We start from the raw sequence: 57,671 nt of genomic DNA on the forward strand, positions 1-57,671 counted from the left end.
CCACACCCCCGCCCCGACCGACACCGCGAACAGTATGGACCGCGGGTACGACACTTTTCCGGCAACCCACACCCACGAACACGCTCAACAGCGCTGAAGAGCACTGAAGAGCACTCAACCGCCAGCAGTTGGCAGCCCCGCAGCAGCAATCATTCACACTGGCGAGTGGCGTCGAGTGGGCCCGTCGGCTGGGAGTCGCCGCCCTGGCCGGCGGCATACCGCCTCTGCGACCGGCTCAGCGAGGGCGGCGTTTTCGAGACGTGGCAGGCGCACGACGAGCTCCTCGACCGCGAGGTCGCGGTGAAGGTGCTCGCCGGGAAGTTCGCGGCCGACGCCGGCCTGCACGACCGGGTCCTCCGCGAGGCGCGGGCCGCAGCAGGTCTTTCGCACCCAAACGTCGCTGGTGTCTACGACTACGGCGAAACGCCGGACCACGGTCCGTACGTCGTCATGGAACCGCTCCGCGGTCCGGCGCTCGCCGCACGGCTCGCCGGCAACCCGCGCCCGGACCGCCCGATCCGGGCGATCGGCATCTTCGCCGGCCCGCCGGCCGCCGAGGTGGTCGAGCAGTTCCGCACTCGACGCCAGCTGCGGCTCGCCATCGCCATGTCGGCCGCGGCGGCGGTGATCCTGGGGTCCGTCCTGCTGACCGGCGACGCCCGTGCGCCGCAGGGACTGGCGGGAGGTATGCCCGGCGTGACCAATCCCGAACAGCCGGACTGGACGAGCGGGCCGCCGGTCTCCCCGTCGCCACCACGATCTGAGCCGCGCCCAGGGCCGCGCGTCCGGGAAGGGCCGGAATGTGGAAACGTCCCCGACGTCCTCATTGGACACCCGGCCGTTGAGCCGTGCCGTGAGGACCGGTTTCCGTGCGGCGGAACGGGGAGTTCCATGCGCCTCGTTCGCACGTTCGCCGCCGTCCTCGCGGCCGTGACGCTCGCGGTCGTCCCGTTTCCGAGCCGGGCGGTGCCCTTCCCCTGGAGCGGGAAGGCGACGGCGGCGAACAGCGACGGCACGATCGCGGCGGGGTAGTCATGTTCGAGCAGCGCCGAGGTGGTGGCGGCGAAGCGGCCGAGGTCGTCGACCAGGGCGCCGCCGCCGACTTCGTAGTCCAGCGACCGGTACAACGTCAGGACGGCGCCGAGGCGTTGGACGTCGGTGGTGCCCAGCTGCCGCTGCTGCAAGATCGAGCCGCCCAGCAGCCCGGATGCCGCGGCGACTGCGGCGATGCTGCGCAACAGGTCACGTCGGGATTCGCCGAGCTCGTTGCCGTCGGTCGCGGGTTCGCTGTGCCGTGGGCTGTACAGGCCCAGGGCGGTGTCGGAATCGCAGTGGAGCACGAGGCGGAGCGCGGCGCGGCGTTCGTCGCTGGGCCAGCGGTGCTCGCCGCGTTCGAGTTTGCCGACCCAGCGCGCGTCGACGTAGTGCGCGGTGAGGTCCCGGCCGGGATAGAGCTGGGGCGCTGTTACGTTTGCCGATCGGAGGGCGCGTTGAGCGTGTGCGGGCCGGTCGTCAGACGGCGGTGGCGAGCTCGGTGAACGCTGCGGCGACACGAAGCCCGCGCGGGGCGTCGAGCCCGATTTCGTCGTGGCCGCGGCGGAGGTTCTGCATGAATGCGTGCCCGGCGATGATCGTCTGCGCGGTCCGGTCCGTGCGCAGCCCGCGCATCGGTCTGAGCCGGCGCTTGAGCTGACTGTGATCGGCCTCGACCCGGTTGTTGGCATGCTGTTCGACGTGATGCCACGCCGACGGGACCACCTCATCCAGCACGGCCGGGTACACCGGTGCAGCGTCGGTGACGACCTCGCCCGGGGTCACCTTCAACGTGGCCAACGCTCGCCGGAAGAACCGGCGCGCCGCGGCAGCGTCTCGATGCGCGGCGAGGAGCACGTCGATGACCTGCCCATCCTGATCCACGGCCCGGTACACATACCGCCAGACACCGCTGACTTTGACATACGTTTCGTCGACGAACCACCTGTCACCTGGTGAGTGACGGCAGAACCGGGCCGCGTCAGCCAGCAACGGAGTGAACCGTTGCACCCACCGGAAGATCGTGACGTGATCGGCCTCGACACCACGCTCGAGCAGCAGTTCCTCGACGTCACGATACGAGAGGCTGTACCGCAGGTGCAGCCGAACAGCGACCACGATCACCTCCGGCGGAAACCGGAACCCGACGAACGCGGACCGTGGCGGCGACGACAGCCGGCGGCTTGAAAGCATCACTGCTCAACCCTGCCTCGATCGTGCCGAACGACGAATGCAACAGAGCCCTGGGGCGCGAGACCGTGGAGCCGGACCACCGCCACCGAACCGAATTTACGAGCCGCACACGCTCGGCACTCGCGGCGGAAGCGGACACCAAGATCATTTCGATCGACCGCAAGCGCGAGGGCGGCGAACATCGTTTCGCTGCGTGACGAGCATCCGTCGCGGGCCGGTGCGCTGAACAAGGAGCCATGACGGTGCGTGTGAGCAGTGGCACAATCTAGACATTCGGCCCAGACGTGCCGGGGAGACGGCTTGTCGTCGAAGCCACGGTATCTTGAGGCCGGTAGCCGATCATCGTTCAGGAGGTTGTGTGTGACGGCCGAAATGGTCGCGCCGGCCTGGATGCATGAGCAGGTCACGGCCGAGCAGTATGCGACCTGGACGGAAGAGCAATGCGCGGGTATCGAGATCGTGGATGGGATGGTCCTCGTGAGTCCGGGCGCGGCCAAGCGGCACAGCCGCCTGGCCAGGCTGCTGGCGAATGCCTTGGATGTTGCCGCAGGGTCGGCCAGCTCTGATTGCCTCATCGTGCCAGAGGAGCCGACTCATTGCGCCCTGATCTGGGCACGTGAGCCGGCCCGGCAGGCTCGGCGCCCGCACGTATCGTCGCCACGACGAGGTGATCCGCTGGACCCCTTTACTCGGCCGGTTTATGCTTGTGGTGACCTGGGAGAACGTGCTTGAGCACGTCGCTGGGGCCTCCGGCGACCCTGGGGGTCAAGGGGTCGTGGGTTCGAATCCCGCCGTCCCGACTTTTCTAAAGGCCAGCTCAGCTGGCCTTTTTTTGACCACGATGAATGTTCTGATCGTGTCATGACACGGACCGTACGGTTTGCGTCGTTGACGGCTGCTCGGAGTGCTTGATGAGCTCCTCGCCGTTGCGTTGAACGGAGTCAAGGGGTCTGTGATGGGCTGCCGGTGATCGACGCGAATGGCGGTTGAGCAGGCTGTGAGGCTCGTAAATCCGGTTTGGCTACGCTGCCTGGGTGTATTCGTTGATCAGCCCGCCGAGGATCGGGCGCCGTTGGACCCGGGCGGCGTTGAGGTCGACGGCCTGCGGTGGCGGGTTGGGCGGTTGCTGGCCGAGCGATCGGTGTGGCCGGTGGCCGTTGTAGTGGGCGGTGTACTCGGTTAGGACGCTGGCCAGGCGTCGTTCGCCGACGATGAGGATCCGGTCGGTGCGCTCGCGTCGGACCGTGCCGACCCAGCGCTCCGCGTACGCGTTCGCTCTCGGCGCTTGTGGCGGTGTGCGGAGCACGTCGATACCCGCGGCGGTGAAGACCGTGTCGAAGGCGGCGGTGAATTTCGCGTCCCGGTCGCGGAGCAGGAACCGCAGCCGTCGGCCCGCTGCTCGAGGCTCATGAGCAGGTTCCGTGCTTGCTGTGTGGCCCAGCTACCGGTCGGATGTGCGGTGACGCCGACGATGTGGACCTGGCGGGTGGCGAGTTCGATGAAGAACAGCACGTAGATCCGTTTGAGGAGCACGGTGTCGACGGTGAAGAAGTCGCAGGCCAGGATTGTGTGGGCCTGTGCGGTGAGGAACTGCTGCCAGGTGGGTCCGGTCCGGCGGGGTGCCGGGTCGACGCCGGCCCGGTGCAGGATCTTCCAGACCGTGCTGGCCGCGATCCGGTAGCCAAGGCGAGCCAGCTCGCCCTGTATTCGGCGGTGGCCCCAGGTCGGGTTCTCCGCGGCCAGACGCAGGACCAGGCCGCGGTGTTTCCGGTCGATGGGTGGCCGGCCGGGTGGTGCGTGCGGATAGGTCCAGTGCCGGGCGATCAGCTGCCGGTGCCAGCGCAGCAGCGTGGCCGGGGTGATGAAGAACGTCGACCATTGCGGTCGGGGCAGCAGCCGCGACAGCGCGGCCAGCATCACCCGGTCCGCGGGTTGCAGGTCGGGGCGGTGGACCTGCCGGCGCAGGACCGTCACCTGGTGGCGTAACACGAGGAGTTCGACGTCTTTCGCACCGCCGTCGCGGGCGAGCTGGGTGCGCATCTGCAGAATCTGGCGTAGGAGCAGGACACCAGCGAAGCGGTCATGACCTCGATTGTCGCCGCTACCGCCGGGCAGACTCTACACAAAACCGCACGTCACGGCCCCGACCGGATTTACGAGCCCGATAGGCCGGCGCGGAGCGGGAGGCGTTCCGGGTCGGGTACGTCACCGAGGACGGTGCGCAGCATCAGGTGGCGCTGGAGGATGCGTGGGCGGTGCGGTTCGAGGCGGTGGCACCGGCCCGGCGGTTCAATGCTCGGAAGGGCCAGCGGCATCTGCCGGGTCTGTGCTTCGGGAGTACTGGGCCGTGAAGCTCGAATGAAGCAGTCCGATGGTTGGCCCGGTACAACCTCAGTCGGTGTTGTCCAGGCTGAGTGGGCCGGTTAACGCGCCACCGTCGACCGGCAGGATGACACCGGTGATCCAGGACGCGTCATCGGAGGCGAGGAATGCTACCGCGGCTGCGACGTCTTCCGGCTCGCCGACCCGGCCGGCCGGGTACCGTCGGGCCAGCTGCTCGAGGATGGCCAGTTTCTCGGGGCCGGCCTCCGTCCAGGCGGGCGTTCGAATGGTGCCCGGTGCGACGAGGTTGAACCGCACGCCGCGCGATGACGAGCCCTGGCGCGCCAGCTTGCGAGGCGAGTACAGCACGGCGAGGTTCTGGTTGAGGCTTTGCAGGCCGGCCTTCCCGGCGGAGTACACCAGGTCACCGAAGGCTGCTAGGCCGTTCACCGACCCTATCGTCACCACGCTGCCGCCGACCGGTGAGGTGAGCAGGTGTGGCAGGGCGGCCTGGATGCAGCGGACGGCGCCGTGCAGCGTCGGCTCGCTCTGGTCGCGCCACGCCGCCTCGTCGATCTCTTCGAATGGTGTTCCCAGGGACACGCCGACGTTGTTCACCAGCACGTCCAACCGGCCGTGTCGGTGCACGACCGCCGCCACCGCGGCGTCGACCGCGGTGCGGTCGGTGACGTCGCAGACCTGCGCCATCGCGTCGGCGCCGGTCCCGGCCAGGTGATCGGCCGCCGCGGTGACCGCGTCTTCGTCGATGTCGGTGAGGGTCACGGCGGCGCCCTCGGCCGCGAGACGGGCGGCGACCGCTCGGCCGATACCGCGCGCCGCCCCCGTCACCAACGCCACCCGCCCGTCGAACCGTCGCATACGTCGCATCCTTGCCGTTCGTCGCCGTGGCGGCAACCGCAGCCGCCCTGTTCGCCGGCCCAGACCGGACCGGCGGCCACGCGGCCGACGACGAGGTAGGTCGGACGGATCAACCTTGACAAGTGCTGTGACCGGAAACGTTGGCCGGGTCCGGTGCCACGCTTCCGTCCGTGGCTCGCACCAGGTCGCCGCTGGCATCGCGGCGATTTGAACAGTCTGTTGAAAACAGATCGTTGAGCTGGCATGCTCGGAAGGTATGACGGAGATGCTGACTTTCCCGGACCCCGGGGCACGGCGCGCGGAGCGGGTATACGCCGCGCTGGCCCACCTCACCGAGCGCCACGCCGGATCGCCCGAGTTGCGCTCGCGGCACACCCACGCGGACGTCGCCGCCCCGCACGAGGTGGTCCGCGTCGCCGCAGCGATGGCCGCCGGGTCGATCCCGCCGGCCCCAGGCGAGCCCCCGCTGGACAGGTCCGACTTGGTCGCGGCGCTGACCCTGCTGCCCGAGGTGCGGGCGGAAGTGGACGCCACGGAGCTCTACCTGCTCAGAACCGCCCGCGCCCGCGCAATGACCTGGCAGGACATCGCGCTGAGCCTCGGCCTAGGCACCCCGCAAGCGGCCCGGCAGCGCTACGAGCGGCTGGAGGCCCGTAGCGACCCGGCGACATGATCGGGGATCTGCCCGAGCGGCTCGATGCCGCTGGTTACCGGCTGCTGGATAGCTTCTCTGGTGCTGTGGCCGGAAACGCTGGTGGGGTTGATCAGGCCGCTGCCTTGGCGGTGGTCTGACCCCAGCGGCGTTGCCGTTCGGAGCGGATGCGGGCGCGTTCGCGGCGTTGCGCGGCCAGGACGTCGGGGTGGCGGGCGTTGGCGTTGCGTCAGCGCAGATAGTCGTGCAACGCCTGGGTCGCGACCGGGCCGCTGCGGATGTTCGTCGTGGCCGGCTGGAACCCCCAACCACCCCGAAGTGCGCCTCGATCGGGTTCGCCGACGACGAATACGTCGGGGTGAAACACAACTCGACCCGGTTCCGCCCGGCCCAGGCCCGGATCGCCCCGACTGCCGCAACGGCTCCACCCTGGTGAAGAACGCCCCGAACCGGCCGACCAGCGCACCCAATTCTTCCTGCACCCGGCCGGCCTCTACCATGGCCGCAGCGGGCACCTCGCGATCTTTGGTTGTCCACACAACACCGGATGATTACGCGGTGGCCGCGTCTGGTCTGATTGGGCAGGCCCGCCGAAAGGCTGATTCCGATGAATGTGACCGTGGCGCGAATGGCCGACGTCACCGGCTTCCTCGCGCTGGCCGGGCAGGTCGAGCAATGGTTCGGGCCGATGGTCGACCAGCCCGGATTCCGTGACGCCCTGCAGCGCAACATCCAACGAGGCACAGCGATGTGCGTACGCCATCACGACGGCACAGACTTACGCGGCGGCATCCTGTTCAACACTCGCCCACTGGTATGCCGGATCAGTTGGCTCGTCGTAGCGCACTCCGATCGAGGACTCGGCGTGGGCCGGGCACTGGTCACCGAAGCACTACACCGACTCGACAGCCCAGGATTGATCGAGGTGATCACCTTCAGCGAGGACCACCCCGCCGCAGCGCCCAGCGGCGCCCGACAGTTTTACCAGCGGCTCGGCTTCACCGCCCAGGAACCCGCTGACCCCGGCCCGGACGGCACCCCGCGCCAGTGGTACAGAAAACGCCTCAATACCTGAGGAGCCGCCACGGCCACAGCCGATCCGAACCCGGCACCCCACATCGCACCCGATCCCAGCCAGCGATCACGAAGTTGGGGAGCAGTGTCCCGGACGTGCGGTGCTGATAGGTGCGACGATGTGCGGAACCTGAGACGGAGGACCGGCATGGCTCTCGTACACGATCAACCGCCTCGCGCTGACCAGCGCCGGTTGCACCGCAGTGTCGCCCTGCACGGCGCGGCAGTGGTGATCTTCGGGCTGATGGCCTGGCGCGGTGCCGGCGCGGTCACGGTCGGCTTTCACGCAATGGGCGTGCCGATGCTCATAGCCGGCGCGGGCGGCGCGGTCGGCGCGCTGGTCATCCTGTGGTCGGTGCTGCGGCGGCGCGACCGGCTCACGCGCCTGCGCCCGTCCACGCGGACCGGTGCGCAGCGTGCGGCCCGCATCGGCATGGCCGTGGCCGCCGTGGCGACCGTGACGGCCGGTGTCGCGCTCGCCCCGGCCGGTTGGGAGCGAGAGTTCGCCATCTGGGTGAACGTCGTGATCGGTGGCTTGCTGGCGGTCTTCGCGCTGCTCGCCGGCGAGCGCACGGCGCACCGGCAGGGCGAGGGCCGATAGCGGGACGCCCTGCGGCCGCATGCCGTAGTGGAGCGGCCACTGGTCGTGGCCGCTCCACGGTGTCGACCTACCAGTGACGGACTGCTCCCACTCCGGACGTCGGCATCGGCGCCTGCCATGAGCTGCTGACGGATGTCCGGTCCCAGCGAGCTTGGCAGCCCTGTGCTTGCATCCTGGTGCTACGCCTGGCCCGTCAGGCTGGAGACGCTGAGCCAGGACGGGCCTCGCCGCGCTGCCGTTCGGCAGCACTGAAGCTGTCCGGTACACGCACGACTTGCGCCAGGCGGAGCAGGACGCGGTCGTCGGCGTATGGGTCCGGCGCACCGGCTTCAGGTCGGAGCGTGCGGATGGTGTACTCGTCCGGCCAGAGCGTTGCGACCACCAACGTCCTTGCGGCGATGCGCCGCCCCCACAGGACACCAGGTGCGCGTGTGGTCATGCCCGGGACGATTGGGCCGGGTTACCCCGTGGGTCAATCACCGGCGGCCGGTGCGGCGCTGACCAGCGGCTCACCGCGAACTTCCACCGGTGCTACGAGGGCGTGCCGCCGGTGCGGCTGCTGACCGCGGAGGTTACCGGCTTGATCGTTCTGTAACCCGCTCGCGACCAAGCAACCCTTGACACGGGACGCGCCCGAAGAGATATTGGGCAACCAAGCGCTTGTTAGGTACAAGGACTCCTCGCCGGACCGCACGCAGGAACGACGTGGCGGTGGCGACGTAACGGTTGAGCCCAATGCATTTGTCCCGGTGAGGGTAAGGGGTAGACGTGGCCACATTCAGGAGATCAGCGACGCTTGCTGGAGCGCTGATCGCCGCGTTGGTGGCGTTCGCGGGCTGCAGCAAGAGTGGCTCCGACGCACCGGACACCGGCACGGCGACTGGTAAGCCCATCATCATCGGCTTGGACCAGGACAGCACTGGTCCGGGCGCTTCATACAGCAACATTTCCGGTAAGACGATCCGGCTGGCCATTCAGGACATCAACGACAAGGGCGGCGTGCTCGGTAGTCCGCTGCAGCTCGTGGTGGGCAACGACGAGAGCGACCCGACCAGGTCGCCGGCCGTGGTGCAGAAGTTGGTCGGCGAGGGCGCCAAGCTGGTGCTGATGCAGACGGGTAGCGCGGCAACGGCGCAGGCCAAGCCGATCCTCGCCCAGCTCGGCATCCCGGCCATCGCCCCCACCAGCGTGACCCAGACGCTGGTCGACCCGCCGAACAACGAGTTCATCTACATGCTCGCCAACGCGACCGGCGACTGGGCCAAGGTGTACTGCGGAGCGTTCGAGAAGGCCAACATCAAGAAGATCGGCGTGCTGACCGATGACTCCCCGACCATGGCCGCGGTGGACAAGGCGCTGTTCGACGCGATGCCCTGTGTGCAGATCGCAGCGTCCGAGAAGGGTGCCACCGCGGCGTCCGACCTGTCGGCACAGGTGGCCCGACTCAAGAACGCGAACGTCGACGCGGTGATGGTGACGAGCCTCGGTGGCGCGTTCGAGGTGCTCGCGCAGAACACGCTCGCCAGCCAGTTGGCCGGGAAGCCGCGGTTCTCCCTCGCGTCGATCGGCAACCAGCCGGACTCCTGGAAGCTGGCCAACCCGGGCGCCCTCAACGGTTTGGTGTTCATGGGTTCCATCAACAGCCAGAACCCTCGTACCCAGGAGCTCACCAAGTTCCTGAAGAGCAAGAACGGCGCCGACTACGAGATCACGGCCTACGATGCCCAAGCCTGGGACACCGTGCACATCGTCAAGCTCGCGATCGAGAAGGCGGGCGGCGCGGACGACGGGAAGAAGCTCAACGAGGCGATCCAGAGCATCACCGGATACCAGGCCTCGTTCGGCCAGGCAAGCTTCACCCTGTCCTACTCCGCCACCAAGCACCTCGGTACGGATGGCCTGTGCGGCCTGTCGCTGATCGAGTTCGGCGCGGACAACAAGCCGAAGGGACCGTGGGCGACCTACCAGCCGCTCTGCTGATTGGACCGAAAGCTGGCCGTGGGGCGGACATCCTCCGCCCCACGGTCGTCATCCGTCCTGGTTCAGCGGTCATGACGCAGCACAGCATCGACAGACTCGAGGAAGTGGGTGACCAATGCCGCGGGACGACCAGTTCGAGCAATCACGGGTCCAGGTGACCATGGCCGTTACTGACTGCCTGCACCGGTATGCGAGGGCGGTCGATCGGTGTGACTGGGACTCGGTGCGTGCGTGCTACCACGACAATGCCTTCGATCACCACGGTGCGTACCGAGGAGGGGTCGACGGGCTGATCGAGGACATGAAAGTTCGTCATGCACAACTGGACTCGTCGGTTCATTTCATCACCAACGTCCTCGTTGACCTGCCTGACCCGGATGTCGCATTGGTCGAGTCCTACTGCCTGTGTTATCTGAGGCGCCGTGAACAAGAAGCCTCCGGCGCGCAGCAATTGACGACTGTGAAATGTCGTTACCTGGACAAATTCACGCCGGATGCCGTTGGGCGGTGGCGTATCGCCTCCCGCATGGTGGTGTTTGACGAACTGTGTGTCGGCGAGGTTCGGGACAGCCGGCCACAGGCAGCCACTCGATCGGAGAGGGATCGAAAGGACCCATTGTGGGTCTTTCTTGATCGCGGAGCGGACTGGAACTCAGCAGATTATGCCGCTGGGTCGAAACGCCAGTGACCGGGAGCGCGCTGACCCCCGGCAAACCCTCGGCGTCGGCCAAGCCAGCCTTCGGCGCTTACGACTCGGCCGGGATTACCCGAACCGGGGTGCCCTGCAGCCATGACACGACGTCTTCCACCACGTGCGAGAAGAACCGCTCGTACATCGGCACCGAGACATAGCCGATATGTGGCGTCAGGACGGTGTTCGGTGCGTCGCGCAGCGGGTGGTCTGCCGGCAACGGCTCGACGGAGAACACGTCCAGCGCCGCGCCGGCGATGACGGCGTCCGACAGGGCCTCGGCCAGGGCATACTCGTCCACGATCGGCCCGCGCGAGGTGTTGACCAGATAGCCGCGCGGGCCGAGCAGTTCCAGCTCGGGTCGACCGATCAGGTTCCTCGTGCGTTCACTCAGCTTGAGGTGGACGGTAGCTATGTCGGCGCGCTCGAACAGTTCGCGCTTGCCGACGCGCTTCACACCCATCGCCTCGGCCCGCTCGCTGGTGAGATTCTCGCTCCAGGCGACGACGTCAACGTCGAATGCCCGCGCGTAGCGGGCGATCCTCGAGCCGATATTGCCCAGCCCGATGATGCCGAGGGTCGATCCAGCCAGCTCAGGACCGATCGTGGTCTGCCACCGCCCTGCCCGCAGCGCGGCATCCTCGGCCGGCACCCGGCGGGTGACCGCCATGATGAGGGCCCAGGTCAGCTCGGCCGTGGTGTGCGGCACGCCGCCAGTTCCGCAGACCACGATCCCGCGGGCTTGTGCGGCCGTGACGTCGATCGCCGCGTTGAACGGACCGGTGGTGACCAGGAGGGCCAGGTTGGGCAGCCTGTCGAGGATCGCCGCCGGGAACGCCGTCCGCTCGCGCATCGCCACGACCACGTCGAACGGCTCCAGCCGGCGGACCAAGTCAGCCGGGTCGGTGATGTGGTCGTGGAAGAATGTGACGTCGGCCCGGCCGTCAAGTGGCGTCCAATCGGCGCTCGACCGGGCGACGCGCTGATAATCGTCAAGGACGGCGATCCGGATCGGCATGGCGCGGGCTCCTTCGATTGTGGATCCAGTTCGTCGCGGTGGCGCCGCTGACCGTACACCCGCTATCGTGTGCGCCTAACAAGCGCTTGGTTGTGCCATTCTGTTTCGACTCTCGGGGCGTGTCAAGTCAGGTCGAGGCAGACGGGAAGGTCGGTGCCGGCACGTATTATCCACAGTGCGCCCGGGCCCTCGTGGTGGATTGCAAAGATTGACTTCCGGTGGGACATCTGCGACCGTGCGATGGTTGTTCCAACCCGGCGTGATCATCGCCGGCGATGATCCGGACGAGGTCTTCAAGATCCCCGCGGTTGTCGGCGCCAACCTGGGAGTTTGACATGTTTGAGACCTCGTCCCTTGCCATCAACTATGAGGGCACGCGGGCCCCATTCGGCGTGAACACCTGTCCCGGTCGGCGTTCGCTCGCCGACGTCGCCGGGCACACGGTGGGCCAGGACTGACGTGGCCGACGGGACGCGGATCTGCGTGCTGCCGGCCGCACCGCACTCCGCTCCGGCCGACCGCGACCGGATCGAGGATGCGGTCCGGGCGGGCGGGGGCACGCTCAGTGGGGTGGCCGACGCCGACGGGGTGATCTGGACCGACTGGTCCGACCCGGCGGCCCTGGGCGCCACGCTGCGCGAACACCCGCAGGTGCGCTGGGTGCAGCTGGTCACGTCGGGCGTGGACGCGTTCGGGCCACTCATCACCGATGACCGGGTGTGGACGTCGGCCAAGGGCGCCTACGCCGAGCCGATGGCCGAGTGGGTGCTGGCCACGCTCCTCGCCGGGTTCCGCGGCGTGCCGGGCTACGCCCGCGACCGCCGGTGGGAGCCGCAGCCCACCCGCTCGCTGTTCGGCGCGCGCGTCACGATCGTCGGCGGAGGAGGGGTGACCAGCGCCCTGATCCGGCTGCTGGCGCCGTTCGAGGTGACCATCGACGTGGTGCGCCGGGCTCCGGTGAACGTACCCGGGGTCCGTCGCACCGTGGGGCCGCAGCTGCTCGAGGAGCTCGCACCGCAGACGGACGTGCTGGTGCTGGCGCTCGCCCTGACACCGGAGACGGTCGGGTTGGTGGACGCCCGGTTGCTCGAGCGGTTGCCGGACGACGCCTGGCTGGTCAACGTGGCCCGCGGCCCGCTGGTGGTCACCGATGACCTGACCGTGGCGCTCGAGACAGGACGCCTCGGCGGTGCGGTGCTGGACGTCACCGAACCCGAACCGCTGCCGGCCGGGCACCGGCTGTGGCGCCTCGCGAACTGCCTGATCACGCCGCACACCAGCTGTCCGGCCGAGTTGGCCGCGCCCTTGCTGTTGCGACGAATTCGGGACAACGTCGCGCGGCGGGTCGCGGGGCTTCAACTCGACGGGGTGGTGGATCCGCGTGCCGGCTACTGATTGGGCGGACCTCGAGGCGACCGAGGCAGCCGCCAGGCTGCGGCTGCCCGAAGAGGTGTACGACTACTTCGCCGGTGGCGCCGGCGACGAAACGACCCTGGCCGCCAACGTCGCGAGCTGGCGGCAACGGCTTCTGGCACCGCGCGTGCTGCGTGGCGTGAGTGGCGTGGACGCCGGCGTCGAGGTCCTGGGTTGCCGGATGACCACACCGATCGCGGTGGCGCCGATGGGTCTGCAGCGGATGGCCCACCCCGACGGCGAGACCGCCACCGCGGCCGCGGCGGCGGCGACAGGCACCGTCCTCAGTGTCTCGACCTACGCCACCTCCACTGTGGAGGAGGTGGCCGCGGCCGGTGGCGTCCAATGGTTCCAGGCGTACGTGCTGCGAGACCGCGGCCGGAGCCGGGATCTGCTGCAGCGCGCCGCGGCGGTCGGCTACCGCGCCGTGTTGCTGACGGTCGACGCGCCGATCGCGGGCGACCGCCGCCGCGACCGCCGCCACGGTTACCGGCTGCCCACCGGCGCGAACCTGCGGCTGGCCAACTTCCCTGAGAGTGGGCAGGTTTCGGCCAGCTACTCGATCGAACTGGAGAACACCCTGACGCCCGACCTGATCGGCTGGGTCGCCGACGTCAGCGGCCTGCCGGTCGCGGTGAAAGGCGTTCTGCGCGGAGACGACGCGAAGGTCGTCGTCGCAGCGGGGGCCAGCGGGGTCGTCGTTTCCAACCACGGCGGTCGGCAGATGGACGGCGCGGTAGCCACCGCCGACGCGTTGGTCGAGGTCGCCGCGGCGCTGTCCGGTACCCCCGCGCACGTCCTGGTGGACGGCGGCATCCGCACCGGTGCGGATGCGGTGCGAGCGCTGGCGCTGGGCGCCCATGCGGTCCTGGTGGGTCGTCCGGTCCTCTGGGCCCTGGCGGTCGGTGGCGAGGCGGGTGTGCGTGGTCTGCTGACCGCGCTACGCGAGGATCTGCTGCGCACAATGGCACTGTGCGGCGTGTCGTCGGTGGCCGAGATCGGTCCCGACCTCCTGCGCGGACGGGTGGTGGCAGAAGCCCCCGACCCATCATATTCATGATACGCATCATCTCCATGTCAAAGACGATGACCTCGGGCGGGAGCCGGAACCCGGCGAACGCCGACTTCGGAGGCAGCCACGGATCAGGTCGGGTCAATGACTTCACCGCTCAGGTCTGCCTCGATCTTGCCAACGCTCAATGCACCGGACCTTTACGTACCCCAGCGCTTCCAGGGCCTGCGGTCCGTCAGAGTGCACCGTGGCAGTGCGGTATCGGGATGCGGCCGAGGCTCGTTCGCGGGAACGGGGGCGTGATGGCGAGGCTGCGGCAGCTGGTGGTGGTACTGCCCAGGTGGAGCGCGGCGCACTGACCGCGCCCGATCCCCGCAACGGCGGGCCACGCTGGCAACGCCCGGCACCTGCCTGCGTCGACCCGGCCGGTACGACGAGACTCAGGCGGGTGCCCTGGTGATCTCGTCGGTCCGCAGGCGCGCCCGGTCGTTCGTCGCCGAGGTCCGGGTCCAGACCGCCGTGCGCCTCCTGCGGCGCGACGGCCAGGTCCACCTCGACCAGACCGTCGATCTGCTGACCGCGGCCGTGAACGCCACGCCGGCGGGCCATCCCCGGGAGACCGTCTACCTGACGTTCCTGCAGCGGATACTGCTGAGCCGCCATCGGCGCAGGGGCGATTCCGGCGACCTCGATGGGGCGATCGGCGCGGCGGCTCGCGCGGCGGCCGCGACCGCGCCGGGTGACGCCGCCCGGCACGCGCGTGTGGCTGAACTCGGCGACCTGCTCATGATCCGGTTTGAGCTCGCCGGCGACATGTCCGACGTCGATCGCGCCATCGGCGCATGGTCCGAGGTCGTCGACGCAACAGCGCCGGACGACCCGGACCGGGCCCGCCGCCTCGGTGAGCTGGCCTTCGCGCTGCTGGGTCGCTACCGGTGGTTCCGCGATCCGGACACCCTCGATCCGGCGATCGCCGCAGCCGATGCGGCGGCTCGCGGCATGTCGCCGGACGATCCTCGCCGTGCGATGCACCTGTCCAATCTCGGCGTCGGCCTGGAGGCGCGGTTCGAGCACCGGGGCGACCTGCCGGACGTCGAGCGGGCCGTCGCGGTGTGCCGGGAGGCCGTCGACGCGACCACGGTGGACCATCCCAACCGGCCGATCTACGTGTCGGCCCTCGGTGGCGCGTTGTTGCGCCGGTTCGAGCGCCTCGGCGACCTCGGCGACCTCAACGAGGCGGTGCGCGTGTGCGCTGCGGTGGCCGACCCGGCGACGACCAACGCGGGCCTTCTGACGACGCTCGGCGTGGCGCTGCTGCGCCGCCACTACCGGCTGGGTGAGCCGGCGGACATCGAGCGGTCGATCGAGGTGCTCACCCGAGCCGTGCAGGTGCTGCGCCCGGGCGACCCCCGCGGATCCGTCTTCCGGTCGAACCTTGCCACCGCATTGCTGGCGCGGTTCGACCGCACCAACGACCGGCAGGACGTCGACCGGGCCGTCGAGCTCGGCGCCGAGGCGGTCGACACGGCGGTCGGGCCCGGGCGGGCGCTGCAACTGTCAAACCTCGGCAACGCCTACCGGATCCGGTTTCGAACGCCTGGGCGCCAGTGCCGACGCGGACCGGGCCGTCGCCGCCGCGGAGGAAGCCGTCGCCGGCAGCGAGCCGAATCCCTCCAGCCGGGCCCGGTACCTGTCGAACCTCGGCGTCGCACTGCTGAAGCGCTTCGAAGACAGCGGCGACACCGGCGACCTCGATCGGGCCGTCGACGTGTGTGGCGCGGCGGTGGCGCTGACGGCAGCGACCGAGTTCGACCATGCCACCTACCTGTCGAACCTGTGCAGCGTGCTGATGCGGCGGTACTTCCACGGCGGTGACCCGCACGACGTCGACCGGGCCGTCGAGGCCGGTGCCGCGGCGGTCGCCACGAACCCGGCCGAGTACTACCAGCCACGGTTCCTGTCGAACCTGGGCAACGCGCTGTGGGCCAGGTCCGAGGGCACCGGCGACCTCACCGACCTGAACGAGGCGATCGACACCTTCCAGCGGGCGACCGAGGCGACGCCGGTCACCAACCCGCATCGAGCCACGTACCTGTCGAACCTGGGCAATGCGCTGCGGGCCCGGTTCCAGCGCATGGGGAACTCCGCGGATCTCGACCGGGCCGTCGTTGCCGGGTCGGCCGCCGTCGCCGCGACGGCGTCGCCGGGCCACCCGGAGTGGGGCCTGCACCGGTCGAACCTCAGCAACGCGTTGCTGGCCCGGTTCGACCGGGGTGGTGTCGTCGCCGACGTGGACGGCGCCACCGAGGCGTACGGCGAAGCGGTGGCGCAGGCCGCACCGGGTCACCCCAACCGGCCGATGTTCCTGACGAATCTCGGCAACTCCTGGCTTTCCCGGTTCGAGCGACTGGGTGACCCCGCCGACCTGAACCGGGCGATCGAGGCCGGGGCCCGGGCCGTCGCGGCGGCCGGACCGGGACACCCGCAGCGCGCGCCGAGCCTGTCCAATCTCGGCAACAAGCTGCTGGCCCGTTACCGGCTCGCCGGTGATCCGGCCGACTTCGACGGAGCCGTCGAGGCGATGACCGAAGCGCTCGGCGCGATCGGTGCGCACCATCCGCTGCGCGCCACCGTCCTGTCGAATCTCGGCCTGGCGTTCCTGGACCGCTTCGAGCGGACGGCGGACCCGCTCGACCTGCACCGCGCCCGGGAGGCCATGGGGCGGGCCGTCGAAGTGGACGTCGCCCCGGCCGGGCTGCGGCTGCGTGCCGCGCGACGGCTGGCGGAGGCGATCGGGACGGCCGAGGAACCGGCCGCGGCGGTGCCCGCCTACACCCGAGCGGTCGGCCTGTTGCCGCTGGTGGCCTGGCACGGCGTCGGCCGCCGGGACCAGCAGCAACTGCTGGAGGAGCACGGAGCGTCGCTGGGCCGCGACGCGGCCGGGGCAGCCATCGCGTCCGGGCAGCTCGAGCTGACCGCGATGCTGCTGGAGCAGGGCCGGGCCGTGCTGTGGTCCGAGCTGATGAACGGGCGGACAGACCTTGCCAGGCTGCGGCAGGCCCACCCAGCGCTGGGCACCGCCCTGACGAACTGCCGCGCGGTGCTCGACCGGTTGCCGGACGCCGGTCCTGGCCCCATCATCGGGCATCTAAATTGATGCAAGTGTCGTGGATCGTTACGCCACGCGATCGATACCTTGACTTGGATGCTTGTGCGCTGTCGAACTCAAGTGTCCACTGTGGATGATCGTGACACAACTTCGACACGTACGCCCGTACGGTGATCTTCCGCGAACGCGCCTGGCGTTCGTCGTGGGCCAGCCCTCGGGTCTGCGTCACTCCTGACGGTGAACGTCGGTAGGTGTGTGGTCGAAGTCGCCTGCCATGAGGCTGCCGTTGTCTGGGCCCCACTCGAACACCGGAGCGTCCCGGCGGCTGGGTCTACTTCGCCGTCTGGCAGGAAGGTGACGTCGGACAGGATGCCGAGGATGCGGTCGCCGGGATGTTCCCGGTCCCACTGCACCTCGCCGTCGGCGTGATCGGTTCCGGATCTGGTGACCGGGCGCCGATTCTGGCCGTTCTCCTGTCAGTTGGGTGCGGAGGTGACGCCGAGTTTGGCGTACACGTGGGTCAGGTGGGCCTCCACGGCGGCTCCGGCGGGCCTGCGACGCCGGTGCGCCCCATGATGGCCGCCAGCCCCGTGCCGAGCGTGATCGGTCCCGCAACACCATAACGACCGAACCTGTGGGTTTGTGCCGCGAGGTACGCTCGCGTCAATCGTTTGCCGTCGACGGTGGGGTTATGGCGCAGACTTTGATCGTGTCCCGGGAGCGGGCCGGGGCATATCCGACGATTCAGGACGCTTTGGAGATCGCGACCGACGGCGCGGTGATCTCGGTCGAGGCGGGCACCTATGCCGAGGTGGTCCGGCTGCGGCGGCGCAAGGTGAGTATCGTCGCGGCGGGGAAGGCCGGTTCGGTCACGCTTGACGCGACAGGGCTCGGCGGCTCAGCCGTGGCGTGTGAGTCGGCCGAGGTCACGCTGCGCGGCCTGATCCTCACCGCCGACGACTATCCGGCGGTCAGCGTCACCGGTGGCCGGCTCGCGATCGAGGCGTGCGAGGTCGCTGCCGTGTTCGCGGCAGGGCTCAGCATCACCGACGGCGCGCACGTCGAGGCGACCGATGTGAAGGTGACGCAGGGGCAGTACGGGATGGTCATCGAAGACTCCGACGGCGTCGTCGACAAGTGCGAGGTGCGCAACATCGCCGACGACGGGGTGATCGTGCGCCTCGGGGCAAGCCCCGTCATCCGCAACAGCACGATCGAGGGCTGTGGATTCCGCGGCATCTACGTGTACCACGCCGCAAAGCCGACGATCGAGCGCTGCGACATCTCGGCCACCGGCGACGCCGGCATCTCCGTCGCGCACCAGAGCGCACCGACGATCACGGAGACGTGGATCCACGACACGCACGGTGTCGGCATCATGTTCGGCCGTGGCTGCGGCGGGCTCGTGGAGAGCTGCCGCGTCGAGTCGACGGCCACGCCGGGCATCCACGTCGACGAGGGCGCCAGCCCGACGATCCGCGAGGCCGACGAACGGCACCGGCCGCGGGTCGGCGTGCAGGCGGTCGAGGGTGCGACGAAGCAGGACACGGACAAGGTCGACAAGCTCCTCGCCGAGCTCGACTCGATGATCGGCCTGGCCGGGGTCAAGGGCGAGGTCCGCTCGCTGATCGACGAGATCCAGGTCAACGAGTGGCGCCGCAGTGCCAGCCTCGCCGTCGGCGCGGTCAGCCACCACCTCATCTTCACCGGGGCGCCCGGCACCGGCAAGACGACCGTCGCCCGGCTCTACGGGCAGCTGCTGAAGGCCCTCGGGGTCCTGCCCATCGGCAAGTTCAAGGAAGTGTCACGGCGTGACCTCGTCGGGCAGTACATCGGCCACACCGCGGAAAAGGCCACGACCGTCTTCGAGGAGGCGCTCGGCGGGGTCCTGTTCATCGACGAGGCCTACACACTGGCCCGCTCCGGTGGCGCCAGCGCCGACTTCGGGCAGGAGGCGATCGACACGCTGGTGAAGCTGATGGAGGACCAGCGCGACCAGGTCGCCGTCATCGTCGCCGGCTACACCGCCGAGATGGCCGACTTCCTGGACGCCAACTCGGGTCTGGCGTCGCGGTTCGCCAAGACGCTCGAGTTCGAGAACTACTCGCCGCAGGAGCTCGTGCTGATCGCGGGGCGGATCGCCCGCAACGACGACTACGTCTTCGCCCCCGGGCTCGAGGACGCGTTGTACGAGTGGTTCGACCAGATGGACCGCGGGCAGAACTTCGGCAACGCGCGTGAGGCCCGCAAGCTGCTCGAAGGGATGCGCAAGGCGCAGTCCGGGCGGCTGCGCGGCCTCGGCCGGGTCCCGAGCCGCGAGGACCTCCGGATGCTCGTCCTGGAGGACCTGCTGGCCGCCGCACGCTGAGGCGACCAGCAGACGAAACCCTCCATGCAGAGCAGGCGACGGATCAGGCGCCGCCACCCAGGACGGTCGGCGCCTCAGGGCGGTAGGCCCTCGTGTCCTGCTGCTTCGCGACCACGCCTCCACCGGGCGTCTCGACGCTGAACGCGACGTCGTCGGTCACGATCCGGTTGCCCGACTCGTCGGCCTCGGACCCCGTGCCGGATCCGTCGCGGCGGGCCTTGCGGGCCGTCAGCTCCGGCGACACCGTCGGGCCGGCCTTGATCCGCGACTGCCCGCCCGAGCGGGCGCCGGTCGCAGCGGCCCGCCCGCGGAGCTTGACCTCCTCGAGCTTCGACACTGCGGCACCCGTCGGCGGCGGCGCCGGAGCGTCGAGGATCGGCGCGGCCACGTCGGAGCGGGCGGCCTCCACCCCGGCCCAGTCGGAGTTTGGGACCGGCTGACCCGGTTGACCGTTGCCTGTCGCGGTTTTGCGCGTGGTACGCGACCCGGGCTGCCCCGGCGGCAACATCGGGCTCTGCGACGGTGCTTTGAGCACCGGCGGGGCGGCCCCGGCAGGGCGCAGCGGCGACGTGCTGCCTGCCGCCTGCCGGGACTGCGGGTGCAGCTCCGACTGGCTGCCGGGCTTGCCGCTCGCACCGCGCTGCTTGTTGTTGAGGACCGGCGGGACGGTGCCGGACTGCTGCCGCGCGAACGGTTCCTCGACCCCGCCCTGCCGCGTGATGCCGTTGAGCTTCTCCTGCTGCCTGCCCGTGCCGGCCGGGTTGGCGCGCGGGTTCTGCCGCTGGGCACCGTTGGACATCGGCGGTGCCGGCGGGGTCGAACCCGGGGAGCGCAGCGCGCCGGGCGTCATGTCGCCGGTCGGGGCGACCATGCCCTTCGCCTGGATGAGGCCGGGGTTGAGACCCTTCGGGACGAGCTTGGCGAACGGCGACGTGACGTTCGGGTTGAGGGTCGTCGGCTTCGCCAAGGGCTGCCCGGGCGGGCGGACACCGGGCGGCAGCACCGGCGGCACGATCGTCGGGTTGGGCAGCCCGCCCGGCGGCAGCACATTCGGCGGGTTGGTGACGTTGAGCACCGGCTGCAGCGGGTTGGTCGAGACCGGATTCGGGATGACCGGCGGGTTCTTCTGCAGGTTGAGCAGGCTCTGGTTGAGCCCCGGCGGCGGACCGCCGGGCATGCCGCCGGGCGGCCCTCCGAGGCTGATCGGGTTGGGCTGGCCGATCGGCGTCAGCAGTGCGTTCATCGGGAAGAACGGCGCGCCGTGGCCGTTGCCGACCGTCGAGTAGGTCTGGAAGATCTGCTGCGCGGTGCGGTGCGCGAGCCCCTGCGCCTCGCGGGCGAACTCCTTCTTCTTCTCGTTGATCTGCTCGATCGCGTCACGCTTGTTGGCGTTGTCGTAGTCGGTCTGGTCGCCGCCGGGGATCAGGTTGTAGTGCCAGAACCAGTTGCCGAACGTGCCGTCGGTCTCCGACGCCTTGTCGATGGCCGACTTGTACCGGCTCCACATCCCCTCCATCTCCGTGCGCGCGGCACGGACGATGGTGACCTGTGCGCGCAGCGCGGCGACGTTGTCGAGCGCCGAGTCCATCCAAGACTGCAGGTAGGCCAGCATCTTGCCCGGCCCCGCGGTCATGAACTTCTCGCGGGCGTCGCCGTCCTTCCAGTCCTTCTCATACAGGTCGCTGCTGGTCTGCAGGACCTGCTGCTGGATGCCGAAGAGCAGCTGCCACGCCCGGTTCCACTGGTCGGCCAGCGCGGAGATGTCCTCCGGGTGCTGGTTCATGATCTGCTGGCGGATGTCCTCGATCCACGGGCCGTTCTCGCCGTCGTTGGGCGGGTTGGTGAACTCGACGTCGAATCGATCGGGCACGTTGTACCACATGCCGGATCCGGAGGGGCCGGGGTGCGGCATCTCCGCGCGCATGTACCGCCAGTCTTCAGCCACGGGGCATCACTGCGGCCTGAGCTGGTTGATCTTGTCCTGGGCGGGCTGCTCGCCGGCGCCGACCACACCCTCGGTCTGCTCGCCGATCTGCAGGACCTTGGGGTCCTTGGCGGCCTGCGTCGTGGTGATGGTCTGGCTGTCGTCGGCGTTGGTGACCACGCTGTTGCCGGTCGTGTTGTTGCCGTCCTTGTCCTTGTTCTGCGTGTGCGTGCTCGTGACCTCGCCGTCGGTGTAGGTCGTCGTCTGCGTCTGCGAACCGGTCAACCGGCCGTCGTTGCCGTAATAGGTGGTCTGCTGCTGCACCGTGTTGCCCGACGTGACATACGTCGTGGTATCCGCCCGGCTCGTGCGCGTGTAGCCCGCGCGCTCCTCGTCCGTCTTCCCCTTCGGGTTCGGCGGATAGGTCACGATCGTCGTGGTCACCGTGTTGCCGGTAAACGGGTCGACCCTGGTGATGAGCTCGCGGCGCACGCCGTCGGTGCTGACGGCGACCTTGTGCTGACCCTGCGCGTCGGTGAAGGTGCCCTGGTCGGTCCAGCGGACCACCACGCCCGATGCGGCACCGTTGCCGGAGCTCATGTTCTCGCTGTAGGCGTCCTGCCAGGTCTTGACCTGCTTGAGCCATTCCTCTGGATAGCCGGCAGGCCGCTCGGCCTTGCTGTCGCCATAGGCGAACTTGACCGCGTTGAGGTCGGCGGCGGACCAGCCGTCGGTGCCGGCATAGGCGTTGGCGATGGTCTGCGCGGCCGAGCCGGTGTTCATCAGCCCCTGCGCCAGGAACGACAGATACTGCTGCAACTCGTTGTAGTTGGCCAGCATCAGATGCGCGGTGTAGGCACCCTCGGGCAGCGAGCCGGGCGCCCACGCGTTGATCGGCATGGTGCCGAGCAGGTTGAGCTCCGGGACCTTGCCGCGGAGGTTCTCCATGATGATCTTCATGTTGCTGGCGAAGTCCGCCATGCCGTCGATGTCGGCGTCGATGTTCTTGTGGCCGGCCTCGAGCCACGCCGGATTCGTGTTGGCGGTGGTCTGAGACTGGTACGGGTTATAGGGCGCGTCGTCGCGCGGCTCAGCCAAGATCTCTCCCCCGTCGATCCGTGCCTCTGGTCCATCGCCCGAGGCGCTCCGGCATCCTCGTCCAGATCGAGCGTAACCGGACAGCGCCACAATGGAGAACCCTGTCCGACTGGACCGACCTTGAACTGGGGCGCTACCGTCTGGTGCGCCGCATTATGGTGGGTTGTATCGATCCATCGCTCAGCGAGCTTCCCTCCCGGGAAGCCACAGCAGAAAACGGGGTGAGACGAAGTTGACGGACACACCAGGTGTGGGCACGGTCCACGCGACCCAGGATCAGCTCAACACGATGGCCAACAGGTGCATGGAGACCCGCGAGAGCATCGCGACCGGCATGGCGCAGCTGCTGGACCGGATCAACGGCCTCAGCGGGGCTGGCATGTCCGGTGCCGCGAACAACGCGCTGCAGGGCTCCTCGGCCCAGCTCAACCAGGGCCTGACGAAGATGCTGAACGCCCTCGACGACCTCGCCGGGAAGATCAGCAGCGCCTCCTCGACGTTCGGTGTCAACGACGACGACGCGGCGAACGACATCCGGGCCGCGGCTGCCGCCACCGGCGACTCCACGGTCATCTCCGCCCTGCGTGGCTGACCCTTCCGCGACGAGACCTTCGAGAGGCAGGAACATCCATGGGAGCGGGATACGGCGCTGACGGCGCCATCACCTACAACTTCGGCCAGATCGCGGACGTGGCGACCGCCATCGGCACCTACACGGGTGCGGTCGAGGGGTCCCTCGAGGACCTCTACACGCAGTTCACCCAGCTCTTCGCCGCCGACTGGCACGGGGCCGCCGGCCAGGCGGTCGACTCCGCCCGCACCGAGTGGAACTCGGGCATCGGCGACATCAAGGCCGCCCTGTCGCAGGTCGGTGTGAAGCTGGGCGCGTCGGCCGAGCGGATGCAGGCGGTCGACAAGCAGATCGCCGCGGGCATCTGAACGGTCCGTCGGACCGGTCACGGAGGATGTGACGAAGGCCGCCGGGGTTCCGGGGCGGGGCAGCGCCGGAGCCTCGGCGGGTGCACACTTGGACACCCGAGGCACAGTGATCGCGGCTTGACGGGGAGGTGCCGTGGATCGTCCCAACTGGGGCGCGATCGAAGGGATGCTCGCCGACCTCAAGCGGGTCACGAAGGAGCTGCCCGACATCCAGCGCAAGGCCCTGGAGGTCACGGGCACCGCATGGTCGGACGACCGCACGGTCAAGGCCGTGGTCGGCCCGCGCGGGCACCTCATCGAGCTCGAGATCGACCCTCGGGTCTACCGCAAGCCGAACTCCAAGGAGCTGGCCGCGACGATCGTGGCCACCGTCCGCAAGGCCATCGAGGAGTCGGCGCGGCAGGCGCAGGAGATCTACGACGAGGCACTGCCGTTGGACATGCGCGCGGCCCGGGTCGGCGGCATGGACATCAACAAGCTGATCCAGAGCCACGATGCCGACATCCGGCGACAGGGGGACGACGATGGGTGACTACGTCATTCTCGGCAGCACCGCCGCCGACCTGCTCAACTCGGCACAGAAGGTCAAGGACCTGGGCGGCCGGCTCACCGGCACCATGTCGAGTGCGATCGCCCGGATCGACCCGCTGGACCAGACGGCGACCTTCGGCGGCGACGACTTCGCCGAGAGCTTCCTGCATGGCGAGGGCGGCGAAGGCGGTTATCACCAGTTGGTCCCGTCCGGCGTCGGTGACGAGAAGACGACGGCCAACCAGGCCGTGAAGACCAACGCCCGCAAGCTCGGCGAGGGCATGACCAATCTCGGCCAGCACGCGCTGGACGCCATGTGGGCCTACACGGCGACCGACGACGACGGCGCCACCGACATCGACAACGCCGCCCGCACCTGAGTGACCTGGGCACCGGCTTGAGGACACACGTGCGCCCGGCGCGCCTGCCGGCGACCCGGCGGGGGTGACGGTGGACAACGTCATCGACACCATCATCGGATGGTTCGTCGAGCTCGAGGAGCACATCCCGGGTTCCGGCAACATGGCCCGCGACCTCATCATCGGCAGGGTCCCCGAAGCCGACAAGGAGAGCATCTACACGCTGGCGAGGCATTACGCCGACGCCGCCAACGAGCTCGCCGACCTCTACGAAGAGGTCTCCCACGTCGCCGACGCGCTGATGGAGAACTGGGCCAGCCAGGGCGCGGTCCAGTGGACCGAACAGTGGCTGAACTACCTGCGGGCGGTCGGCGCCACCATGGAGGGGCTCAGCTCCCTGTCGCAGAGTCTGGACGGCTTCGGCTTCCAGATCGAGCTGCAGGAGTTCATGGTCGCGCTGAACCTCATCATGCTCGGCGCCCTGCTCCTGCAGCTCGTCATCGCCGCGTTCTTCTCCGGCGGTGCCTCGCTCAGCGGTGTGGTCCCGGCGTTCCTCACCACCGGCAGGCTCATCGGCATCGCCACCACGAAGACCATCACGGCGATCGGCCAGATGACGCTCCGGGTGGCGCTGAGGAGCCTGACCCCGTTCCTGGCACGGGTCGCGCCGACGCTGGTGCGCACGGCCACCCCCGCGCTGACCCGCACGGCCCTGCCCGCGCTGACCCGCGCCTCCCTGCCGGTCCTCGCCCGCTCGACCCTGCCGGCGTTGCGCACCGCGGGGACGACGTTCGCGCGCACCACACTGCCCAACTTCGCCCGCAACGTCGGCGCCGGCATCGTGCGAGGGCTGCTGCCCAGGAACGTCATCGCACGGACCGTCGCGGACCGCATGGCCAACCAGTGGCTGCGCTCGACGCTCACCAACGGGCTCATCCGCAACACCCTCGGCCGCAGCGTCGCCGCCGGGATCGGCCGGTCGGTCGGCTCCCGCGCCGCGACGATGGCCGCCGGCCGGGCCACCCGCGCCGCCTACGCCAGGGCCCTGGAGCAGCAGCTGGCCCGGCAGTTCGGCGCGCGGGTCGGCGGCCGCGCCATGGAAGGGGCACTCGGCCGCCTCGGCGTCGACGCGGCAGGTCAGCAGGCCGCCCGCAGCGTCCTCATGCAGCAGGCGGCGGCGCAGACGGCGAACGTGTCGTTCCGCACGGAGCTGGCGAAGTATCTCGGCACCCGCATCGCCATGGGCGGGCTGTTCATGGGCGGCGGCAACCTCATCGGTCAGCTGCACATCATCGACAAGCGCAACCTCGACCCGGGTCTGCTCGACCTGGATCAGGTCAAGGTGTACGCGGCGCAGGGTGCCCTGTTCGGCGCGGGCATGTGGGGCAGCCCGCTCGGCCACGCCATCGGCGGTGGTGTGGCAGGCGGCCTCTTCAACGCCGCGACCGGTGAGAGCATCAAGGACGGCGTCCTGCACGGCGCGTTCGTCGGGGGTGTCTTCGGCGCCGCCAGCCACTTCACCGCAAATCCGGCCCACATGCCGATCAAGATCGGCCAGTCGGTGCACATCATGCCGGCGGAGCGCGGGCCCGGCTTCATCACCAGGTTCGACACCCCGCAGGGCGCCCACGTCCCCGCGAGGATCGCGAACCTCAACGGCGTCGAGCAGTGGCACGCGCCGGGCCGCGGTGCCGCGTTCTTCCGCACCGAGGGCGGCACCATCCCCGAGGGTGGGCAACTGCGCGAGTACGGCGTGATCGACCCCAACGGCAAGATCCAGGTCCACCGGCACATGCTCGACCCGATCGTCGTGTCGGACCAGCCGCAGATCGCGTCGGGGTCGTCGTTCGGTGCCGGGTCACCGCCACCCCCCGGCGGCCCGGGCGGTGGTGGCCCTCCCGGCGGCCCGCACCAGCCTGCCGGGCCGGCCATCCGCGGCCCGCAGGTCGACGGCGGTGTCCTGCGCGGCCGGGACGCCCTCGTCGACGGTGGTGGCCCGCCGCGCGGCCCCGAGGTCCCGGGCGACCGCGGCGGGGTGGTGCGCGGCCCCGAGGCGTTGCGGACGGCCGACGGCGGCACCCTCGTCCGCGGCCCGGAAACCCCGGTGGACGGCGGCACGGCCCGCCCCGGCGAGACCCTGCGCCCCGGCGAGACCATCAGACCGGGGGAGTCCATCAGACCCGGCGAAGGCGTCAGGCCCGGCGAAACGATCCGCCCCGGCGAGAGCATCAGACCGGGTGAATCCATCAGGCCGGGCGAAAACGGCAGTCCTGCCGAGACGATCAAACCCGGCGAGTCCGCACGGCCAGGCGAAACCACAAAGCCCGGCGGGACCACCAGACCCGGCGAGACAACAAGGCCGGGGGAGCACGGCAGGCCCGGGGAGAACGGCAGGGCCGGTGAGGTCACCAGGCCCGAGGACGGCGCCGCGGCGGGCAGGAACGGCCGCCCCGCCGACGGCGGTGACCTGCCGCCGCTGCTCGACCGCCCCGGTGACGCAGGACCGGTCGACCGTGGCCCCGCCGGCACGGACCGCACCACAGGACCCAGGACCGACCCGGCACAGAACACGGCCGTCAACCCCGCACGGGATCCGGCGGCCGACCCGGTCACCACCGGACCGCCCGCCGCCGGTCGTGGCCCCGCCGAGATCCCGGTGGAGTTGCAGCGGCTGCGCGACGGCTACCCTGAACCGGCCGCGACGGGGCAGTTCACCCGGGCCGAGCCGCGCAACCTGACGCTCGGCCGGTCGTTCGGCGCCGACGTGGCCGGTGACGCCGCCGGGCTGCGCGTCGCCGTCGACCGGGCCGTCGACCGGGTGCCCGCGCCGGCCGGTGCGGCTGCCCGCGGGCCGAACCTCGCCACGCCGTGGCAGGCCGTCCGGGTGGCGGCGCTCGGCGAGGGGCTGCACGGTGTGTGGTTCCGCGACGGTGGCCTCGCCGAGGTACACATCGAGATCGGCCGCAACCCCGGCGGCGCACGGATCCGGGTGGAGTTCCCCGAGCTGCGGTTCGACGACGGGGGACCGGGCCGCCCCGCCGGTCCGGTGCGTGTCGTCGTCGACGAACGGGTCGGGGCCGGCAATCCGGCGACCCGCCCGGCGGAGGTCGCGATCGGCCTGCGGCAGGCGCTCAACGTCGTCGACTCGTGGCTGAAGAGCCCGCCGGACGGCACGGCGGTGCCGGTGGAGACGGTGCGCGGCCCGCAGCCCCGCACCGGTGGCGCACTGCCGGAGCAGCCGCGCAACGCCACGGACACCTCCGTGCCGCCGGGCCGGGGTGCACCCGGTCTGCCGGACGGCCTGCCCGATCAGGGGCCGGACCCCATCACGGGCCGCCCGCCGGCGCCGGGCACGCGGGTCCCGCCGCGGATCATCCCGGTCGAGGTCGAAGGGGTGCCGCCGCGCGACGGGCTCTCGACGCCGGAGGTGACGCGCGACGCGTTCAACCGGTACATCGACGACATCCTCGGCAACGTACAGCCGGACTCGCCGGTGCGCATCACGCTCGAGAAGCACGGGCTGGTGGCCCACTTCCCGGACGGGCACTCGGTGTGGTTCACCCCGCAGGTCAACTCGATCCTGGCGGGCGGGCACCCGGCGATCGTGCGGCCCGAGATGGTCTGGGCGGGCGAACGCTGGGTGCAGACCGGACCGGCGGTGGTCGCGGTGCCCGCGTCGGGGTTGCACCAGCTGCCGGCGGCGTGGCGGGCGCTGCACGACTCGGTGCACGACCTGATACCGCCGTCGAAGGCGACGCCGGACGGCCCCGTCAGGACACCGGACAGCCCGGTCGAGACGCCGCCGAAGCCCGCCGACCCGGTGGTGCCGGTGCGGCCCGCCGAGCAGGTGCCCGTCATCGGTGCCGAGCAGGTGCGGGTCCGGGACACCACCCCGGCCGGGTCGCCGCCGCCGCGGGAGATCACCCCGGAGTGGGTGGGTGCCCGGCTCACCGACAGGTCGACCCCGCCTGAGCTGGCCCGGCAGATCCAGGACCACCTGACCGACGGCGGCACCCCGAAGTCGAAGGCGGAGATCGACGCCGCCCTGCAACGGCTGCGGGAGGAGGCGGAGGCCGCCGTCGAGCTCGAGCGCGCCGACCGGCCGCCGCGGGTCAGCGAGCACTACGGAACGCGGTACCGCACCGGCGAGCAGCTCACCGACAACGTCCGGGAGCTCGTCGACCAGGCAAAGGCGCGGCTGGAGCGGACGTTCGAGCCGTCGCCGCGGCTCACCGAGCGGCTCGAGGCGCTGGACGCGGTCCGGGCACAGGCGGACCGGCTCGACGCGCTGCTGCAGGAGGCGCGGGCGACCGGCGACCTGGCCCCGGTCCGTGACGGGGTGCGGGAGCTGAGCCGGCAGGTCCGCGAGTACGGCGACCGGCACACGATCGTCGAGCACGACCAGCACCAGCGCCGTCCCGAGGTCGACGAGGCGTGGCGCGACCTGCACGGCGTCGACCCGCTCGACGCGGTGGAGATGGTCAACCGGCAGACGGCGATCGACCCGGTCACCCACCGGTTCCACCCGATGGACCGGGCGATCATCGGCGCGGCCGTCGAGCGGGTCATGCCCCGCGACGTCGCCGACGCTGTCATCGGGCAGCTCGACCGGGCAGTGCCGCTGCACGAGGCGCACGCGAGGGAGCTGCTGTCCGCGCGGGAGTACCGCAACATCGAGCACCACGTCCAGGGCAACGTCAAGGGCCTCTACGACGGCAGGCTCGAGCGGCTGCTCATCCGGCCGGACAGGTCGCTGATGGAGGTCGCGTCGACGGCGGTGCACGAGACGACGCATGCGCGGCAGCCCAGCTGGTCCCGGGAGGTGGTGGCCTTCCGCCAGGAGATCGCGGACCCGTACGCGCAGGACGTCGCGATCGCCCAGCGGCTGTTCGAGCGCGAATACGCGGCGTTCCAGCAGCAGCGCCAGTTCCTGGAGGGGATGGCCGGCAGCCGGACGGCGGCGCAGCTCGCCCGCGACGGGCACGACGCCGCGGTGCCGCGCGACTACCAGTGGCTGCTGGAGTCCGACAGCCGGGTCCGGCAGCACATCGTCAACGAGTACGTCCGCGCCCTGCCCAACGGCAAGCAGCTGGCCCGCGACGCGTTCGGTGACGGCGCGGAGCTCGAACGCGGCCCGACCAGGCGTGCAACTGACGGCGGGTCCCGGCCGTTGCACGCCTGGCCGGACGTTGCATCGGGATATCGGGATGTACCACTCAGCGCCGCCGAACAGGCCCGCGCCAGGGTGACGGCAGGGCCGGACCCTGTGGTGCCGGGCCGGTCGGCGCTGTTCGACGGTGACGGGCGCCGCCTTGACACCCGCGCGCTCGCCCCGGACGGCGTCGCGTTGTGGGGCATGGGCACCGACGGCACGTTCCTGGTGGTCGGGCCGGACCGTTCCCCCGGCAGCCTGGGGATGCCGCTCGCGGGCTACGGCAAGATCGCCGTCGTCGACGGTGTGGTGCAGTTCCTCTCCGGCGAGCGGATCGCCCCCGAGTACCTGCACCAGGTCACCGACGTGCTGGGCCGGGCCGGGATCGACCTGTCGTTCAAGGTGGCGCAGCCGCGGGTGGAGCCGGTGCGGCTCGACGGCGCGGCTCGGCAGGCCGTCGAGGACGTGGTGGACCTCTACGCCGCCCGCGTCGACGCGGCGGTCCCCGGCTCGCGGGTCGAGGCCCTGCCGGACGGTCAGGTGCGGGTCATGGTCCCCGGCCGGGTACCGGTCGTCGCCGACCTGTCAGGGGTCGCCCAGTCGCTCGCCGGCCGGCTGCACCCGGAGCAGCTGCGCACGGCGCTCACCGAGTGGCTCGACACGTCCGTGGCGGACGGGCTCGACCGTGCCGAGCCGGTCGACCGGCTCGCCGGCGGCCCGGAGCTGGTCCCGGCGATCGCCGACTCGGTGCGGCGGGGCCTGCCCGCGGACGCCCGGTGGAGCGTGTCGGCCGGTGCCGACCACGTCGTGGTCCAGCCGGAGAAGGGCCGGCCGATCGCCTTCCGGACCGCCGCCGAGCCCCTGCCGCGCACCGGTGACCTGCCGCCGACGGAGGCGCCGGTGCGCCCGGCCGCGACCGTGGCGGGGAAGCCGGCCGTCGAGGTCGTCGTGCCGGAGTCGGTGCTGCACGACGCGGCCCGGCTCGACAGGTTCACCGCACGCGCCCTCGAGGCGCACGCCGTCGACGTCGCCGGCACCCGCAGCAAGGTCAGCGGGTTCGTCAACCGGCTCCTGGGCCAGGACAGCGAGCAGGCCGGCGCGCTGCGGCCGGACGGCCGGGCGTTCAAGCTCAACGGTGACGATAGGCAGCTGCTCGCCCAGCTGAAGGTGCTGTCCGAGGCGCTCGAGCAGGCCCCGCCGGGGCAGCGCGGCGTCATCGCCGGGGAGATCCTCGAGCTGGACCGGCAGATGTTCAAGCGGCCGGGGCAGTCCGGCGCACACGTGCAGTACAACCTCGCCGAGGACGCCCTGCCCGGCATCGCCGAGACCATCGAAGGGGTCCGGCGCACCTACGGCACCCAGCAGCTGGAGCCGCCCGCGTTCGTGCCCGGCACGCGGCCCGGCCCGGAGCTGGCAAGCCTGCCCGACCTTCCGCGCTCCCCGGAGCTGACCGGGGCTCTCCTCGAGGCGGCCGACGGCGGCCGGACCTGGGTCAGCACCCCGCCGCCGGAGGTCGTGGCGCGCGCCGGCCGGTTCGACTCGCACGCCGTCGACGCGCTCACCGGCCACGTCCGGGGGCTGCTGCAGGCCGCCGCCGACCCCGCCTACTGGACCGACGGCCGGCCGCCGCGGATCGAGCTGCGCGCGCCCGACGGCATCGAGCTGCAACTGGCCCGGCGGCTCGAACACGTCCGCGAGCCTGTCGACACGGCGCTGTTCACCGACGCGGTCGAGCTCCCGGTGCCGGTGCCGCGGGTCGAGGTCACCGGTCCGCGCACGCACGACTCGCTGCCGGCGATGCGGCTGGCGGAGGAGATCCGCCTCCAGGACACCCGCGACCGCGTGCCGTACTTCGACGCACAGACCCGCGCGTCGATGGAGATCCACCTGCGTGACGGGCTGTGGTACGACGCCGAAGGGGTCCCGCTGGACGGGCTGTACCACTTCGTCGTCGAGCCCGGCACGCTGCGGACCTACGCGCTGCACGAGTCGCAGATGGGCCGGCTCAACGCGAAGCACGCGTCGTTCCTCGCCGGTGGCGACACCCTGTCGGCCGGTGAGTTCGTCGCCGTCAACGGCCGCCAGGTGTCGGTGAGCGGCCGCAGCGGGCACTACGTCCCGACCGTCGACCACGCCTGGATGCTGGCGGAGAAGGCCCGCGAGGGCGGTGCCGACGTCAGCATGTTCGACGTCGAGTCCGGTGCCAGCGACAGCAGCCGCTACAGCCGGCTGCGCGGTGAGCAGGCGTTCACGGCGGCCGTCGGCGAGATCGCCAGGCCCGGTGAGATCCCCGGCGTCGCGCGGGTCGACCGCGTCACCACGAGCCCCGCCGCCCGGCAGGACGAACTCGGCGTTCCCGGTGCGGTGCTGCGGGTGACGACGACCCGCGGCGTCACGTTCGACGTCGACGTGTCCAACGTGCACAACCTGTTGTCGTCGAAACGCCCGGCCGGTGAGGACGCGCTGTCCTTCGCCTCCGACCGGCAGGTGTTCACCGTCGACGACCAGCTCGCCTGGCTCGGCGCGGACCTGCTGCGCGCCCGGATCGAGCTCGGGATGGCCGAGACGGCCGGGCCGCCGCTGCCCGCCCGGGACACCGGCGGATCGGCGACGCCGGCCCGGGTCGAGCCGCTCCTGCCGGAGTTGCGGCAGCTGGTCGGTGAGCTGCTCGACGGCCGGATGCCGCCGGAGCGGGCCACGGCTGCCGTCACCGCCGTGCGGGCCGTCGGCGAGGGCCAGATCGACCGTGCCGCAGCCGCCGTCGGCGCCGACGGCACTCCGCTGAAGGCGATGCGGGCCGAGGTCCTCGCGCGGTACCCGGCCGTCGTCGACCCGCTGGTCGCCGCGCGGCTGCAGGCGGAGGGCCCGTCGCTGCTGGCGGCTGCCCGGTCGCCGGAGCAGCTCTACGACATGCTCCGCGAGGAGAGCACCCGGATCGGCAGGTCGTCCCCGTCGGGGGTGTCCGGGCTGACCGTGCCCGAGGCCGCCCGCGTCGTCGACGGCCTCGACGCCACGGCGGGCGCACCCGGCCGCGGGCACTCCAGCTCGCAGGTCGACGCATGGCTGGAGACACCGCAGGGGCGCGCTTATCACGAGGCCCGCGCCGCGCTGGACGTGACGACGCGGGTGCCGTGGCGCGAACCGGCCGACAGTGCCAGGTTCGGCCCGCTGGAGCGGGCGCAGCGACCCGCCGCCGACCTGCCCGAGCCGATCCGGGCGGCGCTGGAGCGGTACCCCACCATGGCCGGGCGCAACGTCGACACCTACATCGATCACGACGGCCGCATCGGCGGCCGCGACGAGCGGGCCGACGCGCTGCGGATCCAGGCGGCGATGCGCCCGGCCGGCGCGGACCTGCTGCTGCACGCGGCCGTGTCGCCGGCCGCCCTCGGCCTGCCCGACGTCACCGGGCTCGCCGGGATGGTCGGTGCGACCGTCACGCACAAGGGGTTCCTGCCCGCGTCGGCGCGCACACCGCTGCAGTTCGAGCGGATCCGGCTGGCGATCGAGGCACCGGCGCAGACCCGGATGACCGGCATGGACGCGCTGACCGACGCGCCCGTCGATGCCGGTGTGCTGCTGGCGGCCGGGACCCGGCTGCGGCTCCTCGGCATCGAGCAGACCGGCTTCGACGTGTTCACCGTCCGCGCCCGGGTCGTCGGGCAGCACGACCCGGCGGCGCTGGCCACACCGCTGCTCGGCCACGACCGGATCGACTGGGCCGACACCCCCGGCGACCGCCCGCCGCAGCGGCCGGTGACCGCGACCGTCGTGCACGGCACGCGCTCGGAGGCCGACCGCCTTCCGGAGCCGGACCCCGCCCGGGTCGCCGGGTCGTTCTGGGAACGCGTCCAGCCGACCGAGCCGCACCGACTGAGCGACTCCGTGGTCCGGGAGGTCCGCCCGGTCCAGGTGCACACCGGCCCGGACGGCACCGTCGTCGCCGCCGACGTCGAGGTGCACCGCTGGACGGGCGAGCCGTTGCGGATGCGGGTCACCGCCGGTGACGTCGGCGACCTGCGGGCCCGCACAGAGGTGGCCGAGGGCGCCCCGGCGCGGGAGCCGGACGCGACCGTCGTGCTGTCGGACCGGCACGCCGACAGCCCCGACCTGCTCGGCACGTTCACCCACGAGACGTGGGAGGTCGACGCCCGGCAGAACCGCCGCGGATGGTGGGGACCGGCCGGCCCGGACCCGCGACCCGACGTGCTGATCGACCGCCCGGGTGCACCCGCCGGCGACCGGCTCTCCGACCACGACCGCGGCGGCGTCGGCGACGTGCAGGAGCGCGTCGGGCGGATCGTCGCGGAGCAGAGCCCGGCGGAGCGGGCGGCGCTGATCGCCGACCTGCGGGCGCACCTGCGGCACCTCGGGCTCGACGGGCCGAACGCCCCGGCACTGTGGCGGATGATCGACGCTGAGGTGCCCGCCGACCGGCTCTCCCCGGCGCAGCAGCAGCTGTACCTGAACCTGCGCGAACCCGGCTGGGAGCACGTCGCGGCCCTGCAACCGCCACCGTCCACTGTGGAACGCGGAGCGGCGCCACCCGAACCCGGCCCGACGCTGAAGGACCGGCTCCTCGGCCGTACCCCGCTGACCGGTGCCGAACGAACGGTCCTGTCCGAGCTCACCACCGAGCTGCAGGCCCGTGCCGCCGACGCTTCCGCCGACCCGCGGATCGGGCAGCTGCTGGACCGGCTCGGCCCGGAGTCCGCCGCCCGCGTCGTCGACCGGCTGCCCGCGGACCTTGCCGCGGCGGCCCGCGAGATGGCCGATCCGGGTGCGCCGTGGCGGGCCGAGGCGGCCCAGCGGCGGCACGCGGACGTGCGGGCCGCCGTCGCCGGTGCGCTGCCCGAGCTGACCGCGTCGGGCCTCGTCGACCACGCCCGCCCGCATCCCGGCGGCGACGCCGTGATCGAGGTCCGCACCGCCGGCGGCGAGACCGTGACCGTGCCGGTGCACGAGCCCATCGCCGCACTCACCGACCGGGCCGCCGGGCCGGCCGGTGAGCCGCTGCGCGTGCGTGCCGCGGCGGACCTCGCCGCGCACATCGTCACCGCCCTCGGCGACCGGCTGGGCGTGCTCTGGGCCGGTGACGCCGACCTCGCCGCCGCCCGGGTCCTCGCCCGCGGCCACGACGCGGCCCCGCCCGCGCTGCGCGAGGTGTGGCGCACCGCCCTGCTCGACCGGCTGTCCACATCGGACGCCACGCGGCTCGACGCGCTGCGCGGCGAGCCGCTGCCCGACGGCGTCGCCGGGCCGCTGCACGGGCTGCTCGCCGAGGCGATCCTCACCGAGACGTGGCCGCTGCTCGTCGGCTCCGACCCGGCCGCGCTCGCCGCCGGCGTCGCACCGGGCCCGGCGGCCGGGTCGCTGCACCTGACCGGGCACGACGGTCAGGTCCGGCAGCTGCCGGCCGAGGACGTCGCGGCACTGCGCGACTGGCTGCGCGCCCGGCTCACCGACGGCGCCGGCACAGCGCTGCTGCGGGCCGAGACCGCGGCGATTCTCGGTGCGGAGACCGACGTCTACGGCCGCGGCGGGCGCACCCGCGCCGAAGGTGCCCTGACCGCCCTGAGCCGACTGCCGGACACCGTCGCCGAGCAGGTCCGTGGCGTCGCCGAGCGGGTCGTCGCGGACAACCCCGCCGACGCGTGGCGCCGCGACGTGCTGCCACCCGCCGCCCGGGAGCTTGCCGGTCACGCCCGCGACGCGGTCCGCGCGGCCGGAGCCGCCGACCGGACCGGTGACGGCGCCGACCCGTACGCGCCGCTGCGCACAGGGCAGGTCGCCGAGCAGGTGCGGGTCGCCGCAGGTACACCCGCCGCAAAATCCATCACGGAGCTCAGCGGCACACTGGACCGCGCCGCGAGGGCCCTTGACGAGCGGGTCACCGCCCGGATCGATGCCGCGCTGAAGGCCGAGGAGACCGCGACGTCGAAGGCGGCCGACCGCGCCGCGGAGCAGGACCGGACCGACCGCAGCTCCGACGCCCGCGCCGCCCGGGCCGGCGTCGAGGCCAGGCAGGCCGCCGACGAGGCCGCCAGGCACTACGCCGCGGCCGAACGGTTCTGGGCGGCCCGGGACGCCGCGACCGCCGCCCGCGACGCGTTCGACCTCGTTCAGCTGGAGCTGGGCGGCGGCAACACGGCGCGGCTGCGCGAGTACGTCGACGGTGCCACGGCTGCGTTCGAGACCTACCGGCAGGCGGTGGCCGCGACCCAGCCGCCGCACGAGGTCCTGACGGCGGGTGTGCCGAGCGGCCGCATGCCGCACCTGGACGCGGTGACCGACACCGTCAACGCGCTGCTCGACGCCGCCGACGTCGACGTCGCCCTGCGACCCGACGAGGCCGACCGGATCCTGCAGTCGGTGTGGCGGCAGGCCGGCGGCGAGGACGGGGCCGTGTTCCCGGTCGGCATGGGCGCCGCCGAGGTCCGCGTCCGGTTCCACCCGGGCGACGCGGTCGAGGTGCCCCGCCCGCCGACCCGCTCGTCGGAGGTGATCACCGGGCACATGCCGCAGGCGACCGCCGGGCGGACCCTCGGCGCGGCCCTCAATCGCAACTCCGGCCCGGCGGTGGCGTTCCCGGCCGCCGCGGCCCTCGACGCGGCCATCGCCGACGGCACCCCCGGCGCGCTCGGCGTGGTCAAGGAGATCGCCCGGCACGCCACCCTGAACTTCGGCGGCGAGTTGCGCCGGCAGTTCTCCGCGCAGGGGTCCGGCAACGACTTCAGCCTCACCGGCGCCGTCGCGGACAACCGTGGCGAGTCGGCGCTGTTCGACGTCGACGGCCACTGGACCGTCCAGGTCCGGCCCGGCCGCCCCGGCGCGGTCTGGACCGACCCGGTCCCCGTCGGTGACCGCGCCGCCGGGCCGGCCGCTGGGCCGGCCACTGGGCTGCAGCTGTGGGTGCCGCACCCCTACACCGAGCCGGCGCTGCCACAGACGGCGACGGACACGCTGCCGGCCGGACGGCCGCGGGCGGAGCGGTTCCCGGAGCACGTCGTCACCGGGCTCACCGGCCTGGAACGGCTCAACGACACCGTCGTCGGCATGCTGCCGGAGCAGTACCGCCACGTCGGCGGGCCGATCCGCCAGCAGGTCCGCACCTTCGTCGTCGAGGAACTGCCCGGCCTGCTCGGCGACGCGATCAGCGACCCGGCGGGGGTGCAGCGGCCGATCACCGACGGCGGGCGGGTCGTCGCGACCGTCACCGTGCACACCCGGGTCGTGCCCGGCTCGGCCGAGCTCATCGGCACCGCGAGCGACAGGTACCACCAGGAGCGGCTGCGCATCGCGTTCTCCGGCGCCTCGGGGTCGGTGACCATCGGCGGCTCCCGGCAGGCGGACCTCACGGCCGGGCCGCGCACCGACGCCGGTGAGCTGCCGTTCGGCACCGCCGGGCTGCAGGGCACCGTATCGTCCGGGTCGAGCGCGCGCGACGGGATCAGCGCCGGCGGCACCGCCATCCACCCGAGCGTGCAGCGCTACTCCGGGCACACCCAGGGCTACCGGCTGAGCGTCGTGCACGACGTCACGGTCGAGCCGTCCGGGTGGGAGCCGTCGCGGCCCGACATGCTGACCCGCTCGGTGGAGAGCACCGGGCTGTTCCGGATGCCGGAGCCGGAGGCGTACCGCTACGGCCTGCCCGTCGACAAGGCCGCTGTCGAGCACCGGCCCGACGGCAGCGTCGTCCTGCGCGACGACCCGGTGACCGGCGCGCCGCCGAACAGGGCGGAGCGTCTCCCGGACTGGATCGGCGCACGCGGCATCGACGGCGCCGGACCCGCCCTCGTGCAGCGCCTGACCGGGGCCGACGCGCTGCGCCTCGATGTCGCCGCGAAGCTGGCACAGGACAACCTGCTGCCGAGACCTGACGCCGAGGGCGACCCGCGGCTGTCCGGCGCCCCGCTGCGCCGGGCCGCGGAGCAGGCGAATCTGCGGGCCCTGACCGAGATCTCCGCCGCCCGGCTGGAGGCCGCCTACGACCAGGCAGCGCAGGACGGCATCCTGGTCGACCTGGTCCGGCAGCGGCCCGGTCTCGCACCGGAGCACGTCACGCTGCGGCTGCGGATCAAACAGGACTGGGACCGCGCCGAGCTGGTCGGGCACACCACCGCGGAGACCGTCGTCAACCTCGACATCGGCTCGTCGACGTTCGCGCGCACCGGCGGGCGGACCTCGACCCTCGCAGTGCGCGGGGAAGGCGTCGCCGGCCTCACCCCTGGCGACGGTGTTGTCGTGCCGGGCGGGGCAGGTCTCGGCGGGGCCCGCACCGTGACCGGCAGCGCCGGCTGGCGCACCGGCAACACCGTCAACCAGGTGACCCTCGTCGAGGGCGGCCGGACCGCGATCTTCAAGGTGCCGCACGTCCTGGAGGTCGTGCGGGTCGACGCCCACGGCGGGGAGAGCTTCGTCGCGTCGCGGGACGGCTCGGCGCGGGTGCTGTTCCCCGCCGACCTGCTGCCCCGCGCCGGTGCGCCGGTCCTGCCGCCCGCGCCGCGGACCGGACCCCCGACCTCGCCGACGGCGCTGAGCTGGGCGACCGTGCTGCACCTCGACGCCGCCGGGGTGTGGGACGCCGTCTCCCGGGTGCTGCCCGACGGCGCCCGGCCGGAGTCGGCCGCACACGCCCACCTGACGTCGTTCGCCAACGTGCGCAGCCTGGTGGCCAACCCGGAGTGGCTGCTCACCGGCCACCGCACCGACCTCGCCGTCGACCCGCGCGGCGTGACCCCGCTGCGGGCCGGCCTGACCATCCAGGGCCGGGCCGGCGCGTCGCAGTTCGTCGGCGAGACCGACCTCGTCGTCGGCGACATCAACTTCACGATGGGCGCCGACGCGGTCACGTTCGGCCGGCAGGTCGGCGGCGACGCGGGCGGCTCGCTGCGCGGCGGGCTCGACCTCGGCGCCGACACCGACGTGGCAGGCGTTCCCGTCGGCGACGCCGCCGGCGGCCTGCGCGGCTCGCGCAGCTGGTTCGACGCCGAGTCGCACACCTCGACCCGCATCTACGGTCGTGAGCGGCTGCGGATCCACACCAGCGGCAACGAGAAGCAGTACATCTACCGCATGCCCGTCGACGTGGAGATCACCGGCGTCGAGCACCACCCGAAGGTCCTCGGCGGCACCCGGACCGCGCACGAGAGCCTCCCCGCCCGCGACGTCGTCTACGCCATCCCGGAACGCGTCGCGCTGGAGCTCCACGCGGCCGGTGAGCACCCCGTCCCGGCCGACATGATCGCCGACGCGCTGCACCGCTACAGCACCGGGCACCTGACGCTGGACCGCAAGGTCGTCGCCGGGCTCCTCGACCGGTACGGCACGCCGCCGGACCTGGCGACCGGCATCGCCTGGAAGCTCGGCGAGCAGTTCCCGGACGCGTCGGTGCCGAGGACGGTCACGGACCCGGCGGCCCGCATCGGCGCGATCATCCGCCAGGAGCAGGGACTGCCGGCGGTGCCGCCGGCGGAGGGTGCGCTGCGCCTCGCCGACCACCTCGGTCAGGCTCTCGGCCACAGCGTCCTGGAGCCCGCGATCCGCCTGTCGGCCCGCGACGGCCGGCCGGTCGAGCTGTTCCAGGAAGTCCTGGCCCGGGTCGAGCGGGTTGTGCCGGGCGCGGCGGAACGGCTGCCGGGCCTGTGGCAGGGGCTGTCCGGCAGCCTCGCCGGCAAGCGCTGGACGGGGCAGCTCGACAGCATGCTGTCCCCGGAGGGGTTCACGGCCTCGTTCCCGGTGCCGTCCGGCCGGTTGTGGGTCGAGCACGTCACCGTCCGGATCACCGCCACGCTCGGCGACGGCACGCCCATCGGCACCAGTCCGGACGTGCTGCCGATCCTGCAGGACTACGCGTACGCCCAGCATGAGCAGACACGGGTGAGCGGGTACGGGTACGGCACCGGCGGCAGCGGGCACGGCACCGCCCTGGACACGCCGGAGGCCAGCGGCGGCACCAACCGCGGCTACACCAGGTCCGGCACCGTCGGCGGGCAGCGCACCGTCGTGCAGGGCCTCATGATTGCCGACGGGGTCGTGCGGATGCGCCGGCCGATCGAGATCCACATCGAGGTGTCCCGGTCGGTGCCGCACCCGCTGAAGCAGCTGCCGCGGCGGATGGCCGACCTGGTCACCCGGCACGGCGCGGCGAACGGCTCCGACGGCGTCGTCAGCGGCTCGCTGGTCCAGCTGGCCACCAAGGACCAGCTCGTGCCCCGCTCGTCGGCGGTCGTCGACGGCCCGGCCGACCCGCGGCAGCTGCCGATGCCGGACCGCTCCGTCGTCGAGACCGCCGACATCGGCAGGCTCCACGAGGTGATCAGCGACCGGCTCGCCGGCAAGGACCTGCTGGGCCGCGCCGGGCTCGCCACCCGCGACGCCGACCTGCGCAGGCAGCTGTCCGCGCTGGCGCACACCCCGGCCCTGGAACGCGTCGCCGGCCCCGGCGGGCACCCGTCGATCACGCTCAGCGACCCGGCCCGGGAGAACCGGATGGTCCAGGTATGGGTCCGGGCCGAGCAGTCGCAGCTGCGGGTCACCTCCGAGATCGAGGTCGCCGAGATCCGCCGGGTCAACCGGTCGCAGCGCACCGTCGGCATCGGCGACGAACGGGCCCGGCTCGCCCTGACCGGCCGGACCCTCGCCGAGGACCAGACGAGCCTCGGCGGGCTGAGCGAACGCTTCACCGGCGGCGCCGCGGCCGCCGAGCAGACGTCCGCGCCGTCCGGTGCCCGCATGGAGACCAGCGACTTCCAGGAGAGCTCCGCCCGCACCGTCACCACCCGCGTCGACTACCACCTGACGTTCGTCGCCAAGACCGTCGGGCCCGGCGGGCGGGAGACGATCGAGGTGTCCGTGCAGATGCCGGACGCCGCCTCCGGCCGGGCGGTGCTCACCCTCTTCCAGCACGAGCTGGACGCCATCCGCGCCGGGCAGGAAGCCGGCGCCGGGACGAGCCCGCAGTGGCGGTTCGACCCGCGCGGCAGCACCGAGACGGCCCTCATCAAGCTCTCCACGACCGCGGCGCGGCACCCCGACGCCGCCGACCCGATCACCGCGGCGCTGCAGCTGGCCCAGGTCCGCCGCGCGGACGTGCTGCTGGACGTCACCGAGGCCGACGGAACCGTCCGCCGCTACCGGGCCGCCCCCGACGGCACGCTGCAGACCGACTTCCCCGACACCGGCTTCGCGACCGCCCGGGCGAGCGTCGACCCGGCGCTCGTCGAGCAGGCCCACCGGCACGGCCTGGACCTGCGGGAGGAGTTCCAGCAGTGGTCCCGCCACCCGGACGGGCACCGCACGTTCAGCGACGCGATCCGGGCCGCGCTCACCGACCCCGCCGCCGAGCTGCGCGGGATCGACTCGGAACTCGGCGGCTGGGCGCCGCGCCCCGCCGATCCGTCGCGGCCGACCGCCGCGCAGATCCCCGGCGACGTGCGCACCTCGGTCGACGCCGTCGCGGCCGGCCTGCCGCGCAGCGACCCGCGCCTGGGTGACCTGCAGGTCATCCGCGCCGCCGCCGACAACGTCGAGGACCTGGCCGCCGCCGCCCGGCACAGCGGCGACCTCACGCCGCTCAAGGAGGCCCTGCGGGACCTCAGCGACCGGATCCGCGCCTTCGGCGACGAGCTCGCCGACCCGCTCGACCCGGCCGGGCTTGCCCGGCGGGTGTTCGGCGTCGACCCGGCCACGCACCGGTTCCACGTGCTCGACCAGGCGGTCGCGGTCGTGCTCGCGGAGCAGGTCCTCGGCCCGCGCTTCGCCGCCCGCTACGCCGAGGAGCTGTCCCGGGCGGTGCCGATGGACGGCGAGCACGCCGCCGCGGTGCTCGGCGAACAGGGCAGGCGGGTCGCGGCCGCGATGCTGGAGCAGGTCGCGCCGGGCGTGCACCGCTACGCCGGCTACAGCGAACGGGCCGGTGCGGTGTTCCTGCGGCCGGGCACACCGTTCGTGGAGGCGGCGGCGAGCGTCGTGCACGAGACCGAGCACGCGACGCAGCCGAGCCGCGAGGCCCAGCGCCAGGCGGCCGTCGAGGGCCTTGCCGATGGCACCACCGCCGCCGACCGTCGCGCCGCCCTCGCCAAGGTCACCATCGACCGCGAGCGACCCGCCCACGAGCGGCAGCGCGACTTCCTGCTCGGCCTGGAGCGGCTCACCTCCGCCGACAACGCCGAGCTGGCGCCGCGGGCCCGCTGGCTGACCGACGGCTCCGACCTCGACACCGGGCTTGCCGCGCGGTACCTGCACCCCGAGCCCAACGGCCCGGAGCTGATCAGTGCCGTGTTCGGCCCGGACCGCATCACCCCGGCCGACCTGTTCTGGCACGAGCTCAGCGACCGGGTCGCCGAGGTCGCCGAACGGCGCGGCACGACGGCCGCACAGGAGCTGCGGCAGTTCGTCCTGCAGCGGGTGATGGCCCGGGTGTTCACCGCCCACCCCGAGCACTGGATGATCAAGGGCGGGCAGACGCTGCTGGCCCGCTGGCCGGATGCCCGGGTCACCAGCGACATCGACCTCGTCGGTCACACCGGCGCGTCCCGTACCGAGATGGTGCGCCAGTACACCGAGGCCCTGCAGCGCAGCCTCGGCGACCACCTGACCTTCACGCAGACGTACGAGGCGCCGCTGCAGCACGGCAAGGGTGCCCGGCTCAAGCACGACGCCTACCTCAACGGCCGGCTCGTCGCCGAGGTCAGCGTCGACCTGGCCCCGCCGCGCAGCCGGCCGATGTGGGCTCAGCCGGAGCTCGTCGACTTCCCCGAGCACATCATGCGCACCGGTGTGCCGGGGGAGAGCCCGCAGCTGCGGCTCATCTCGCTCACCGACACCCTCGCCCACAAGGTGTCCGGCATGTTCACCCAGGGCGTCAAGACCGCGCAGACCAAGTGCGGCGACTGCCTGCCCCGCACGCAGGGGACGTGGTCGTGCCAGACGGGTGACCTGCCGTACCGGGTGCAGGACCTCGTCGACACGATGCTGCTGGTCGTGAACCGCCCGTGGGACGCGGCCGCCGTGCAGCGGATGCTGCTCGAGGAGTTCACGTGGCGGATCGAGCAGGGCGAGCCGCTGCGGGTGCCGGCCAAGTTCTACATCCCGAACCCGGACTGGCACGCCGGCTACGCGGAGTACGCGTCCGGCACGCCGGGCCTGCCGCTGCGGACCGTCGCCGAGGCCCTGCCGGTCGCGAAGGCGTTCCTCGACCCGCTGCTCAACCGCACCCGCGAGGCGACCGGCGGGTGGGACCCGGCGCGGCAGGTGTGGGCCGGTGCCGACCCGGTGCCCGCCGGTGAGGTCGTCGCCGCGGGCCGGCTGCGGGTCCTCGTCGTCGCACACGCCAGCGGTCGCGGTGCCGGGCTCGGCGGCCTGCCGGTCGCCAGCGGCGAGATCACCAGGGCGCTTGCCGCGCACCCCGGCGCCGAGGTCACCCTGCTCACTGTCGGCGAGACCGAACCGCACGGTGCCGCGGTGATCCGCTCCGTCCCGCCGAAGGAGGGCATGACCCCGCGTGAGCAGCTGTACGAGCTGAGCCGCCGCGAACAGCCCGACGCCGTCGAGGGCCTGCCACCGGCGAACAGCGACGCCTACGACGTGGTCGTCGGGCACTCCCGCTTCTCGAGCACCGCCGCCATGCAGATCCGCAACCGGTGGTACCCGTCGGCCGCGCTCGTCGACGTGCTGCACATGCCGATCGAGCGGTACGCGCAGATCCAGGGCCGGGCCGAGCTCGGCGCCGAGTACGCCCGCCGCGAGGCTGTCGTCGTGCGTAACAGCGACCTCGTCGTCGGCGTCGGCCCGCTGCTGACCGCCGAGGCCCGCAACCTCGCCGAGGGCGCGACCCGGCCGCCGAGCTTCCACGAACTCATCCCCGGCATCGAGCTGCTCGGCGACGTGAGCGGGCCGCCGCCGGGCGAGCGGATGCACCTGCTCTTCACCGGGCGGGCCTCGGACCCGGTCAAGGGCTACACCGACATGATCGCCACCGTCGCCGAGCTCGACCGCCGGGGGATCGCCGTGCAGGTGCGGGTCCGCGGCGTCCAGCCCGACGAGCTGGCGGTCCTGCAGGCCGAGGCGGACGCCGCCGTCGGCCGCCCCGGCGTCGTGGAGCTGCTGCCCTACACCACCGATCGCGGCGAGCTGCTGCAGGACCTGCAGTGGGCACACGCGGCCGTCATGCCGTCGAAGGTCGAGGGGTACGGGCTGTCCGGCGCCGAAGCTGCGGCGCACGGCCTGCCGGTGCTCGTCACCGCCGAGAGCGGGTTCGGGCAGTTCCTCGCCGACGCCGGCCGGATCCCCGGCACCGCCGGCCCGGCGGCGGTCGTGCCGGACGCCGGGCTCGCGGGCAACCAGCCGGCGCGGGCCGCGGTGTGGGCCGGCGCGGTCGCCGAGCTGCGCCGCGACTACGTCCAGCGGCGCGTCGAGGCGGGCCGGCTGCAGGCCGCCCTGGCCGGCTACACCTGGCAGGACGCGGCCACCGGGCTGGCACAGGCGATCGTGGAGGCGACACCTGGCGCGTCCCGCGACACGGTGCAGGGCCCGGGCGGCGCGGTCCGGCCGCACACACCCGGCACTGGTCCCGGTGTGGTGACCGGGCCGGCAGCGGGACGCGTGGCCGGGGCGGCGTCGGCCGGTCCGCAGCCGGGCGCCATCACCGGGCCGGAGACGGGGGCCGGTGGTCCCGGGCGTGGTGCTGGTGACGACGGCGCAGCCGGCGGGGTCGGCGGCCCCGGTCGCTCCGCGGATCCGGGCCGCGGCACGGATGGCGGGCGGCGTGGCGACCAGGGTGGCCCGGGACCGGCGGCATGATGGACGTGGACGGAGATGGGCGGGGCATGACGGTCGAGCGGGCGTTCGAGGCGGTCACGGCGGTGGCGGGCCGGCAGGGCGGGCTGATGACGGCCGCGCAGCTGGAACGTGCCGGCGTCGACCCCGCCATGCGCGCCGAGCTGTATCGCCGGGTGCTGCTGACCAGGGTCGACTGGGACGTGTTCGAGGTCCGCGGCAGCCCGACCGAGCCGATCGACGCGTATCCCTACGCGGCCTGGCTGGCGCTGCGCCCGGCCGTCTTCGCCTGGGAACGGCCCGGCGCCGGCGGCGATGTGACCGCCGACGCGGTGCTGTCGCACGAGGCCGCGGCCCGGGCGTGGCGGCTCGGTGCGCCGAGCCTCGGCCGGGTCAGCTTCATCGCACCGGAGCCGCTGCCCGCGCCGCGCGCGACCCGGGTGCTGGTCGAGACACTGCGCCCGGACGAGGTGACCGTCCATGGCAGGCTCCCGGTCACCGTCGCGCACCGCACGGTCCTGGATCTCGTCCGCGGTCACATGGACCAGGTGGAGCTCCGCCGGGTCATCACCGACGCGGTCCGGCTCGACCTGGTCGACCTCGCCGGGCTGCACCGGGATCTCGTGCCGCTCGCCGCCGCGCACTTCTTCCCCACCGACGGTCCGGAGTTCGCCGGCTGGTTCCTGCCCGACCTCGACGACGCCGCCCTGTCCCCGCGCAACGCCCGCGCACTCGCGGCGCTGCTGCGGCCCGACAGCCCTGACGGCCCCGGCAGGGTGATCTGACGTGCAGGAGCGCTACGAACGGGTGTACTCGGCGGCGGCGCGGATGCTGACCGAGCACGCCCCGGCAGCCGGCCGTGCGCACTGGCCGCAGGAGCGCCGCAGGCGCTGGTCGGAGCTGGAGATGCTGCTGACCGCACTGCCGCGCACGACGCTGCCGGGCACCGCCGACCCGGCCTGGCAACTGGCGTCCACAGTGGACGACGACGGCCGCCCGGTCGGGATCGCGGACGCGGTCCGGGCGTGGGAGCAGCGCATCACCGCGGCGCCGCCGCCCGCCCCGGGCACGGTCGTGGCGATGCCGGGGCTGTGGCACACGCTCGCCGGAGGGCTGCTGCGTGAGCTCACCGGCCGCCTCGCCCCGGGCCGGCCGGCCGTGACGGTCGGTGCTGCCGGAGGTGAGCTGAGCGCTGTCGCGGCACAGTTCGCCGCCGCGTTGCGCACCGCGGTCACCGGCGCCCCGCACCCACCCCGGCCGCGCCCGTCGCTGCGCGGACCGCGGCTGCTCGCGACCGGCCTGCCGATGCCGGCCGCCGCCGACCGCCTCGAAGCGGCCGCGCGGCTCGCCGCGGCGGCCACACCGAGCCCGCGGGAGCTGGCCGGCGGCACCGACTTCAGCGTCCGGTTCGACGCGGCGGACGCGGCCGCGCAGCTGCTCGGCGGCCTCTACCGCCGCGCCGGCCCGGACTGGCGGGAACGCGCAGAAGGGCTGCACCCGGCCGAGCACCTGGTGTCGTTCGTCCGCTTCGACGGTGACGTCCCCCGGCCCGTCGGCCTCGCCGAGCGCGCCGCCGGCATCCGGGACCACCTGCGGGACCTGCGCGGGCCGTGGCGGCCGGGCCCGGACGACCCGGTGCCGCGGTGGTCGCCGCAGCGGGCCTGGGTGGTGCTGCCGGACGTGGTGGCGACCGTCACCGCGGACCTGCTCGACGAGCTGGCGGTGCGGCTGCGGCCGGGCCGGCAGGTCGGCACCGTGCGGTTCGACACCGAACCGCTGGGGCAGTTCGTGCAGCGGCGCCTGCTGGACGCCGCGATCCGTGACTGGACGGAGGACGATTGGTGACGATCAGTGCTGACCGGCTCGTCGAGTTCGCCAGGCGGCACGTGCTGCGCGACGACGAGACGATCGAGTGGATGAAGGCCGTCGGCGACGGCACCGACACGCCGGTCGTGGACCTGTCGACGGCGGAGCGCGGGCTGTCGGTGGAGGTCGTGCGCGGGCTGCTGCAGGCCGAGCGGGCGTCCTTCGTCGCGGCGGTCGTCGCCGTCACCCGCGAGGACGAGGACTTCGACGGCCCGGCGCCGCGGGAGTATCTGCTCATGCGGCACGACGGCACCGCGGTCCGCCTCGCCGACGCCGGTGCGGTCGCCGCGCTGGGCGAGCGGGTGCTCTCCGGTGACCTGCCGCCGGCGGCGTATGCGGAGCTGCTCGTGCACGGCCAGTGGCGGGGCAGCTGGCCGAAGGAGGTCGTCGGCGACCCGGTCGCGTGGCGCCGCAGATATCCGGCCGGTGCGCCGCTGCCGGACGTCGAACCGCTGTCGGTGCGACTGGCCGGCGGCACGATGACGCTGACGTTCGCCGCGACCCAGCAGGTGGCGGACCTGTCGGGGCGGTTCGCGCTCTACGTGTCGGTGTGGTCGGTGTCGGTGCCGCCCGGCGCCCCGGCCACCTGGCAGATGCGGACCGTCGCCGAGTCCGTGCCGGTGTAGAGGGAGGTTGCGATGCTGGTCGCGCGGTCGGTGACCGAGTGCCATCTGTACATGGCCCTGCACCCCTGTGAGGGTTGCGGCGAGTGGGACTTCCCGTGGTCGCGGCACGACCGCGGGCCGGGTCCGCGGTCGGCCTACGAAGGGCCCTGCCCGTCGTGCGGCGCGTCCCGCCGGTTCGAGTTCGTGCTCGCGCCGGATGCGGTGCCGCCGCCGGCCTACGGGGGACCGGAACCGTCCCGGATCATCGACCCGGGCGAGTTCCTTGCGATGAGCGAACGGGCGGCCCGGCACGCGGCCGTCCCTGCGGACGCGTCCGGGCCTCGCCGCGAAGACGCGCGCACCGCCGCCTCCGACGCGCTCGCCGCCGTGGAGGAGGTGCTGAAGTTCGTGCCGCCGGACGCTTCCGCGGTGCCGGCTTCGGCGTTCACGTCGGAGCCGGGACGGGCGAGGTACGCCGCGGATCCGGCCGCCTTCACCCGCGAACGCCTGCAGGAGCGCATCGAGGCGTGCCGGCAGATGCTGCTGACGCTGACGGGCTGACCGCCCGATCGCGCGGTCAGCGGGTGGCGAAGCCGTCGGAGAGCTCCCGGTATGTCCGCTGGACCGCTTCCAGCCGGATCTTGCGGAACCTGCCCGGCTCGGCGTCGTGCACCGACCGCCCGCGCTCGGTCCACAGCGCGTGGACGGGGACGGCGTCGGCGCCCGGCGGGACGAACTTGATCGCCTCGCCGACGGCGGCGGCCGCGATCCGCAGGTCGATCAGCGCCTGCCGGCGCTGCTCGGCGGTCATCTCCTCGTCCGGCTCGGCGGGCGTGTTGCGGATGATGAGGTCGGCCACCCACAGCCACTCACCCGCGTCGATGATCTCCGACGCGCCGCCGTCGACGCCGAAGGCCGGCTCCGCCTCGTCGGGGAGCGTCACCTGCTCCGGCAGGCGGAACGTGAACTCCCGCCCGGTGCCGCAGCGCGGGCACGGCCCCGCATATCGGCTGGCGAGGTCGTCACCGACGACCACGACGGAGCTCGGCGGGGTGAAGCGGGTCTCGCCGCACGTCTCACACGGGTGCAACTCGATGAACAGGTGTGCCTCGACGTTCGTGCGTGCCAGTCGCAGGACCATGCCGACGACCTTACTCACGCTACGCTTGCCCACGGCAGTCGACGGGCGGACGCGAGGCAGACGATGGTCACTGGTGGGGTGTTGCTGGATCTCCTGCGACGGTTCGTGTTCTTCGACGACGAGACCGTCGTGTGGAGCAAGGACTACGCGCCGCATCCCGCACTCGCCGTCGAGACCAGCGACCGGCTGTTCAACGTCCGGGTCGTGCCCGACCTGCTGCGCGTCGGTGCGGCACCGTGGGTCGAAGCGCTCGTCGTGGCGATCCGCGAGGACCAGGAGGTCGAGGGCCCGGCGCCGCAGGACGTCTTCCTGCTGCGCACCGACGGCGAGGCCCTGCACCTGCGTGACCCAGGCACCGTCGCCGCGCTCGGTGCGCTCGTCGTCACCGGCGACCTCGACCCGGTGGCGTATGCGGAGGTGCTCGCCTCGTGCCAGTGGCCGGGCGGCTGGTTCAAACAGGTCGTGACCGATCCGGCCGCGTGGCGCGGCGAGCATCCGCCGGAGGCGGACCTGCCGCAGGTGGAGGCACCGCGGGTACGGGACACGGATGACGCGACGCAACTGACGTTCTTCGCGTCCCGGCAGACCACCGAGGTCGTCGGCGGCAGGCCGGTGCTCGACGTGAGCCGGTGGGCCGTCCGGATCCCGAAGGCTCCCCACGGCGCGCCCGCGGCGTGGGACCGTGAGGCGGTGGCCGACGCCGTGCCACTGGCGCCGCCGTGGTGACGAACGGAGACGCCGTGGGGGAGTTCGTCCTCGCCGGGGAGGCCAGCGGTGAGCGCCTGGACGATCCGGGCCGCCGCCAGCGGTATCTGCGGTATCTGCGCGCCGGTGCGCCCGTCGGCGGCGGCTACCGCACCGACGGCCATTGGATCTGGGCACCGGCCTTGGCCGAGCGTCTGGAGCGCGAGCACCTGCTGCCCGAGCCGCCGTTCGCCGGGCACATCCTGCGCTACGGGTTCATGTGCCCGCCGGTCACCACGGCGACGGCCGATCAGGCCAGGGCCGCCCTGGCGCAGCTGCTGCGAGGCTGACGGGTCAGCGGGATGCTGACGGCGCGGGCGAGCCGGCCTTCGGTGTCGTGACGGTGCCGGTGAGCTTCGCCTCGCACCGCGGACTCAGCGAGTGCTGCTGGGCGACGATCGAGCCGTCGACCGACAGGATGCACTGCAGCTGCGGGATCTGCGCGCCGATCACAGTGTCGCCGTCCGGGGCGGCGTTGCCGCCGAGGACCACGGTCGTGACGTCCGGATACACCACGTCGACCTGCTTGCTCCAGGTCGACTGCGGGGTGTCGAACGACACCGACGCGCCCCGACCGTCGGTGTAGGCACCGACGATCTTCAATCCGGGGCCGCCGGAATGGAACAGCTCGTAGGTCACCGTGTGGGTCACCTTCGCCGCCGGCGACGGGCTCCCCGCCGGTGAGTTGCAGCCGCTCAGCGCACCCGCCGCCACCAGCAGTGCGGCGACCGGCGGTGCGACCCGTAGCATGCGTGAACTCCCCGTGGTAGCCGACGACCGACCGGGGTAGCTTAACCTCGATGCCTCCTGACGGGGAAGGAGCGGTCGATGATCGCCGGTGGCCGGCACGCGTTCCAGGTGCTGCACCCGGGCTCACCCGTGCTGCGGGTGCGCTACCGGGCGGGGATCGTCGTGGACGCGCACGGATTTCCCGACTGGGTCCCGTATGCGCGGGCCGTCGTGCAGCTGCCACCGGTCCGTGACGACCTCGGCGCCCATGCCAACCGTGTCGTGGACGTGCTCGCCGCCAACCGTGTGCTCGCCGGCACCGACCCGCTCTATGCGGACGCCCCGGCCGGCGGTGGACCGGCCGGCTGGACGTGGGCGCACCTGCCGGTCGTCACACCCGGCGCGCCGCGGCGGGCCGCGCTGGTGCCGATCGAGCTGCACGGCGCGCACCGGCACCTCGGCGGCGTGAGCACCGCCCGCACCGACCGGACCCGCCGCTATCTCGGCGAGCCGGGCCGGTGGCCGGTGCCGAGCCGGGTCGAGGCGACTGTCGCCGACGACGCGCTCACGAAGGTGGAGGAGCACCTCGGCCATGCGTTGCCGGCGGACTACCGTCAGTATCTGCGCGACAGCAACGGTGGCGGCCCGCACGTCGCGGTCGTGCACGTCGGTCTTGGGTTCGTCGCCGACCAGCCGATGTTCGGCGTGGCCCGGCCTGACGCGCTGCAGGACCTGCTCTACGCCAACGCCTGGTTCGGTGACCGGTTCACCACCGACTACGTCGCGGCCGGCTACGTCCAGGGCGGGCTGATCGCGGTGAAGGTGCGTGGCGAGGCAACCGGCTCCGTGTGGTGGTTCGACGACGACGACCCGCGGGCCAAGGACGACGACACCGCCGAGGACGTGTGCGAGCGGCTACTGCACCACTGCGCCGACGACTTCAAGGTTTTCTGGCAGATGCTGTGCGAGCCGCCGGAGCCGCTGCGGGCGGCGGCCGCGGCTGCCGACGTGACACAGCTGCACCCGGACCGGATGGGCGCGGCGCTGCCGGCCGCGAAACGCCCCACCGGCCCGCAACCGGCGAGCGGAGGAGCGACCCGATGACCGACCCCGACCCTGACCAGCAGCCTCCGCAGTGGGAGCCGGCGAACGAGACCGAGCGCGCCCTCGCCAAGGCCCTCGCCGACGGCGACCAGCAGGCGTTCTTCGGCATCATCGCCTCCGCCGAGCTCTACCTGCCGCAGGTCGGCCAGGAGGAGTCCGAGGAGCAGACGTTCATCACCGCGGAGCTGTTCGGTCAGACCGTCCTGGTGGTGTACACGTCGCTGGAAGGACTGACGGCCTCGGTCGCCGGGGTCGCCGACGCGTACACGGCCACCACCTACCAGGAGCTGCTCGAGCGGTGGCCGCAGCCGGAGTGGCGGCTGGCGGTCAACCCGGGCTATCCGATCGACGCGTATCTGCCCGTGGAGGCGGTCGGGGCGGCGGCGAAGGGCGACGTCAAGCTGCCGACCGCCGCCCAGGTAATCGTCGCCGGGTTCGCCGAGGACGAGCAGGCCACGCAGATCTTCGACACCGACACGGTCCTGCGTGACGCCGCCGAGCGCAACGATCCCGGCACGTACATCGACACCCTGCTCGACTCGACCGTCGTCGTGCCGACCGCGCACGCCGTCGAGGACCCCGAGCAGCTGCTCGACCAGCAGGACTGGTGGCGTCCCGCCGGGACGGAGCAGGAGCCGGTCCTGGAGGTCTTCACGTCGGAGGAGGCGTTCTTCGCGGCGTTCCCGATGGCCCGCACCGATCCCGCGACCGGCCGGGTGCACAGCGTGACGATGCCGTTCGTGCTGCTGCTCGGCGTGTGGCCGCAGGACTCCGCCCTCGCCGTCAACCCGCGCACCGACTTCGGGATCGAGCTGCCGGCGCAGGACGTGCAGGCGCTGCTGCTGTGGGAGCCTGAGGACCCCGCCGCGGGCACGACCACCACCACGCACGAGCGCGATGAGGTGTGGGTGCACGGTGGTCTATAGGATTGGCCGCGCTGGCCAGACTGGGGAGGCAGGCACGTGACGTCCGTCATCATCAAGCGTCCGCCGCGGCGTGCCGCGCCGCCGCTGCCGACCGGGGACGTGCTGCTCGACCCGCCGCCGGAGGTGCCGAACGCGGCCGGCAAGACGTGGACCCGGATGCTGATGATCCTGCCGATGGCGGCCGGCGCCGTGGCGATGGGTCTCATGATGGGCGCCAGCGGCCGCTCGGGCCCGCTCGTCTACGTCGCCGGCGGTATGTACGGCGTCTCGATCCTCGGCATGATCGCCATGATGGCCACGCAGACCAACGGGCCGGGCAAGAAGGAGATGATCGAGGCCCGCCGGCAGTACATGCGGCGCCTCAGCCAGCTGCGCGCCCAGCTGCGCGACACGATCAAGAAGCAGCGCGAGGCCATCTACTACCGCCACCCCGACCCGTCGGTGCTGTGGTCGCTGGTCACCGGCGCCCGGCTGTGGGAACGCCGCCGTGGCGACGCCGACTTCAGCGTCGCCCGGATCGGTCTCGGCGCGCAGGAGGTCGTCACCCCGCTCATCCCGCCGCAGACCCGCCCCGTCGACGAGCTCGAGCCGCTGTGCGCGATGGCGCTGCGCAAGTTCGTCGCGACCTACACCGTCGTGCCGGACCTGCCGGTCGCGATCGCGCTGCGGGACTTCTCCCACGTCTACATCCGCGGCACCGACGAGCAGACCGTCCGTGACCTCGTCCGCGCATTGCTGGCACAGATGGTGACGTTCCACTCGCCCGACGACCTGCTGATCGGTGTCGCCGTCGCCGACGCGCAGGCACCGCAGTGGTCGTGGGTGAAGTGGCTGCCGCACGCCGCCCACCCCACCAAGGTCGACGCGGTCGGTGCGGTGCGGCTCTTCACGCCCGGCGTCACCGGCCTGGAGGCCATGCTCGACGACGTCCTGGCCAACCGGCCCCGCTTCGACCCCGCCGTCGCGCAGAACTTCGCCGGCCCGCACACCGTCGTCGTCATCGACGGCGGCTCCACCGCCGGGTCCGACCACCTCATGACCGAGGGCGGTGTCGCCGGCGTCACCATCATCGACCTGTCCAACCCGCCGCCGCGGCTGCTCGACGACACGACCGTCGTGCTGGACATCGCGGCGGACGGCGCCGTTTCCGGCACCACCATGGACGGCACCATCCAGATCGGAAAGGCCGACAGGCTGCACCCCGCGGAGGCCGAGGTGCTCGCGCGGGAGCTCGCACCGCTGCGGCTGTCGGCGGCCTCCTTCGCCGAGTCGACCTCCGTCACCGTCGACCTCGGCCTCGCCGAGCTGCTCGAGCTCGGCGACCCGGCCGAGTTCGACCTCGCACAGGCGTGGGCCAGCCGGCCCAACCGCGACCGGCTGCGCGTCCCGATCGGCATGGGCGCCGACAACCGCCCGATCGACCTTGACATCAAGGAGTCCGCGCAGGACGGCATGGGCCCGCACGGCCTGCTCGTCGGCGCCACCGGCTCCGGCAAGAGCGAGCTGCTGCGCACCCTCGTGCTCGCCCTGGCCGTCAAGCACAACCCGGAGATCCTCAACTTCGTCCTCGTCGACTTCAAGGGCGGCGCGACGTTCACCGCGCTGGACCGCCTGCCGCACACCAGCGCCGTCATCACCAACCTCGCCGACGAGCTGTCACTCGTCGACCGCATGCTCGGCGCGATCCAGGGCGAGCTCGTACGCCGCCAGGAGCTGCTGCGCAAGACGGGCAACTACGCGTCGCAGCGCGACTACGAGCGGGCACGTGCCGCCGGGGTCCCGCTCGGGCCGCTGCCGAGCCTGCTCATCATCGTCGACGAGTTCAGCGAGCTGCTGACCGCCAGGCCCGACTTCATCGACATGTTCGTGCAGATCGGGCGGGTCGGCCGGTCCCTCGGCGTGCACCTGCTCCTCGCCTCGCAGCGCCTCGAGGAGGGCCGCCTGCGCGGCCTGGAGACGCACCTGTCCTACCGGCTCGGCCTGCGGACGTTCTCCTCGATGGAGAGCCGCACCGTCCTCGGTGTCCCCGACGCCTACGAGCTGCCGCGCTCACCCGGCCACGGCTACCTGAAGGCCGGCACGGAGGGGCTGATCCGGTTCAAGGCGGCGTACGTGTCGGGGGCCTACCGGCGCGACGGAGCCCTGCCGACGGTCGGCGGGAGGGCCGTCGACGCCGTCCGCGACTTCACCACCGCCTACGTCACGCCGCCGCGTGAGACCGAGCAGGCCGATGAGGCACCGGAGCCGGAGGAGACCCACGTCGGGGAGACCCTCCTCGACGTCCTCGTGCGGCGGATGGAGGGCCAGGGCACGGCCGCGCACCAGGTGTGGCTGCCGCCGCTGGACGAGCCGCCGACCCTCGACCAGCTGCTGCTGCAGATCGTCCAGTCGCCCGAGCGCGGCCTGACCGTCGCCGACGCGTCGCTGCACGGCCGCCTGCACGGCGTTGCCGGCATCATCGACAAGCCCTACGAGCAGCTGCGCGACCCGATGTGGCTCGACCTGTCCGGCGCCGGCGGCAACGTCATGGTCGTCGGCGCCCCGGTCACCGGCAAGACCACGTTTCTGCGGACCCTCGTGAGCAGCCTCGCCCTGCTGCACACCCCGCGCGAGGTCCAGTTCTACGGCCTCGACTTCGGCGGCGGCGGCCTCAGCGCCCTCGCCGGCCTGCCGCATGTCGGCGGGATCGCCAACCGGCGCGACGTCAACACCGTGCGCCGGACCGTCGCGGAGGTCTACGGGCTGCTGCAGGCCCGCGACGGGCTGTTCGCCGAGCTCGGCATGGACGGCATCGCCGCCTACCGCCGCAGCCAGCGCACCGGCGGCCCCGCGGCGGAGGACCCGTTCGGCGACGTGTTCCTCGTCGTCGACGGCTGGGCGACCCTCCGCGGCGAGTTCGAGGACCTCGAGCCGATGGTGTCGGAGATCGCCAACCGCGGCCTCGGCTACGGCATCCACATCCTCGCCTCGACCAACCGCTGGATGGACATCCGCACCGCGACCCGCGACATGTTCACCACGAAGGTCGAGCTGCGCCTCGGCGACCCCAGCGACTCGGCGATCAACCGCCGCGCCGCCGTCAACGTCCCCGAGCAGGCACCCGGCCACGGCCTCACCGCCGACGGCTTCCACTTCCTCACCGGCCTGCCCCGCATCGACGGCCGGCAGCAGGTGGACGACCTGTCCGACGCGGTCACCGAGTTCGTCAAGCACATGCAGGCCTACTGGACCGCGGCACCCGCCCCGAAGGTGCGGCTGCTGCCCGACCAGCTGCCGTTCGAGTCGCTGCCGGCACCGGTGCGCGGCCGCATCCCGATCGGCATCGCGGAGAACGACCTGCTGCCCGTCTCCCTTGACTTCGACGCCGACCCGCACCTGCTGCTCTTCGGCGACCTCGAGTGCGGCAAGAGCGCCTTCCTGCGCGGCCTCGCCCACAGCATCACCCAGGCATACCAGCCGTCCGAGGCGCGCATCATGCTCGTCGACCTGCGCCGAAGCCTCCTCGGTGCGGTCAGCCCCGCGCACCTCCTCGGCTACGGCACCTCCCAGCAGGTCACCCTCGACCTCGTCAAGCAGGTCGTCACCGTCATGCGCGAACGGCTCCCCGGGCCGGAGGTCACCCCCGACCAGCTCCGCAACCGCAGCTGGTGGAAGGGCCCCGAGCTGTACCTGCTGGTCGACGACTACGACCTCGTCGCCGGCGCCGCGGCCAACCCCCTGGCGTCGCTGCTCGAGTTCCTGCCCCAGGCCCGTGACATCGGCCTGCACCTCATCCTGACCCGCCGGATCGGTGGCGCCGGGCGGGCGATGTTCGACCCGATCATCACCCGCATCCGCGAGCTTGCCTCACCGGGCATCATGATGTCCGGCTCCCGGGAGGAGGGTCCGCTCTTCGGCAATATGCGGCCGCAGTTCCTGCCGCCCGGGCGGGGCTATCTGTTCACGCGGCGCGAGAGCGGCCGGCTCATCCAGATGCCATGGACACCGCCCCCGCAATGACGACGATGTGGAGCGCATCCCTCATGTGGCCGCACCGGATCCTCGCCGTTGCGCTGGTCGGCGTTGTGGCGGTGGTCGTACCGTTCGCGGCCCCCGCGGCGGCGGCCGAGTGCACCGATCCCGGGCAGGACATCACCACCGTGCCGTGGGCGCAGCAGAACCTCGGCGCGAGCGGTGTCTGGGCCCTCACCCGCGGCGGCGGCGTCACCGTCGCTGTCCTCGAATCCGGGGTCGACGCCGCCCACCCGCAGCTCAGCGGCCGGGTCGCTGCGGGGGTCGACGCGGTGGCCGGCACCGGACCCGCCAACACCGACTGCGTCGGCACCGGCACACAGGTCGCCGGGGTCATCGCCGGCAAGGCGACCAACGGCATCGGCTTCACCGGTGTCGCCCCGCTCGCCCGCATCCTGCCGGTCCGCGTCGTCGCCGACCGGCAGACCGGCGGTGCCCAGGCGGCCCAGCTCGCCAAGGGCATCAACGCGGCCGTCGACGCCGGCGCCGACGTCATCGATGTGGCCGTGCCCACCTACACCGACGACCCGGCCGTCCGCGCCGCCGTGCAGAAGGCCCTCGACAAGCAGATCGTGGTCGTCGCGGCCGTCGGTGACCTCGGCGGCGCCAACCAGCAGAACCCGACCCCCTACCCGGCCGCCTACGACGGTGTCATCGGCGTCGGCGCCGTCGACGAGCGTGGCATCCGGATGGACAGCTCGCAGTTCGGCGAGTATGTCGACCTCGTCGCACCCGGCGGCAACATCCTCACGCTGCAGCGGGCCTCCGGTCTCACGGTCGTCAACGGTACGGGCGTGGCATCGGGATTCGTCAGCGCCGTCGTCGCTCTCGTGCGCGCCTTCATCCCGCGGGCGGACGTCGCGGAGGTGACCCGCAGGCTCATCGGCACCGCCGTCCCCGCCGCAGGTGGCCCCGGCAGCCAGTTCTACGGCCACGGGATCGTCAATCCGGCAGGTGCCCTCACCGACCAGGTCGTCGAGCAGCCGCCGACGGTCATCGGCCCGGTCGACGGCCCGGCGCCTGCCCGCGCCTCCAGCTGGGCCGGGAGCCGCCGCTGGGCCCTGATCGGCACGGCCGGCGCGCTCGGGTTCGCGGTCGTGATCGCCGTCCTTGCCGTCGCGTTGCCGCAGGGCCGCCGCCGGCGCTGGCGGGCGGAGCATCCGGCTCCGGCCCGGGTCCGCGACGAGCCGGAGGAGCCCGGGCCGCCGGCGATGCTCTTCGACTGACGGTCGCCTGACTGATGACGATCAGCAGGCGGGGCGCCGGCAGCACCGCAGCTGCTCGAGTTTGCATCGTCAGCGTTTCCGGGTCGGCATCTCCACGCCGCGCTGGTTGGTGACGGCAAGGTCGAGCGACTGACACCACCACCCGTCGAACGGATGACCGGTCGCGTCGACCTTGTCCTTGCCGGTGGCACTGTCGTCCAGCGCCCACCCCGTCTCACGGGACGTTGATCAAGCGGCGGCGAACGGGCAGGGGTCAGCTGGCGGACGGCTTCGGGGATGGGGAGCCGGACGGGGACGTGGACGGAGCCGGTGGTGAGGACGGTGCGGCCGGAGCGCCGGCCACCTGCGGCTGGAACACTGCCGCCGGGTCGAGGACCGGACCGGCCGGAATGCGGGTCACCAGCGAGCTCGGCACGTCGGTCGCCTTGTCCGGCGAGTAGCCGAGCATCCGCAGGACCTCCGCCGACGGCACGGAGAAGCGCACGCCCATGTCGGTGATGATCGCGTAGGCACCCGAGGTGGCAGTCGCGGACGGCAGGACGCGGACGACGGCGACCCGCCCCGCCGGGACCGAGACGCGGTCGGCGAGGGTGGTGCCGGCGGTCGAGCGGCCGATCGTGGGGACCCCGGCGTCGATGGAGGGGATGGTGCCACCGACGGTGATCTGCGGGGCGTTGCGCGGGTCGGTCGTGGTGGCGCAGACGAGGTCGCCGGGGGAGCCGGGCTGCAGGTCCAGCTTCGGCGGCTCGGACGGGGCCGTGGCGTCGTTGCCCTCGGGGGTGGTCAGGCGGGAGCTGCGCTTGGCCTTGTTGATGTCGCCGACGGAGACCTGTGCCGGGTCCTTGCCGGGGAACTGGGCGTCGATGATGTTCTTCTGCAGTGGGGTGATCGGGGCGATGCCGTCGTCGAAGACGAGGTAGTGCTGCGGGCCGGAGCCCGTCTGCACGACCAGCAGGTCGCCGATCTTGCGGCCGGTGACGATCTTGCTGTCGGTGCCGCGGTTGTTGATGGTGATGGGGCTGATCGGCACACCCGCGGGAAGGGCGTTGATCCAGGCGGTGCCGACCGGGGCCGGGGTGACGACGGCACCGAACAGGGCCGGGATGACCGTCCGCGACTCCCACAGCTGGTGCCGGTGACCGTTGACGACGAGGTAGGTCAGGCCGGCCGTGACGTCCCTGATGAGCACGCCC

The 57,671-nt window shown here is 72.3% G+C and carries 39 protein-coding genes and 1 pseudogene (1 of these 40 running past the window's edge); 30 read left to right on the top strand and 10 right to left on the bottom strand.

Translation table 11 applies throughout. The features are described 5' to 3' along the window. The first annotated feature begins 165 nt into the window (after positions 1 to 165). Both ABZS58_RS40020 and ABZS58_RS40025 read left to right on the top strand, forming a co-directional pair. Positions 166 to 1,032, top strand: coding sequence for a hypothetical protein (locus tag ABZS58_RS40020; protein WP_354788889.1), 867 nt, complete (start codon positions 166 to 168; stop codon positions 1,030 to 1,032). A gap of 2 nt (positions 1,033 to 1,034) precedes the next feature. Further along, a complete protein-coding gene (locus ABZS58_RS40025) occupies positions 1,035 to 1,538 on the top strand; it encodes a hypothetical protein (RefSeq protein WP_354788891.1) in 504 nt (167 codons plus the stop codon). On the opposite strand, the gene ABZS58_RS40030 is transcribed toward ABZS58_RS40025, so the two are convergent. Then, positions 1,513 to 2,226 (bottom strand): IS6 family transposase, encoded by a 714-nt coding sequence (locus tag ABZS58_RS40030; RefSeq protein ID WP_354788969.1) that lies wholly within the window; start codon positions 2,224 to 2,226, stop codon positions 1,513 to 1,515. The genes ABZS58_RS40025 and ABZS58_RS40030 overlap by 26 nt on opposite strands. Between ABZS58_RS40030 and ABZS58_RS40035 the strand changes: the two genes are divergently transcribed. Together ABZS58_RS40035 and ABZS58_RS40040 are read left to right on the top strand one after the other, a co-directional pair. Next, positions 2,193 to 2,423, top strand: a complete 231-nt coding sequence (locus ABZS58_RS40035; protein WP_354788971.1) for a hypothetical protein — start codon at positions 2,193 to 2,195, stop codon at positions 2,421 to 2,423. The two genes, ABZS58_RS40030 and ABZS58_RS40035, sit on opposite strands and share 34 nt — an antisense overlap. Before the next feature lie 163 nt (positions 2,424 to 2,586). Next, complete coding sequence (locus ABZS58_RS40040) at positions 2,587 to 2,958, top strand: hypothetical protein (RefSeq protein WP_354788892.1); 372 nt, start codon at positions 2,587 to 2,589, stop codon at positions 2,956 to 2,958. A 289-nt stretch (positions 2,959 to 3,247) separates the two neighbouring features. On the opposite strand, the gene ABZS58_RS40045 is transcribed toward ABZS58_RS40040, so the two are convergent. Together ABZS58_RS40045 and ABZS58_RS40050 are read right to left on the bottom strand one after the other, a co-directional pair. Next, positions 3,248 to 3,532: an integrase core domain-containing protein gene (locus tag ABZS58_RS40045; protein WP_354788894.1), complete on the bottom strand. Its 285-nt coding sequence runs from the start codon at positions 3,530 to 3,532 to the stop codon at positions 3,248 to 3,250. A 1,085-nt stretch (positions 3,533 to 4,617) separates the two neighbouring features. Beyond that, a complete protein-coding gene (locus ABZS58_RS40050) occupies positions 4,618 to 5,427 on the bottom strand; it encodes an SDR family oxidoreductase (protein WP_354788896.1) in 810 nt (269 codons plus the stop codon). A gap of 265 nt (positions 5,428 to 5,692) precedes the next feature. On the opposite strand from ABZS58_RS40050, the gene ABZS58_RS40055 reads away from it, so the two are divergent. Together ABZS58_RS40055 and ABZS58_RS40060 are read left to right on the top strand one after the other, a co-directional pair. After that, positions 5,693 to 6,100 carry a DNA-binding protein gene (locus tag ABZS58_RS40055; RefSeq protein WP_354788898.1) on the top strand — a complete coding sequence of 136 codons (408 nt, stop codon included), beginning with the start codon at positions 5,693 to 5,695 and terminating at the stop codon, positions 6,098 to 6,100. Continuing rightward, positions 6,097 to 6,219: a hypothetical protein gene (locus ABZS58_RS40060; protein ID WP_354788973.1), complete on the top strand. Its 123-nt coding sequence runs from the start codon at positions 6,097 to 6,099 to the stop codon at positions 6,217 to 6,219. Before ABZS58_RS40055 ends, ABZS58_RS40060 begins: the two co-directional genes overlap by 4 nt. On the opposite strand, the pseudogene ABZS58_RS40065 reads toward ABZS58_RS40060, so the two are convergent. Then, positions 6,192 to 6,481, bottom strand: a pseudogene (locus ABZS58_RS40065) (IS630 family transposase); the annotation flags it as partial. The gene ABZS58_RS40060 and the pseudogene ABZS58_RS40065 overlap by 28 nt on opposite strands. Before the next feature lie 205 nt (positions 6,482 to 6,686). Here ABZS58_RS40065 and ABZS58_RS40070 point away from each other — a divergent pair. The 4 genes from ABZS58_RS40070 to ABZS58_RS40085 all read left to right on the top strand — a co-directional run bounded on the left by ABZS58_RS40070 (position 6,687) and on the right by ABZS58_RS40085 (position 10,422). Beyond that, the gene (locus ABZS58_RS40070; RefSeq protein WP_354788899.1) at positions 6,687 to 7,154 is read left to right on the top strand and encodes a GNAT family N-acetyltransferase; all 468 of its coding nucleotides are present in this window, start codon (positions 6,687 to 6,689) and stop codon (positions 7,152 to 7,154) included. A gap of 147 nt (positions 7,155 to 7,301) precedes the next feature. Continuing rightward, positions 7,302 to 7,754, top strand: coding sequence for a hypothetical protein (locus ABZS58_RS40075; protein ID WP_354788901.1), 453 nt, complete (start codon positions 7,302 to 7,304; stop codon positions 7,752 to 7,754). A gap of 768 nt (positions 7,755 to 8,522) precedes the next feature. Continuing rightward, on the top strand, positions 8,523 to 9,734 hold the full coding sequence (locus tag ABZS58_RS40080) for an ABC transporter substrate-binding protein (RefSeq protein ID WP_354788903.1): 1,212 nt from the start codon (positions 8,523 to 8,525) through the stop codon (positions 9,732 to 9,734). A gap of 115 nt (positions 9,735 to 9,849) precedes the next feature. Continuing rightward, entirely contained in the window at positions 9,850 to 10,422 is a 573-nt protein-coding gene (locus ABZS58_RS40085) for a nuclear transport factor 2 family protein (RefSeq protein WP_354788904.1), read from the top strand. 58 nt (positions 10,423 to 10,480) lie between these two features. Here the strand turns inward: ABZS58_RS40085 and ABZS58_RS40090 are convergent, their stop codons facing one another. Further along, a complete protein-coding gene (locus ABZS58_RS40090; protein ID WP_354788906.1) occupies positions 10,481 to 11,443 on the bottom strand; it encodes a D-2-hydroxyacid dehydrogenase family protein in 963 nt (320 codons plus the stop codon). 459 nt (positions 11,444 to 11,902) lie between these two features. Between ABZS58_RS40090 and ABZS58_RS40095 the strand changes: the two genes are divergently transcribed. The 5 genes from ABZS58_RS40095 (at position 11,903) to ABZS58_RS40115 (ending at position 19,345) form a co-directional block, all read left to right on the top strand. Continuing rightward, positions 11,903 to 12,838 (top strand): NAD(P)-dependent oxidoreductase, encoded by a 936-nt coding sequence (locus tag ABZS58_RS40095; protein WP_354788907.1) that lies wholly within the window; start codon positions 11,903 to 11,905, stop codon positions 12,836 to 12,838. After that, positions 12,825 to 13,916: an alpha-hydroxy acid oxidase gene (locus ABZS58_RS40100; protein WP_354788909.1), complete on the top strand. Its 1,092-nt coding sequence runs from the start codon at positions 12,825 to 12,827 to the stop codon at positions 13,914 to 13,916. The genes ABZS58_RS40095 and ABZS58_RS40100 overlap by 14 nt, the downstream gene beginning before the upstream one ends. A 408-nt stretch (positions 13,917 to 14,324) precedes the next feature. Continuing rightward, positions 14,325 to 15,743, top strand: a complete 1,419-nt coding sequence (locus ABZS58_RS40105) for a hypothetical protein (protein ID WP_354788911.1) — start codon at positions 14,325 to 14,327, stop codon at positions 15,741 to 15,743. Continuing rightward, entirely contained in the window at positions 15,712 to 17,025 is a 1,314-nt protein-coding gene (locus ABZS58_RS40110; RefSeq protein WP_354788912.1) for a hypothetical protein, read from the top strand. The genes ABZS58_RS40105 and ABZS58_RS40110 overlap by 32 nt, the downstream gene beginning before the upstream one ends. 643 nt (positions 17,026 to 17,668) lie before the next feature. Further along, a complete protein-coding gene (locus ABZS58_RS40115; protein ID WP_354788913.1) occupies positions 17,669 to 19,345 on the top strand; it encodes a right-handed parallel beta-helix repeat-containing protein in 1,677 nt (558 codons plus the stop codon). Positions 19,346 to 19,388: 43 nt separating this feature from the next. Here the strand turns inward: ABZS58_RS40115 and ABZS58_RS40120 are convergent, their stop codons facing one another. Both ABZS58_RS40120 and ABZS58_RS40125 read right to left on the bottom strand, forming a co-directional pair. After that, positions 19,389 to 21,290 carry a hypothetical protein gene (locus tag ABZS58_RS40120; RefSeq protein WP_354788915.1) on the bottom strand — a complete coding sequence of 634 codons (1,902 nt, stop codon included), beginning with the start codon at positions 21,288 to 21,290 and terminating at the stop codon, positions 19,389 to 19,391. A 6-nt stretch (positions 21,291 to 21,296) separates the two neighbouring features. Continuing rightward, positions 21,297 to 22,457, bottom strand: coding sequence for a hypothetical protein (locus tag ABZS58_RS40125; RefSeq protein WP_354788916.1), 1,161 nt, complete (start codon positions 22,455 to 22,457; stop codon positions 21,297 to 21,299). Positions 22,458 to 22,599: 142 nt separating this feature from the next. Here ABZS58_RS40125 and ABZS58_RS40130 point away from each other — a divergent pair, with 142 nt between their 5' ends. The 9 genes from ABZS58_RS40130 to ABZS58_RS40170 all read left to right on the top strand — a co-directional run bounded on the left by ABZS58_RS40130 (position 22,600) and on the right by ABZS58_RS40170 (position 47,158). Continuing rightward, positions 22,600 to 22,959, top strand: a complete 360-nt coding sequence (locus ABZS58_RS40130; protein ID WP_354788918.1) for a WXG100 family type VII secretion target — start codon at positions 22,600 to 22,602, stop codon at positions 22,957 to 22,959. 38 nt (positions 22,960 to 22,997) lie between these two features. Further along, positions 22,998 to 23,306 (top strand): WXG100 family type VII secretion target, encoded by a 309-nt coding sequence (locus ABZS58_RS40135; protein ID WP_354788920.1) that lies wholly within the window; start codon positions 22,998 to 23,000, stop codon positions 23,304 to 23,306. Positions 23,307 to 23,439: 133 nt separating this feature from the next. Further along, positions 23,440 to 23,838, top strand: a complete 399-nt coding sequence (locus ABZS58_RS40140; RefSeq protein ID WP_354788922.1) for a YbaB/EbfC family nucleoid-associated protein — start codon at positions 23,440 to 23,442, stop codon at positions 23,836 to 23,838. Beyond that, positions 23,831 to 24,217, top strand: coding sequence for a hypothetical protein (locus tag ABZS58_RS40145; protein ID WP_354788923.1), 387 nt, complete (start codon positions 23,831 to 23,833; stop codon positions 24,215 to 24,217). Before ABZS58_RS40140 ends, ABZS58_RS40145 begins: the two co-directional genes overlap by 8 nt. Positions 24,218 to 24,287: 70 nt before the next feature. Next, a complete protein-coding gene (locus tag ABZS58_RS40150; protein WP_354788925.1) occupies positions 24,288 to 44,150 on the top strand; it encodes a glycosyltransferase in 19,863 nt (6,620 codons plus the stop codon). 26 nt (positions 44,151 to 44,176) lie between these two features. Further along, positions 44,177 to 44,911: a hypothetical protein gene (locus ABZS58_RS40155; RefSeq protein ID WP_354788927.1), complete on the top strand. Its 735-nt coding sequence runs from the start codon at positions 44,177 to 44,179 to the stop codon at positions 44,909 to 44,911. A gap of 1 nt (position 44,912) precedes the next feature. Further along, complete coding sequence (locus ABZS58_RS40160; RefSeq protein WP_354788928.1) at positions 44,913 to 45,971, top strand: hypothetical protein; 1,059 nt, start codon at positions 44,913 to 44,915, stop codon at positions 45,969 to 45,971. Beyond that, positions 45,968 to 46,618, top strand: coding sequence for a hypothetical protein (locus ABZS58_RS40165; protein WP_354788929.1), 651 nt, complete (start codon positions 45,968 to 45,970; stop codon positions 46,616 to 46,618). The genes ABZS58_RS40160 and ABZS58_RS40165 overlap by 4 nt, the downstream gene beginning before the upstream one ends. Before the next feature lie 12 nt (positions 46,619 to 46,630). Then, positions 46,631 to 47,158 (top strand): hypothetical protein, encoded by a 528-nt coding sequence (locus tag ABZS58_RS40170; RefSeq protein WP_354788931.1) that lies wholly within the window; start codon positions 46,631 to 46,633, stop codon positions 47,156 to 47,158. A 16-nt stretch (positions 47,159 to 47,174) separates the two neighbouring features. Here the strand turns inward: ABZS58_RS40170 and ABZS58_RS40175 are convergent, their stop codons facing one another. Next, complete coding sequence (locus tag ABZS58_RS40175; RefSeq protein WP_354788932.1) at positions 47,175 to 47,738, bottom strand: hypothetical protein; 564 nt, start codon at positions 47,736 to 47,738, stop codon at positions 47,175 to 47,177. A gap of 78 nt (positions 47,739 to 47,816) precedes the next feature. Between ABZS58_RS40175 and ABZS58_RS40180 the strand changes: the two genes are divergently transcribed. Both ABZS58_RS40180 and ABZS58_RS40185 read left to right on the top strand, forming a co-directional pair. Then, positions 47,817 to 48,464 carry a hypothetical protein gene (locus ABZS58_RS40180; protein WP_354788934.1) on the top strand — a complete coding sequence of 216 codons (648 nt, stop codon included), beginning with the start codon at positions 47,817 to 47,819 and terminating at the stop codon, positions 48,462 to 48,464. 14 nt (positions 48,465 to 48,478) lie between these two features. Beyond that, positions 48,479 to 48,772, top strand: coding sequence for a hypothetical protein (locus tag ABZS58_RS40185; RefSeq protein WP_354788936.1), 294 nt, complete (start codon positions 48,479 to 48,481; stop codon positions 48,770 to 48,772). A gap of 4 nt (positions 48,773 to 48,776) precedes the next feature. Here the strand turns inward: ABZS58_RS40185 and ABZS58_RS40190 are convergent, their stop codons facing one another. Beyond that, positions 48,777 to 49,232, bottom strand: coding sequence for a hypothetical protein (locus ABZS58_RS40190; protein WP_354788937.1), 456 nt, complete (start codon positions 49,230 to 49,232; stop codon positions 48,777 to 48,779). A gap of 78 nt (positions 49,233 to 49,310) precedes the next feature. On the opposite strand from ABZS58_RS40190, the gene ABZS58_RS40195 reads away from it, so the two are divergent. Genes ABZS58_RS40195 through ABZS58_RS40210 form a run of 4 tightly spaced genes read left to right on the top strand, consistent with a single transcriptional unit; the run spans position 49,311 to position 56,478 of the window. After that, positions 49,311 to 50,315, top strand: coding sequence for an SMI1/KNR4 family protein (locus ABZS58_RS40195; RefSeq protein ID WP_354788939.1), 1,005 nt, complete (start codon positions 49,311 to 49,313; stop codon positions 50,313 to 50,315). Then, the gene (locus ABZS58_RS40200) at positions 50,312 to 51,241 is read left to right on the top strand and encodes an SseB family protein (protein ID WP_354788940.1); all 930 of its coding nucleotides are present in this window, start codon (positions 50,312 to 50,314) and stop codon (positions 51,239 to 51,241) included. Before ABZS58_RS40195 ends, ABZS58_RS40200 begins: the two co-directional genes overlap by 4 nt. A 36-nt stretch (positions 51,242 to 51,277) precedes the next feature. After that, the gene (gene eccCa, locus ABZS58_RS40205; RefSeq protein WP_354788942.1) at positions 51,278 to 55,240 is read left to right on the top strand and encodes a type VII secretion protein EccCa; all 3,963 of its coding nucleotides are present in this window, start codon (positions 51,278 to 51,280) and stop codon (positions 55,238 to 55,240) included. A 5-nt stretch (positions 55,241 to 55,245) separates the two neighbouring features. After that, positions 55,246 to 56,478, top strand: coding sequence for a S8 family serine peptidase (locus ABZS58_RS40210; RefSeq protein ID WP_354788944.1), 1,233 nt, complete (start codon positions 55,246 to 55,248; stop codon positions 56,476 to 56,478). Between the two features lie 253 nt (positions 56,479 to 56,731). Here ABZS58_RS40210 and eccB read toward each other — a convergent pair whose 3' ends face one another. Continuing rightward, positions 56,732 to 57,671 carry the 3' portion of a type VII secretion protein EccB gene (gene eccB / locus ABZS58_RS40215; protein WP_354788946.1) on the bottom strand. It continues 554 nt past the right edge of the window, so only the last 940 of its 1,494 coding nucleotides appear in the window; the start codon falls outside the window, past its right edge — the gene reads right to left on this strand; its stop codon occupies positions 56,732 to 56,734.

This window comes from Dactylosporangium sp. NPDC005555 (assembly GCF_040605635.1).
Classification (GTDB): domain Bacteria; phylum Actinomycetota; class Actinomycetes; order Mycobacteriales; family Micromonosporaceae; genus Dactylosporangium.

What these genes read in the sequence shown, in the direction of transcription:
- ABZS58_RS40085 (WP_354788904.1), top strand. Translation starts at nt 9,850, where the DNA reads ATGCCGCGGGACGACCAGTTCGAGCAATCACGGGTCCAGGTGACCATG.
- ABZS58_RS40060 (WP_354788973.1), top strand. Translation starts at nt 6,097, where the DNA reads ATGATCGGGGATCTGCCCGAGCGGCTCGATGCCGCTGGTTACCGGCTG.
- ABZS58_RS40155 (WP_354788927.1), top strand. Translation starts at nt 44,177, where the DNA reads ATGACGGTCGAGCGGGCGTTCGAGGCGGTCACGGCGGTGGCGGGCCGG.
- ABZS58_RS40075 (WP_354788901.1), top strand. Translation starts at nt 7,302, where the DNA reads ATGGCTCTCGTACACGATCAACCGCCTCGCGCTGACCAGCGCCGGTTG.
- ABZS58_RS40115 (WP_354788913.1), top strand. Translation starts at nt 17,669, where the DNA reads ATGGCGCAGACTTTGATCGTGTCCCGGGAGCGGGCCGGGGCATATCCG.
- ABZS58_RS40070 (WP_354788899.1), top strand. Translation starts at nt 6,687, where the DNA reads ATGAATGTGACCGTGGCGCGAATGGCCGACGTCACCGGCTTCCTCGCG.
- ABZS58_RS40195 (WP_354788939.1), top strand. Translation starts at nt 49,311, where the DNA reads ATGATCGCCGGTGGCCGGCACGCGTTCCAGGTGCTGCACCCGGGCTCA.
- ABZS58_RS40190 (WP_354788937.1), bottom strand. Translation starts at nt 49,232, where the DNA reads ATGCTACGGGTCGCACCGCCGGTCGCCGCACTGCTGGTGGCGGCGGGT.
- ABZS58_RS40145 (WP_354788923.1), top strand. Translation starts at nt 23,831, where the DNA reads ATGGGTGACTACGTCATTCTCGGCAGCACCGCCGCCGACCTGCTCAAC.
- ABZS58_RS40090 (WP_354788906.1), bottom strand. Translation starts at nt 11,443, where the DNA reads ATGCCGATCCGGATCGCCGTCCTTGACGATTATCAGCGCGTCGCCCGG.
- ABZS58_RS40050 (WP_354788896.1), bottom strand. Translation starts at nt 5,427, where the DNA reads ATGCGACGGTTCGACGGGCGGGTGGCGTTGGTGACGGGGGCGGCGCGC.
- ABZS58_RS40135 (WP_354788920.1), top strand. Translation starts at nt 22,998, where the DNA reads ATGGGAGCGGGATACGGCGCTGACGGCGCCATCACCTACAACTTCGGC.
- ABZS58_RS40030 (WP_354788969.1), bottom strand. Translation starts at nt 2,226, where the DNA reads ATGCTTTCAAGCCGCCGGCTGTCGTCGCCGCCACGGTCCGCGTTCGTC.
- ABZS58_RS40210 (WP_354788944.1), top strand. Translation starts at nt 55,246, where the DNA reads ATGTGGAGCGCATCCCTCATGTGGCCGCACCGGATCCTCGCCGTTGCG.
- ABZS58_RS40025 (WP_354788891.1), top strand. Translation starts at nt 1,035, where the DNA reads ATGTTCGAGCAGCGCCGAGGTGGTGGCGGCGAAGCGGCCGAGGTCGTC.
- ABZS58_RS40200 (WP_354788940.1), top strand. Translation starts at nt 50,312, where the DNA reads ATGACCGACCCCGACCCTGACCAGCAGCCTCCGCAGTGGGAGCCGGCG.
- ABZS58_RS40175 (WP_354788932.1), bottom strand. Translation starts at nt 47,738, where the DNA reads ATGGTCCTGCGACTGGCACGCACGAACGTCGAGGCACACCTGTTCATC.
- ABZS58_RS40170 (WP_354788931.1), top strand. Translation starts at nt 46,631, where the DNA reads ATGCTGGTCGCGCGGTCGGTGACCGAGTGCCATCTGTACATGGCCCTG.
- ABZS58_RS40055 (WP_354788898.1), top strand. Translation starts at nt 5,693, where the DNA reads ATGCTGACTTTCCCGGACCCCGGGGCACGGCGCGCGGAGCGGGTATAC.